At 67.0% G+C, this 56,431-nt stretch carries 55 protein-coding genes (1 of these 55 running past the window's edge); 15 read left to right on the top strand and 40 right to left on the bottom strand.

Features of this window, described 5'->3' with window-relative positions; translation table 11 throughout:
* Both PKKP23_RS20090 and PKKP23_RS20085 read right to left on the bottom strand, forming a co-directional pair.
* Positions 1-283, bottom strand: the beginning of a protein-coding gene (locus PKKP23_RS20090) for an LrgB family protein (RefSeq protein ID WP_126878154.1). The gene continues 452 nt to the left of window position 1, outside the view; 283 of the gene's 735 nt are visible here — the first part of the coding sequence; the start codon lies at positions 281-283; its stop codon lies off the left edge, out of view.
* A gap of 46 nt (positions 284-329) precedes the next feature.
* A complete protein-coding gene (locus PKKP23_RS20085; RefSeq protein ID WP_026120904.1) occupies positions 330-788 on the bottom strand; it encodes a CidA/LrgA family protein in 459 nt (152 codons plus the stop codon).
* Between the two features lie 113 nt (positions 789-901).
* Here PKKP23_RS20085 and PKKP23_RS20080 point away from each other — a divergent pair, with 113 nt between their 5' ends.
* Entirely contained in the window at positions 902-1,846 is a 945-nt protein-coding gene (locus PKKP23_RS20080; RefSeq protein WP_126878153.1) for a LysR family transcriptional regulator, read from the top strand.
* A gap of 209 nt (positions 1,847-2,055) precedes the next feature.
* Here PKKP23_RS20080 and PKKP23_RS20075 read toward each other — a convergent pair whose 3' ends face one another.
* Positions 2,056-3,684 carry a GMC family oxidoreductase gene (locus PKKP23_RS20075; protein ID WP_126878152.1) on the bottom strand — a complete coding sequence of 543 codons (1,629 nt, stop codon included), beginning with the start codon at positions 3,682-3,684 and terminating at the stop codon, positions 2,056-2,058.
* 427 nt (positions 3,685-4,111) lie between these two features.
* Between PKKP23_RS20075 and PKKP23_RS20070 the strand changes: the two genes are divergently transcribed.
* Positions 4,112-5,803, top strand: a complete 1,692-nt coding sequence (locus PKKP23_RS20070) for an isovaleryl-CoA dehydrogenase (protein ID WP_126878151.1) — start codon at positions 4,112-4,114, stop codon at positions 5,801-5,803.
* A 161-nt stretch (positions 5,804-5,964) separates the two neighbouring features.
* Positions 5,965-7,383 carry a coniferyl aldehyde dehydrogenase gene (locus tag PKKP23_RS20065; RefSeq protein ID WP_126878150.1) on the top strand — a complete coding sequence of 473 codons (1,419 nt, stop codon included), beginning with the start codon at positions 5,965-5,967 and terminating at the stop codon, positions 7,381-7,383.
* 107 nt (positions 7,384-7,490) lie between these two features.
* Here the strand turns inward: PKKP23_RS20065 and PKKP23_RS20060 are convergent, their stop codons facing one another.
* From PKKP23_RS20060 to fliE, 5 genes are all read right to left on the bottom strand, one after another.
* The gene (locus PKKP23_RS20060) at positions 7,491-7,910 is read right to left on the bottom strand and encodes an EscU/YscU/HrcU family type III secretion system export apparatus switch protein (protein WP_126878149.1); all 420 of its coding nucleotides are present in this window, start codon (positions 7,908-7,910) and stop codon (positions 7,491-7,493) included.
* Complete coding sequence (fliK, locus tag PKKP23_RS20055) at positions 7,910-9,586, bottom strand: flagellar hook-length control protein FliK (RefSeq protein WP_126878148.1); 1,677 nt, start codon at positions 9,584-9,586, stop codon at positions 7,910-7,912. The genes PKKP23_RS20060 and fliK overlap by 1 nt, the downstream gene beginning before the upstream one ends.
* Before the next feature lie 166 nt (positions 9,587-9,752).
* Positions 9,753-10,085, bottom strand: a complete 333-nt coding sequence (locus PKKP23_RS20050) for a flagellar protein FliT (protein ID WP_017772108.1) — start codon at positions 10,083-10,085, stop codon at positions 9,753-9,755.
* Entirely contained in the window at positions 10,082-10,516 is a 435-nt protein-coding gene (gene fliS, locus PKKP23_RS20045; RefSeq protein WP_026120906.1) for a flagellar export chaperone FliS, read from the bottom strand. Before fliS ends, PKKP23_RS20050 begins: the two co-directional genes overlap by 4 nt.
* Before the next feature lie 229 nt (positions 10,517-10,745).
* A complete protein-coding gene (gene fliE / locus PKKP23_RS20040) occupies positions 10,746-11,081 on the bottom strand; it encodes a flagellar hook-basal body complex protein FliE (protein ID WP_126878147.1) in 336 nt (111 codons plus the stop codon).
* A 392-nt stretch (positions 11,082-11,473) separates the two neighbouring features.
* On the opposite strand from fliE, the gene fliF reads away from it, so the two are divergent.
* The 9 genes from fliF to PKKP23_RS19995 all read left to right on the top strand — a co-directional run bounded on the left by fliF (position 11,474) and on the right by PKKP23_RS19995 (position 20,549).
* On the top strand, positions 11,474-13,252 hold the full coding sequence (gene fliF / locus PKKP23_RS20035) for a flagellar basal-body MS-ring/collar protein FliF (RefSeq protein WP_126878146.1): 1,779 nt from the start codon (positions 11,474-11,476) through the stop codon (positions 13,250-13,252).
* Positions 13,253-13,312: 60 nt separating this feature from the next.
* Entirely contained in the window at positions 13,313-14,308 is a 996-nt protein-coding gene (gene fliG / locus PKKP23_RS20030) for a flagellar motor switch protein FliG (protein ID WP_026120907.1), read from the top strand.
* Complete coding sequence (fliH, locus tag PKKP23_RS20025; protein WP_126878145.1) at positions 14,301-14,981, top strand: flagellar assembly protein FliH; 681 nt, start codon at positions 14,301-14,303, stop codon at positions 14,979-14,981. The genes fliG and fliH overlap by 8 nt, the downstream gene beginning before the upstream one ends.
* Positions 14,978-16,471: a flagellar protein export ATPase FliI gene (gene fliI, locus PKKP23_RS20020; protein WP_026120908.1), complete on the top strand. Its 1,494-nt coding sequence runs from the start codon at positions 14,978-14,980 to the stop codon at positions 16,469-16,471. Before fliH ends, fliI begins: the two co-directional genes overlap by 4 nt.
* 2 nt (positions 16,472-16,473) lie before the next feature.
* On the top strand, positions 16,474-16,923 hold the full coding sequence (fliJ, locus tag PKKP23_RS20015; RefSeq protein ID WP_126878144.1) for a flagellar export protein FliJ: 450 nt from the start codon (positions 16,474-16,476) through the stop codon (positions 16,921-16,923).
* Between the two features lie 81 nt (positions 16,924-17,004).
* Positions 17,005-18,615 (top strand): flagellar hook-length control protein FliK, encoded by a 1,611-nt coding sequence (locus tag PKKP23_RS20010; protein WP_126878143.1) that lies wholly within the window; start codon positions 17,005-17,007, stop codon positions 18,613-18,615.
* Between the two features lie 289 nt (positions 18,616-18,904).
* Positions 18,905-19,516 carry a PAAR domain-containing protein gene (locus PKKP23_RS20005; RefSeq protein ID WP_126878142.1) on the top strand — a complete coding sequence of 204 codons (612 nt, stop codon included), beginning with the start codon at positions 18,905-18,907 and terminating at the stop codon, positions 19,514-19,516.
* Between the two features lie 2 nt (positions 19,517-19,518).
* Positions 19,519-20,241, top strand: a complete 723-nt coding sequence (locus PKKP23_RS34585; RefSeq protein WP_240659072.1) for a peptidoglycan recognition protein family protein — start codon at positions 19,519-19,521, stop codon at positions 20,239-20,241.
* Positions 20,238-20,549, top strand: coding sequence for a hypothetical protein (locus PKKP23_RS19995; protein ID WP_126878141.1), 312 nt, complete (start codon positions 20,238-20,240; stop codon positions 20,547-20,549). Before PKKP23_RS34585 ends, PKKP23_RS19995 begins: the two co-directional genes overlap by 4 nt.
* A 49-nt stretch (positions 20,550-20,598) precedes the next feature.
* Here the strand turns inward: PKKP23_RS19995 and fliR are convergent, their stop codons facing one another.
* The 19 genes from fliR to flgB form a co-directional block, all read right to left on the bottom strand.
* A complete protein-coding gene (gene fliR / locus PKKP23_RS19990; RefSeq protein ID WP_017772119.1) occupies positions 20,599-21,381 on the bottom strand; it encodes a flagellar biosynthetic protein FliR in 783 nt (260 codons plus the stop codon).
* 86 nt (positions 21,382-21,467) lie between these two features.
* Positions 21,468-21,737 carry a flagellar biosynthesis protein FliQ gene (fliQ, locus tag PKKP23_RS19985; RefSeq protein ID WP_017772120.1) on the bottom strand — a complete coding sequence of 90 codons (270 nt, stop codon included), beginning with the start codon at positions 21,735-21,737 and terminating at the stop codon, positions 21,468-21,470.
* A gap of 26 nt (positions 21,738-21,763) precedes the next feature.
* On the bottom strand, positions 21,764-22,576 hold the full coding sequence (gene fliP, locus PKKP23_RS19980; protein WP_017772121.1) for a flagellar type III secretion system pore protein FliP: 813 nt from the start codon (positions 22,574-22,576) through the stop codon (positions 21,764-21,766).
* Positions 22,577-23,137 (bottom strand): flagellar biosynthetic protein FliO, encoded by a 561-nt coding sequence (gene fliO / locus PKKP23_RS19975; protein WP_126878140.1) that lies wholly within the window; start codon positions 23,135-23,137, stop codon positions 22,577-22,579.
* Positions 23,134-23,580, bottom strand: a complete 447-nt coding sequence (gene fliN / locus PKKP23_RS19970; RefSeq protein ID WP_017772123.1) for a flagellar motor switch protein FliN — start codon at positions 23,578-23,580, stop codon at positions 23,134-23,136. Before fliN ends, fliO begins: the two co-directional genes overlap by 4 nt.
* Complete coding sequence (fliM, locus tag PKKP23_RS19965; RefSeq protein WP_126878204.1) at positions 23,573-24,571, bottom strand: flagellar motor switch protein FliM; 999 nt, start codon at positions 24,569-24,571, stop codon at positions 23,573-23,575. Before fliM ends, fliN begins: the two co-directional genes overlap by 8 nt.
* A 78-nt stretch (positions 24,572-24,649) precedes the next feature.
* Positions 24,650-25,150, bottom strand: a complete 501-nt coding sequence (gene fliL, locus PKKP23_RS19960) for a flagellar basal body-associated protein FliL (RefSeq protein WP_026120910.1) — start codon at positions 25,148-25,150, stop codon at positions 24,650-24,652.
* A gap of 368 nt (positions 25,151-25,518) precedes the next feature.
* Positions 25,519-26,739, bottom strand: coding sequence for a flagellar hook-associated protein FlgL (flgL, locus tag PKKP23_RS19955; protein WP_126878139.1), 1,221 nt, complete (start codon positions 26,737-26,739; stop codon positions 25,519-25,521).
* 11 nt (positions 26,740-26,750) lie between these two features.
* On the bottom strand, positions 26,751-28,715 hold the full coding sequence (flgK, locus tag PKKP23_RS19950; RefSeq protein WP_126878138.1) for a flagellar hook-associated protein FlgK: 1,965 nt from the start codon (positions 28,713-28,715) through the stop codon (positions 26,751-26,753).
* A gap of 222 nt (positions 28,716-28,937) precedes the next feature.
* Positions 28,938-29,708, bottom strand: coding sequence for a flagellar brake protein (locus PKKP23_RS19945; protein ID WP_176049041.1), 771 nt, complete (start codon positions 29,706-29,708; stop codon positions 28,938-28,940).
* A 428-nt stretch (positions 29,709-30,136) separates the two neighbouring features.
* A complete protein-coding gene (gene flgJ, locus PKKP23_RS19940) occupies positions 30,137-31,069 on the bottom strand; it encodes a flagellar assembly peptidoglycan hydrolase FlgJ (RefSeq protein ID WP_126878136.1) in 933 nt (310 codons plus the stop codon).
* Between the two features lie 12 nt (positions 31,070-31,081).
* Positions 31,082-32,272, bottom strand: a complete 1,191-nt coding sequence (locus PKKP23_RS19935; protein WP_126878135.1) for a flagellar basal body P-ring protein FlgI — start codon at positions 32,270-32,272, stop codon at positions 31,082-31,084.
* Positions 32,273-32,274: 2 nt separating this feature from the next.
* On the bottom strand, positions 32,275-32,961 hold the full coding sequence (flgH, locus tag PKKP23_RS19930) for a flagellar basal body L-ring protein FlgH (RefSeq protein WP_017772132.1): 687 nt from the start codon (positions 32,959-32,961) through the stop codon (positions 32,275-32,277).
* Between the two features lie 60 nt (positions 32,962-33,021).
* The gene (gene flgG, locus PKKP23_RS19925; RefSeq protein WP_017772133.1) at positions 33,022-33,810 is read right to left on the bottom strand and encodes a flagellar basal-body rod protein FlgG; all 789 of its coding nucleotides are present in this window, start codon (positions 33,808-33,810) and stop codon (positions 33,022-33,024) included.
* A 40-nt stretch (positions 33,811-33,850) separates the two neighbouring features.
* Positions 33,851-34,609: a flagellar basal-body rod protein FlgF gene (gene flgF, locus PKKP23_RS19920; protein ID WP_017772134.1), complete on the bottom strand. Its 759-nt coding sequence runs from the start codon at positions 34,607-34,609 to the stop codon at positions 33,851-33,853.
* Between the two features lie 17 nt (positions 34,610-34,626).
* Positions 34,627-36,132 carry a flagellar hook protein FlgE gene (locus PKKP23_RS19915; protein ID WP_126878134.1) on the bottom strand — a complete coding sequence of 502 codons (1,506 nt, stop codon included), beginning with the start codon at positions 36,130-36,132 and terminating at the stop codon, positions 34,627-34,629.
* A gap of 82 nt (positions 36,133-36,214) precedes the next feature.
* Positions 36,215-36,937 carry a flagellar hook assembly protein FlgD gene (locus tag PKKP23_RS19910; RefSeq protein ID WP_017772136.1) on the bottom strand — a complete coding sequence of 241 codons (723 nt, stop codon included), beginning with the start codon at positions 36,935-36,937 and terminating at the stop codon, positions 36,215-36,217.
* A gap of 44 nt (positions 36,938-36,981) precedes the next feature.
* Positions 36,982-37,407: a flagellar basal body rod protein FlgC gene (flgC, locus tag PKKP23_RS19905; RefSeq protein WP_017772137.1), complete on the bottom strand. Its 426-nt coding sequence runs from the start codon at positions 37,405-37,407 to the stop codon at positions 36,982-36,984.
* A 218-nt stretch (positions 37,408-37,625) separates the two neighbouring features.
* Complete coding sequence (flgB, locus tag PKKP23_RS19900; RefSeq protein ID WP_017772138.1) at positions 37,626-38,120, bottom strand: flagellar basal body rod protein FlgB; 495 nt, start codon at positions 38,118-38,120, stop codon at positions 37,626-37,628.
* A gap of 323 nt (positions 38,121-38,443) precedes the next feature.
* On the opposite strand from flgB, the gene flgA reads away from it, so the two are divergent.
* The 3 genes from flgA (at position 38,444) to PKKP23_RS19885 (ending at position 41,147) form a co-directional block, all read left to right on the top strand.
* The gene (gene flgA / locus PKKP23_RS19895) at positions 38,444-39,925 is read left to right on the top strand and encodes a flagellar basal body P-ring formation chaperone FlgA (protein WP_240659071.1); all 1,482 of its coding nucleotides are present in this window, start codon (positions 38,444-38,446) and stop codon (positions 39,923-39,925) included.
* A 291-nt stretch (positions 39,926-40,216) separates the two neighbouring features.
* Positions 40,217-40,570, top strand: coding sequence for a flagellar biosynthesis anti-sigma factor FlgM (gene flgM / locus PKKP23_RS19890; protein ID WP_017772140.1), 354 nt, complete (start codon positions 40,217-40,219; stop codon positions 40,568-40,570).
* Positions 40,571-40,703: 133 nt separating this feature from the next.
* Entirely contained in the window at positions 40,704-41,147 is a 444-nt protein-coding gene (locus PKKP23_RS19885) for a flagella synthesis protein FlgN (protein WP_017772141.1), read from the top strand.
* A 243-nt stretch (positions 41,148-41,390) separates the two neighbouring features.
* Here PKKP23_RS19885 and PKKP23_RS19880 read toward each other — a convergent pair whose 3' ends face one another.
* From PKKP23_RS19880 to PKKP23_RS19820, 13 genes are all read right to left on the bottom strand, one after another.
* A complete protein-coding gene (locus PKKP23_RS19880; RefSeq protein WP_126878133.1) occupies positions 41,391-41,834 on the bottom strand; it encodes a hypothetical protein in 444 nt (147 codons plus the stop codon).
* A 426-nt stretch (positions 41,835-42,260) separates the two neighbouring features.
* On the bottom strand, positions 42,261-42,995 hold the full coding sequence (locus PKKP23_RS19875) for an RNA polymerase sigma factor FliA (protein ID WP_017772143.1): 735 nt from the start codon (positions 42,993-42,995) through the stop codon (positions 42,261-42,263).
* A 32-nt stretch (positions 42,996-43,027) separates the two neighbouring features.
* Positions 43,028-43,924 (bottom strand): nucleotide-binding protein, encoded by an 897-nt coding sequence (locus PKKP23_RS19870; RefSeq protein WP_017772144.1) that lies wholly within the window; start codon positions 43,922-43,924, stop codon positions 43,028-43,030.
* Complete coding sequence (gene flhF, locus PKKP23_RS19865) at positions 43,917-46,013, bottom strand: flagellar biosynthesis GTPase FlhF (RefSeq protein WP_126878132.1); 2,097 nt, start codon at positions 46,011-46,013, stop codon at positions 43,917-43,919. Before flhF ends, PKKP23_RS19870 begins: the two co-directional genes overlap by 8 nt.
* A 409-nt stretch (positions 46,014-46,422) precedes the next feature.
* Entirely contained in the window at positions 46,423-48,522 is a 2,100-nt protein-coding gene (gene flhA / locus PKKP23_RS19860; protein WP_017772146.1) for a flagellar biosynthesis protein FlhA, read from the bottom strand.
* Entirely contained in the window at positions 48,519-49,775 is a 1,257-nt protein-coding gene (flhB, locus tag PKKP23_RS19855) for a flagellar biosynthesis protein FlhB (protein WP_126878131.1), read from the bottom strand. The genes flhA and flhB overlap by 4 nt, the downstream gene beginning before the upstream one ends.
* A 380-nt stretch (positions 49,776-50,155) precedes the next feature.
* Positions 50,156-51,421 carry a DUF3443 domain-containing protein gene (locus PKKP23_RS19850; protein ID WP_126878130.1) on the bottom strand — a complete coding sequence of 422 codons (1,266 nt, stop codon included), beginning with the start codon at positions 51,419-51,421 and terminating at the stop codon, positions 50,156-50,158.
* A gap of 51 nt (positions 51,422-51,472) precedes the next feature.
* Positions 51,473-52,039, bottom strand: a complete 567-nt coding sequence (locus PKKP23_RS19845; RefSeq protein ID WP_126878129.1) for a DUF2844 domain-containing protein — start codon at positions 52,037-52,039, stop codon at positions 51,473-51,475.
* Between the two features lie 344 nt (positions 52,040-52,383).
* Positions 52,384-53,076 carry a protein phosphatase CheZ gene (gene cheZ, locus PKKP23_RS19840; RefSeq protein WP_026120913.1) on the bottom strand — a complete coding sequence of 231 codons (693 nt, stop codon included), beginning with the start codon at positions 53,074-53,076 and terminating at the stop codon, positions 52,384-52,386.
* Positions 53,077-53,107: 31 nt separating this feature from the next.
* A complete protein-coding gene (cheY, locus tag PKKP23_RS19835) occupies positions 53,108-53,503 on the bottom strand; it encodes a chemotaxis response regulator CheY (RefSeq protein WP_026120914.1) in 396 nt (131 codons plus the stop codon).
* A gap of 67 nt (positions 53,504-53,570) precedes the next feature.
* Positions 53,571-54,659, bottom strand: coding sequence for a protein-glutamate methylesterase/protein-glutamine glutaminase (locus PKKP23_RS19830; protein ID WP_017772152.1), 1,089 nt, complete (start codon positions 54,657-54,659; stop codon positions 53,571-53,573).
* Positions 54,660-54,664: 5 nt separating this feature from the next.
* Complete coding sequence (cheD, locus tag PKKP23_RS19825) at positions 54,665-55,447, bottom strand: chemoreceptor glutamine deamidase CheD (protein ID WP_126878128.1); 783 nt, start codon at positions 55,445-55,447, stop codon at positions 54,665-54,667.
* Positions 55,444-56,391, bottom strand: a complete 948-nt coding sequence (locus PKKP23_RS19820; protein WP_026120915.1) for a CheR family methyltransferase — start codon at positions 56,389-56,391, stop codon at positions 55,444-55,446. Before PKKP23_RS19820 ends, cheD begins: the two co-directional genes overlap by 4 nt.
* Positions 56,392-56,431: the final 40 nt, after the last annotated feature.

Below are 56,431 nucleotides of genomic sequence, written 5' to 3'. Positions count from 1 at the left end.
AGATCGGCACGGCGAACGCCACCGTGGCGGGGCCCAGCAGCCACATCAGCCAGCGCGTGTCCTGAAAGTACACGGGGTAAGGAATGTGCAGCGCCAGCACGATGGCGGCAAGCACGGCCGGCACCGTGAGGAGCGGCGTGAGCCACGGCTTCGGAAAGCGCGCGTAGAGCCACTTCGAGGCGAAATAGAGCACCACCGTCAGCACGAAGCAGCCCGCCGCGATGAGCCGCGAGGCGTCGTCCGCGAAAAGGGAGGCGTAGAACGTGCCCGAAAGGGTGCTCATGAGTCGGTCCTTGCTTACAGCGCCATATCGATTCGGACCCGCCCGCTCAGACGCGGGCCACGGCGCGCGCCGTGAGCACGCGCCGCAGCGCGAGGCGCCGTTCGAAGCGCGCGGCCAGATCCACTGCGACGGCCACTGCCACCATCACCATCAGCGTGCCCGCCATCACCACGAGCGCGAGGCGCCAGCCGTCCTCGCGAAAGAGCCCGCCGTACTGGACAGCAGCCACCGCGGCTGGAATGAAGAACAGCAGCATGTCGCCGAGCAGCCAGTCCGCGCCCGCCTTCACCCAGCGCGGCGCGATACCGCCGGAGAACAGCAGCGCGAGCAGCACGACGAGGCCCACCACCCCGCCAGGCACCGGCAGGTCAAGCGCGCGCACCGTGAAATCAGCCGCGAACCACATGCCCGCCAGCGCGGCCGACTGCACGGCGATGCGCGCGACGCGCATCAAGCCAGCCGAACGCGCCGGGGAGACAACAGCGGAGAAACGGTGAGCAGTCATGGCAAACCCTTAGTGACTTCGTATGCGAACGAGTATAGGTTGCGACGCAGCATAAATATAATGACTTAGAATCATCCAAATCATTCCAAACTGGAATTCCGGAGCCTCTCATCGTGGAACTGCGCGCCCTTCGCTACTTCGTCGAGGTTGTCCGCCAGCAAAGCTTCACGGCCGCCGCGGAACTCATGTTCGTAACGCAGCCCACCATCAGCAAAATGGTGAAGTCGCTGGAGGACGAGATCGGCTCGCCGCTGCTCCTGCGCGACGGCCGCCAGATGGTGCTCACCGACGCCGGCCGCATCGTCTACCAGCGCGGCCAGGACGTGCTCGCCGCGCACGCGCAGCTTCAGGCCGAACTCAAGGACCTGGGCACGCTGGGGCGCGGCCAGCTCACCATCGGCATTCCGCCAATGGGCGGCTCGCTCTTCACGCCCGCCATCGCGGCATTCCGGCAGCGTTACCCGAAGGTGGAACTGAAACTGTTCGAACAGGGCTCGCGCGCCATCGAGGCCGCGCTGATGGCCGGTGAGCTGGAACTGGGCGGCGTGCTGCAACCCGTGAACCCCGAAGTCTTCGACGTGCTGCCGCTCACCCGCGAACTGCTCTGGCTCGTGGCGCGCCGCGGCTCGCGCTGGGACGACGCGCAGGCGGTGCCGCTGGCCGATCTGGCGGGCGAGTCGTTCGTGTTCTACGGCGAGAGCCTCGCGCTCAACGACGTCGTGCTGAACGCGTGCGCCAAGGCGGGCTTCACGCCGGCCATCGTCGGACGCAGCGGGCATTGGGACTTCATGGCCGCGCTCGTGCTGGCGGGCGTGGGCGTGGCGCTGCTGCCGGCGCCTTACTGCCGGCGGCTGGACGCCACGCGCTTCACGTGCCTGCCTGTCACCGACCCGCAGATTCCCTGGGACATGGCCGTGGGCTGGCGGCGCAACGGCTACCTATCGAATGCGGCGCGCGCCTGGCTCGACGTGGCGCGCGAAACGCTACCCGGCGTGGCGGGCAGCGACTTCATGCAGATTCACGGACTGGACCCGACGGGCAGCATCGCGGGAGGCTGACTCCGGTGTCTGGCTCCGGTGTCTGGCTCCGGTGTCTGGCTCCGGTGTCTGGCTCCGGTGTCTGGCTCCGGTGTCTGGCTCCGGTGTCTGGCTCCGGTGTCTGGCTCTGGCGTCTGGCCCGGGTGTCTGGCTTGGGCGCCTGGCTCGGGCGTCTGACTCCAACGCCTAACCCGGATGCCTGACTCAGACCCCCGAGCCTGGTGCGCCGATCAAGCCGCCACGCCCAGCACCGTCGCGGGCTGCGCGCGGCGCGCCGCCGCGATGAATTCGGCAGCGCGCTCGCCCACCATGACCGTCGGCGCATTCGTATTGCCGCCAATCAGCGTCGGCATCACGGAGGCGTCCACCACGCGCAGCCCTTGCACGCCGCGCACACGCAGTTGCGGGTCCACGACCGAGCGGGCGTCGCCGCCCATCCGGCACGTGGCCACCGGGTGATAGATGGTGTCCGCCCGGCGCGCGATGGTCTCGCGCAACTCGGCGTCGGTCTGGCCCGGCTTCGTGTAAAGCTCCTTGCCGCCTGCACTCGCGAGCGACGGCGCCTCCACGATGCGCCGCGCCAGCTTCGCCCCTTCCACGAGCAGATCGAGATCGCGCGGGTCCGAGAGAAACTGCGGATCGATCACCGGCGCCACGCGCGCATCCGGGCTCGCCAGCGTCACGGTGCCGCGGCTCGCGGGACGCAGCACACAGACGTGCAGCGAATAGCCGTGCCCCCAGTGCATGTGCCGGTTGTGATCGTCCACGATGGCGGTACAGAAATGCAGTTGCAGATCCGGGCGATCCAGCCCCGGCCGGCTCTTGATGAAGCCGCCCGCCTCGGCCACGTTGCTCGTCAGCATGCCGCGCCCGTCGCGCATGAAGGTGAAGAACGCGGGCACCATCTTCGCGAAACCGCGCAGCGAGAAGCCCGTCGTCTCGCTGGACCACACGCGCTTGTTGAGCGTGAAGTCGATGTGGTCGATCAGATTGCGGCCCACCTCCGGCGCGTCGTAGAGCACGGGCAGCCCGAGCGCCTGAAGCTGGGCGCCCGGCCCGATACCCGAGCACATCAGCAGTTGCGGCGAATTGAACGCGCCCGCCGCGAGCACGACCTCGGCGCGCGCCGTGAGCTGCTCGATGCGGCCGGCGCGCGCCACTTCGATGCCGGTTGCGCGGCGCCCGTCGAAGGTGACGCGCAGCACCGCGGCATCTGCGATGGTGGTGAGGTTCGGCTGCGCACGATCGTAGAGGTAGGCACGCGCCACGCTGCAACGCCGGCCGTCGCGCTGCGTCACCTGATAGAAGCCGACGCCTTCCTGCAGGGGGCCGTTGAAGTCGTCGTTCGGCGTGAAGCCCGCCTCGACGGCAGCCTGCAAAAAGCGCTCCGAAAACGGATTGCGAAAGCGCAGGTCGGACACGGTGAGCGGCCCATCGGCGCCATGCCACGCGTTCGCGCCGCGCTCGTTGCCCTCGGCGCGGCGAAAGTACGGCAGCACGTCGTCCCACGACCAGCCCTCGCAACCCAGTTGGGCCCATTCGTCATAGTCCAGAGGATGCCCGCGCGTGTAGATCATCGCGTTGATCGCGCTCGATCCGCCGAAGCCCCGGCCACGCGGCTGGTAGCCGCGGCGCCCGGCGAGTCCGGGCTGCGGCGTCGTCTCATAGCCGTAGTTGGTCTTCATGCGGAACGGCACCGCGGCCGCCACGCCCACCGGCATGTTGACGAAGAGGTTGTGCTCCGTGTGCGGGCCGGCCTCGACGAGGGCGATGGTGGCGTCGGGACAGAGATCCGCGAGGCGGCTCGCCAGTGCGCAGCCGCCGGAACCCGCCCCGGCGATGATGTAGTCGAACTCCATGTGCTCCTCCTGATTTTCGCCCGCGTTTTGTCGCCTGGCGGTGTCTCGTGCACACTTGTCTACGTGTGTTTTTTGCGCATTGTAGGGACCGTTACCGTGGCACGGCGCGTTCGTGCCAGAGCGATCCCTCTAAACGTGGGACGGTCGGCGCACCTATGATGAAGCACCGCGCGCGGGCGCCCCGGCGCCTCGGCGCAGACTTCAGCGGCTGCTGAACGACGTGTTCAAACGCACGCAAATCGCATGAACAACGCGCCGCGCGCCACCGCGCGAGACAATCAAACAGAGGCGAGCCGGCGGTGCACGGAACGCCTCACCGGCGCCCCAAGCAAGCAACGAAAACACCAGACAACCGCCGTCTAGATCACGGCTCACGCCGGCTGACGAATTCGAGCTCACCAGCCGACGGACACATGGAGACAGCAACATGGACGCGCATGCCTTCGGCAAGACGCACGACGTGACCAACCAGGTGCCGCCGCTAGCGGACTACAACCTGTTCACGAGCGACGCGGCGCTGGCAGCCGCCGTGGAGCGCGAAGGCGCCGGCTGGCACACCGAGGCGCTCTCGCGCGATGGCGCCGCGCTGAGCACGTCCGACGTGCTCGCCCTCGCCGACCTCGCGAACCGTCACACGCCCGAACTCGCCACGCACAACCCGCGCGGCGAACGCATCGACGCGCTCGAATTCCATCCGTCCTGGCACACGCTGCTCGCGCTGCTGCGTCGCGAGGGTCTGCACGCACTGCCGTTCTCGGACCCTCAACGCGGCGCCATGGCCGCGCGCTGCGCGGGCTACTTTCTGCACGCGCAGCTCGAATCCGGCTCGTTGTGCCCGCTCACCATGACCTTCGCGAGCATCCCCGTCCTGCAACGCGAGCCCGCGCTTTTCGAAACCCTGCGCGCGCCGCTCTATTCGCGCGATCACGACGCCCGCGACCTGCCCTACACGCAGAAGCGTTCGATGATGATCGGCATGGGCATGACCGAAAAACAGGGCGGCTCGGACGTGCGCACGAACCGCACCGAAGCGCATGCACTCGACAGCGGCGGACGCGGCGGCGAGTACCGGCTCGTCGGCCACAAGTGGTTCTTTTCCGCGCCGCAGTGCGACGCGCATCTGGTGCTCGCGCGCACGGGTGAGCACGAAGGGCTCTCGTGCTTCTTCGTGCCGCGCTTCGCGCCGGATGGCTCGAAGAACGCCGTTCAGGTGCAGCGGCTCAAGAACAAGCTCGGCAACCGGTCGAATGCGAGCAGCGAAGTCGAATTCCTGAACGCGTGGGGCGCGATGGTGGGCGACGAAGGGCGCGGCGTACCCACCATCATCGAGATGGCGAACTACACGCGGCTCGATTGCGTGATAGGCAGCGCGGCGCTCATGCGCGCGGCGCTCGTGCAGGCCGTTCACCACGCGCGGCACCGCACCGCATTCGTCCGCCACCTGGCGGACCAGCCGCTGATGCAGAACGTGCTGGCCGACCTCGCGCTCGAATCCGAAGCGGCCACCGTGTTGTTCATGCGCCTCGCGCGTGCCTTCGAAGATGCCGCGAGCACGCCCGAAGCGCGCGCGTGGCGCCGCATCGTGACGCCCGCCGCGAAGTTCTGGGTCTGCAAGCGCGCGCTCGAATTCACGGGCGAGGCGATGGAAGTGTGGGGCGGCAACGGCTACGTGGAAGAAGGTCCGATGGCGCGCTTCTACCGCGAGGCGCCGGTGAACTCGATCTGGGAAGGCTCGGGCAACGTGATGTGCCTCGACGTGCTGCGCGCCATGGAGCGCGAAGCCGACGCAGCCCAGGCGCTCTTCGCCGCATGGCGCGACGACGCGCAGGGACACCCGGCGCTGGGCGCGGCGCTCGTCAACCTGCTTGCCACGCTGCAGGGCGACCCCGCCACGCGCGAAGCCAGCGCGCGCCGCATCGCCCAGCAGCTCGTGCTCATCGCGCAGGCCGTACTGCTCGTGCGCCATGCGCCGGCGCACGTGGCCGATGCGTTCATCGCGACGCGCCTTGCCGGCGAAGGCAACGGCGCATCGGGCGGGACAACAAGCGGCCGTGTCTACGGCACGCTGCCGGCCACGTTCGATCACGCGGCGCTCGTCGCTCGCGCGTTTCCAGCGTGAGGCGTGAAGCCTCGTCCACGCTTTGAAAGAGCCAAACAGGCCAACCAACGCCAACCAACTACCGCAACACCCGAACACAACGCGGCGACTCAAAACCACAGACCGCGCATCGCCGCTGCCAAAAGGAGCGGCATCACCAGCACCACCAGGGAGAGCACAGCATGAAGAACGACTTGCCGGACCTAGCCGCACTCGACGCCCTGCTGCGCGAGCAGCGCGAAGCGTATCTGCGCGCGCCGTATCCGTCGTGGGAGCAGCGTGCACGCCATCTCAAGGCGTTGCGCGCCATGCTGCTCGACAACCGCGACGCGCTGGCAGAGGCCATGAGCGCCGACTTCGGCAATCGCGCAAAACAGGAAGTACTGCTCGCCGAATTTTTGCTGGCGAAGAGCGAAATCGACGAAGCACTGAAGCACGGCAATCGCTGGATGAAGCCGCAGCGGCGCAGCCCCAACCGCTGGCTGCGGCCCGCGCGCGTGAAGGTGATGCCGCAGCCGCTCGGCGTGGTGGGCATCGTGGTGCCGTGGAACTATCCCGTGCTGCTCGCGGCAGGCCCGCTCATCTGTGCGCTCGCCGCAGGCAATCGCGCCATGATCAAGATGTCCGAGTTCACGCCGCGCACCTCGGCACTGTTCGAGACGCTCATCACGAAGACCTTCTCGCGCGACCACGTGGCCGTCGTGAACGGCGACGCGAACATTGGCGCCGCCTTCACGGGCATGCCGTTCGATCATCTGCTCTTCACGGGCTCCACGCGCGTGGGTCACGAGGTGATGCGCGCCGCCGCGGCGAACCTCACGCCGGTCACGCTGGAACTGGGCGGCAAGTCGCCCGCCGTCATCGGGCCGCATGCGCGCTTCGACTACGCCGTGGACAGCCTGCTGCTCGGCAAGACGCTGAACGCAGGGCAAACGTGCGTCGCGCCCGACTACGTGCTCGTGCCGCGCGGCCGCGAAGACGCGTTCGTCGCGCGCGCCCGCGCCCGCATCGCGAAGCTGTATCCGGATTTCGCACGCAACAGCGATTACACGACGATCATCTCGGAACGGCATTACGCCAGGCTGCAACGCCTCGCCGACGAAGCGCAGGCCGCGGGCGCACAACTGCACGCGCTGGCCGACACGCCGTCCGACGCCGCAAGCCGGCGCTTCGCGCCCACCGCCGTCACGGGTGCGCCGGATCACGTCGCGCTGATGCAGGAGGAAATCTTCGGGCCGCTCCTGCCCGTGGTGCCCTACGACACCATCGACGACGCCATCCGCTACATCAACGCGCGGCCGCGGCCGCTCGCGCTCTACCTCTACGACGACGACGCGGCCACGGTGGAGCGCGTGACGCGCGAAACCATCGCGGGCGGCATGGCCGTCAACGAGACGCTGATGCACCTTGCCTGCGAGAGCCTGCCCTTCGGCGGCGTGGGCGCGAGTGGCATGGGCGCGTACCACGGCTACGACGGCTTCGTGACGTTTTCGAAGATGAAGCCCGTGTTCACGCAGGCGCGCCTCAACACGCGCAACCTCGTGGCACCGCCTTACGGCAAGGTGTTCGACCAGTTGATCAAGACGATGCTGCGGTTTTAGGAAAGCGTAGAGGCCGGGCTCAGACGACGGCTGGAAAGCGCTCGAAAGACCGCTACGGCGCGGCGGGGAAGCCGGGAGGGGACAAGGCGAAGAACTGGTTTGCCGCCCTAGCTGCCCGGCAAACGCGGGAACCCGCCGGGCGGCGGACCGCCGAGCAAGGGCGTAGACGGCCCGGCGCCGGGGCCGCCAGGTCCACCGGACCCGCCGCCCGCTGCGGCCCCGTTCGCCTCACTTCCCGCCTCGGCCGCAGCACGATCGTCCACCCCGCTTTCAAGCCGATGCAGCCATGCGAGCAGTTCGGCCACGGCCTGATAGAGCTTGGGCGGAATGCGCGCGTCGAGGTCCACCTGCATCAGGAGCGAAACCATCTCCGGCGCTTCGTGCACGTAGAGCCCGGCTTCCTTCGCGCGCTGCACGATCATCTCGGCGACGAGCCCGTAGCCCTTCGCCACCACGCGCGGCGCAGCGGCGTCGTTCTGGGAGTCGTAGAGCAGCGCAGCCGCGCTCTTGCGTTGCGTGCGGCTCATCAGATGTCCCAGTCGAAGTCGAGGTGGGTCGTGCGGGAGGCCACGGGAAGCGGACCGTCGGTGACCGGTGACGCGGGATGTGCGGCGTCTGCCCGTGCGCCGGCTTCGTCCGCTGAATCGGCGGCATCGGCGGGCACAGCGCCGGGGATCTGGATCTGCGCATCGGCGGCGGTTCGCGCATAGGCGCTCGCGGCTTCGGCGGCCGGTCTCGGCTGGCGGGCCTGGTCCGGCTGGAACGGCTGCGGCCCCATGCCCGCCGCCAGCGGTTCGGCGTCTTCGGCAAGCGTGCTGCCGCCAATCTCCCGAATCGACAGCCCGTGCAGCGCAATGCCCGCCGCCGCGAGCGCGCGCCGGAACGTCTCGCTTTGCGCCGCCAGCCGCGACGCGCCACCCGGGCTCGCCTGCACGCGCGCGACGAGCCCGTCGCCCGTCAGCGTGAGTTCGGCATCCACGGTGCCGAGCGTGGGCAGCGAAAGCGTGACGCGCGTACGCCACGGCAACTCGCCCGCCTCCATGCCCGCGCTGCGCGAGCGCTCGCCGCCCTCTTCCTCGATGGTCCAGTCGAGCCGCACGCCCGGCCACGCCTCGCCGGTCCAGCGAAACTGGCCGGTCGCGAGCAGATCGAGCTGCTGTCGCACCACGGGGATGGTCGCCGGATGCACGGCAGCGGCATTGGCTTGCGCGGAATCGGCCGAAGCAGACGCCTGCGTTTGCGAGGCGCCGCCGTGCAGCAGCGCGCGCAAAGTCTGCGCCGAGGGCGGCGTGAACGCCGCCGCGTAGGCGCCGGGCTCGCCATGAAACGGGCCGACCGCGCCCGCCGCCTGAGGCGGCGCGCCGAACGCGCGGCCAGCGCCGGCGGAAGCGGCGTTCGCGTCGCTGGAGGCGGCAAAGCGCTGCCCGAACGCGACGGCGGAACCGGGGCCGGTCCACGGGGCGTCGAGGTCGTCGGAGGCGCCCGTCCAGTCGGACGGCATGGCGGCCGCCGCGGCGACAAGCTGGTTCTGCGGCTCGCCCGCGAGCTGCGCGGGCGTGCGCATGCCGGCCAGCCATTGAGCAAGGTGCGCTTCGTAAAAGAGGCCGCTTTCGGAAACGGTCTGGGCAAGCGCAGCCGCCAGCGCGGTAACAGGCACCTGAACCGGTGCGACGATGGCGCTCGCCGTGCCCGTCGCCTGGGCGCTGGCGCCCGAGGCCGACGCAGCTGTTCCCGCCGTGCCCGCAGCAGCCGCGCCGCCCGCCTGGGCAGCAGTAGAAGCAGTAGACACGGCCGAGCCGGCAGCACCCGCCCCCGTCCCGTCCAGCAGCTCCGCAACCGCCGACCCCGCCACGAAAGCGGACCACGCCGCGCTATCCGCGGTCTGGGCGGTCTGAATGGTATGGACGTCGAGTGCCGGCGCCGCAGGCCAGATGGGCGCGGTGCCGATCACGGCGGGCGTGGCGTCGCCGCCCGAGCGCACGATGGCGTCGAGCGTAAGGGCCACGGCGGACAGTGCGGTCTGGGCCGATGCGGGAGGCGGCGGCGGTGGCGCAGGAACCGCGCCGGGCTGCGCAGCCGTGCCGGCCGCAAGCGCCGACGCGCCAGCTTGCGTGGCACCCGCGGCGCCTGTCGGGCCGGTCGTGAGCAGGCTGTCGAGGCGGCTCGCGGCGAGCGCAGCCGCTACCGGTTCGATTCCGTTCATGCGCTCCCCAAGATGCGTCGCCCCGCGCCGCCGGCCCGTGCCGCAGCCAGCGGTTCAAGACCGGGCGTCGCGGCGGCGCGGGCCTCGCGCCGGTTCCTGCCGGCCTAAGTCGTTGGTTACTCGTTGGTTGCCCCGAAAACGTCCGCCGCGCCCGCCTGTGGCAACTTCAGGGGGCGCCGTATAACTCCTGCAACACGCGCGCCGGATGCGACGCGCCGGAAAAAAGCCGCGAAAGCCGCGCCATGCGCGGGCTCGCGAGGTCGCGAATGGCCGCGTCGTCGGCGAGAATCCGGCGAATCAGGTCGTACTTGCGCATCCGTTCGGCGTCGCTCAGCTTCACGCCCTGCTCGGCCTCCTTGAGCGCCTCCACGAGACGCCGGTACTCGTCCTGCAGTCCGATCAGATCGTGCCAGAGCGCTTCGCGAGCCGCCGTGAGCATCCGCCCGGAAAGCGCTGCAATCGCCTCGTAACGGGCGAAATATTCTGCTTTCGAATTCATCTCATCGTTTCCGCGGATGGCTGTCCCGCCATCCGCGCGATCTCCGGGGCTATGCCCAACCAGGCTTCTTCGAGCGTCGCGATAAGACCGTCCACTTCGATCAGCATCGCTTCGCTCTCTTTTAGGTTTGCTTCCACGAGGCGCCGCCCGATGTACGTATAAAGCGCATCGAGCCGTTGCGCGATCTCGCCGCCCGCCTCCTGGTTCAGCGACACCTGCAGGCCGTTCTGCACGATGTTGATCGCCTTGCCGATCGCCTCGCCGCGCGCCGCGACGTTGCCTTGCTGAAGGTGCATGCGAGCCTGCGCGATCGCCTTGCGTGCGCCTTCGTACAACATGGCGATCAGACGATGCGGACTGGCACCCATCACCCCAGTTTCGACGCCTACGCGTGCGTACGCATTGGCTCCTGAATGGGCTGGGGAAAACATGGGGCGCTCCTCTTCTAGGGTCGGTGGGTACGGTGAGACCGCCTCGCATGCGCACATGCAAGGCGACCTCTGTAGCCGTGTTATCGGAAGAACGCGGGGAAGCTTTAGCCTGCTTCAGGGAAGTCCACGGCGCCCGAACGCACGCGCGCAGCACCTGCGCCTCGCCGTTCGGGACGGCTGCAAGCCGCCGCGGACATTGGGGGTCGAATCGACGCGGGACAGCCTGACGTCAGACCGACATCTGCATGATGTCGTTGTAGGCCGACACGAGCCGGTTGCGCACCTGCAGGCCGAACTGGAAGCCGACGTTGGCCTTCTGCATGTCCACCATCACGTCGTTGAGGGACACGTTGGAGGCGCCGAGTTCGAACGCCTGGGCTTCGCCCACGGCGCTTTTCTGGTCGGAACTGATCTTGTCGAGCGACGCCTTGAGGGCCGAGGCGAAACCGCCGGGCGTCGCGGCGCCCGAACTTTCCTCGGCCTTCTGCGAGCCGCCGGCGGCCTGCGCCGCCATCGACTGGATTTGCGAGAGCGCTGACGAAAGCGCGTTCACGGGCAAAGTCATGATGTCTCCAGGAGCATGGGAAGGCCGGTCCGGCGCTGCCCGTTACAGGGGAATGACCGGGCAACAGCGCGGGGCGGATGCGGCACGCGAACAACGCCTATGCGGCACACCTGCGGCCCGTGCGACACCTGGTCCAGCCTTGACGAAAAGCATAGCAGTGGGGTCTTTCCGAAAGACCGGAAAGAAGGGGGAAAACCCGGCTCTATTCGGACAATAGGGTTGCGGGGTCATGCGGATAATCGGTGGCATGAAAGTCTGCGTCCGTACGCCCCCGGGGTAGTTGACGCGAGGTATTCCGGAACGCGCCCAGGCCGGCGCGGCAAGGAAATAGCCTCCGCAGCCCCGGCACCCACCGGCTCGCCAGACGCCCGCATTCCGGAGATACCCGAAGCATGGATTCGTCTGCCAACTCGTTGATCAACCCCGACGCCCGCATGGGCCTCGCCGGCGCAGGCCAGCCGGGCGCGGGCACGCCCGCCGCCGGCGGCCAGCCGGGCGCCGCGGACGACCTGGGCGGCGGTTTCGCGCAACGGCTGTCGTCGCTGCAAGGCCTGCGGCAGATGCGCGGCAACCCGCGCGCGCCGCTCATTTTCGCGGTGGCCCTGCTCGTGGCCGTGGTGGCCGGCCTGATCCTGTGGTCGCGCGCGCCGGACTACAAGGTGCTCTACAGCAACCTTTCGGACCGTGACGGCGGCTCCATCATTACTGCGCTGCAACAAGCAAACGTTCCCTACCGCTTCAGCGACGGCGGCGGCGCCATTCTCGTGCCGGCCGACCAGGTCCACGAACTGCGCCTGCGCCTCGCCTCCCAGGGGCTGCCCAAGGGCGGCGCGGTGGGCTTCGAGCTGATGGACAACCAGAAATTCGGCATCAGCCAGTTTGCCGAGCAGGTGAACTACCAGCGCGCGCTGGAAGGCGAACTCCAGCAGACCATCGAATCCATTTCCAGCGTGCACTCGGCGCGCGTGCATCTGGCCATTCCGAAGCCCTCGGTGTTCGTGCGCGACAAGGAAGCGCCGTCGGCCTCCGTGCTCGTGAACCTGTACCCGGGCCGCGTGCTCGACGAAGGCCAGGTGTCGGCGGTCACGCACATGGTGTCGTCCGCGGTGCCGGACCTGCCCGTGCGCAACGTCACGATCGTGGACCAGGACGGCAACCTGCTCACCCAGTCGTCTTCGGGCGCCGGGCTCGACGCCTCGCAGCTCAAGTACGTGCAGCAGGTGGAGCGCACCACGCAGCAGCGCATCGACGCGATCCTCGCCCCGCTCTTCGGCGCCGGCAACGCGCGCTCGCAGGTGAGCGCCGACCTGAATTTCTCGAAGATGGAGCAGACGGCCGAAACCTACGGGCCGAACGGCACGCCGCAGCAGGCCGCCATTCGCAGCCAGCAGACCAGCACGGCGACCGAGATGTCGCAGGGCGGCGCCTCCGGCGTGCCCGGCGCGCTCTCGAACCAGCCGCCGCAACCGGCTTCCGCGCCCGTCGTCGCGCCGAACGGTGCGAGCGGCGCGGCCCCCGCCACGCCGGTGAGCGACCGCAAGGACCAGACAACGAACTACGAACTGGACCGCACCGTGCGCCACGTGCAGGGCGCCATGGGCGACATCAAGCGGCTTTCCGTGGCGGTGGTGGTGAACTACCAGCCGCTCGTGGACGCCAAGGGTCACGCCACCATGCAGCCGCTCTCCGCCGAAAAGCTCGCCCAGGTCGAGCAGCTCGTGAAGGACGCCATGGGCTACGACGCCAAGCGCGGCGACTCCGTGAACGTGGTGAACGCCGCGTTCACCACGGACGTGGACCCGAACGCCAACCTGCCGTGGTGGCGCCAGCCCGACATGATCGCGCTCGCCAAGCAGATCGGCACGTGGGTGGGCATCGCGGCGGTGGCGCTGTTCCTGTACTTCGCAATGGTGAAGCCCGCCATGCGGCGCGCGTTCCCGCCGCCGGAGGCGCCCGCGGCCGCCGCGCTGGCCGGCCCCGACGAGCCGCTGCTGCTCGATGGCGTAACGCCGGTCGAGAAGCTGGGCGAAGACGAATCGGAACTCGCGCAGCTGGCCTTCGAAAACCAGAAGCACAAGTTCGAACGCAATCTCGAGTACGCCCGCACGATCGCGCGCCAGGATCCGAAGATCGTGGCCACCGTGGTCAAGAACTGGGTCAGTGACGAATAACCCAGTGACGAATGACCCAGCGATGAATAACCCGGCGACGAACACTGACAGGCAATGGCCATGAACAACGAAGGCGTGATGCGCAGCGCACTGCTGCTGATGTCCATCGGCGAGGAAGAAGCCGCGCAGGTGTTCAAGTTCCTCGGTCCGCGCGAGGTGCAGAAGATCGGCCTCGCCATGGCGTCGCTCAAGAACGTGACGCGCGAGCAGGTGGACGACGTGCTCCAGGAATTCGTGCGCGAAGCGGAACAGCACACGGCGCTTTCGCTTGATTCGAGCGAATACATTCGCAGCGTGCTCACCAAGGCGCTGGGCGAAGACAAGGCGGGCGTGATTATCGACCGCATCCTGCAGGGCAGCGACACGAGCGGCATCGAGGGGCTCAAGTGGATGGACTCGGCCGCCGTGGCCGAACTCATCAAGAACGAGCACCCGCAGATCATCGCGACGATTCTCGTGCACCTCGACCGCGACCAGGCCTCGGAGATCGCCGCCTGCTTCAGCGACCGCCTGCGCAACGACGTGCTGCTGCGCATCGCGACGCTCGACGGCATTCAGCCCGCCGCGCTGCGCGAACTGGACGACGTGCTGACCACGCTGCTCTCGGGCAGCGACAACCTGAAGCGCAGCCCGATGGGCGGCATCCGGACCGCGGCGGAAATTCTCAACTTCATGCCGAGCCAGTTCGAGGAATCGATTCTCGAAAACGTGCGCCAGTACGACGCGGAACTCGCGCAGAAGATCGTCGATCAGATGTTCGTGTTCGAGAACCTGCTCGACCTGGAAGACCGCGCGATCCAGCTGCTGTTGAAGGAAGTGGAGTCCGAGGCGCTCATCATCGCGCTCAAGGGCGCGCCGCCCGCGCTGCGCCAGAAGTTCCTCTCGAACATGTCGCAGCGTGCAGCCGAGCTGCTCGCCGAAGATCTGGATGCGCGCGGCCCGGTGCGCGTGTCCGAAGTGGAAACGCAGCAACGCCGCATCCTGCAGGTCGTCCGCAATCTCGCCGAGAGCGGGCAGATCGTGATTGGCGGCAAGGCAGAAGACGCATATGTCTGAGCACGACACCCGGCACGAGGCGGCCCGCCGCCGCGATGCCACGGCCTACCAGCGCTGGGAGATGGCGTCGTTCGACCCGCCGCCTCCCGAAGAGCCCATCGACGACGGCGCATTCGAAGCCGAACTCCAACGGCTGCGCGACGCCGCGCACGCCGAAGGCGTGGCCTCGGGCCACGTCGCGGGCCAGGCGCTGGGTTACCAGGCCGGCTACGAGCAGGGCCACGCGCAAGGCTTCGAGCAGGGCTTGACTGAAGCGCGCGCCCAGGCCGCGCAGATTGGCGCGCTCGCGGAGACGTTCCGTCAGGCGTTGGAAGGCGCGCAGGCCGACGTGGCCGAAGCGCTCGTCACGCTCGCGCTCGACATCGCGCAGCAAGTGGTGCGCCAGCACGTGCAGCACGACCCCACCGCGCTCATCGCGGCGGCGCGCGAAGTGCTCGCCACGGAACCCGCGCTCGCGGGCGCCCCGCAACTCGTGGTGAGCCCGGCCGACCTGCCCGTGGTGGAAGCGTATCTGCTGGAAGAACTGCAAACGCGCGGCTGGACCGTGCGCACCGACCCGGCCATGGAACGCGGCGGCTGCCGCGCCCAGGCGGCGAGCGGTGAAGTGGACGCGGCGATCAGCACGCGCTGGGAGCGCGTGGCGGCCGCCCTTGGAAAAGTGAGCACGTGGTGAAGCAGCCGACCATCGACGCCATTCGCGCAAGCGACCTCACGCCGCTCGAACAGGAACTGGCGCTGGCGTCGTTCGGTCCGCAGGCGCCCGTGCACGACGCTGCGCTCGCGGCAAATCCGTATCTCGAGGCGTGGCGCGGCCGGCTCGACGGCCTGCGCGAGCGCAATGCGCGCGCGTTGCCGCTGCGCGCCTGCGGGCGCCTCACGCGCGCCGCGGGCCTCGTGCTCGAAGCGGTGGGCCTGCGTCTTTCGGTAGGCGCCGAGGTGATGATCGAGCTGCCCGCAGGCAGTTCGTTGCCGATGGCCGAAGCCGAAGTGGTGGGCTTCTCGGGCGACAAGCTGTTCCTCATGCCCACCACCGAAGTGGCGGGCCTGCTGCCCGGCGCGCGCGTCTATCCGCTGGAAACGGTGCCGATCGCCGACCCGATGGCGGGCGCCAAGCGCCTGCCCGTGGGCTGGGAACTGCTGGGTCGCGTGGTGGACGCCTCGGGCCGCCCGCTCGACGGCTTCGGGCCGCTCGGTTCGAAGAACGACGCGCCGCTCACCGCGCCCTCCATCAATCCGCTGAACCGCGAGCCCATCCACAAGGTGCTCGACGTGGGCGTGCGCGCCATCAACGCCCTCCTCACCGTGGGCCGCGGCCAGCGCATGGGTTTGTTCGCGGGCTCGGGCGTCGGTAAATCGGTGCTGCTCGGCACGATGGCGCGCTATACGAGCGCCGAGGTGATCGTGATCGGTCTGATCGGTGAACGGGGCCGCGAAGTGAAGGAGTTCATCGAGCAGATCCTGGGCGAAGACGGCCTCGCGCGATCCGTCGTGGTGGCCGCGCCCGCAGACGTGTCGCCGCTGCTGCGCATGCAGGGTGCGGCGTACGCGACCTCGCTCGCCGAATATTTCCGCGACCAGGGCAAGCACGTGCTGCTGCTCATGGATTCGCTCACGCGCTACGCCATGGCCCAGCGCGAAATCGCGCTCGCCATCGGCGAGCCGCCTGCCACGAAGGGCTATCCGCCTTCGGTGTTCGCGAAGCTGCCGGCGCTCGTGGAGCGCACCGGCAACGGCCCCGCGGGCGGCGGATCGATCACGGCGTTCTACACCGTGCTCACCGAAGGCGACGACCAGCAAGACCCGATTGCCGACTCGGCGCGCGCCATTCTGGACGGCCACATCGTGCTCTCGCGCGCGCTGGCCGAGGCGGGCCACTATCCCGCCATCGATATCGAAGCCTCGATCAGCCGCGCGATGACGGCGCTGATCGACGACGCGCATCTCGACAAGACGCGCATGTTCAAACAGATGCTGTCGCGCTATCAACGCAACCGCGACCTCATCAACGTGGGCGCCTATTCGAGCGGGCGCGACCCGGTACTCGACCGCGCCATCTCGCTGTACCCGCGCATCGAGGCATTCCTGCAGCAAGGCTTTCGCGAGAGCGCGAGCTTCGAGTCGAGCGTTGCGATGCTCGGCGCCCTCTTCGGTGAAGGAGCATGACCATGACCCCGCAAACTCCGCTGCAAACGCTGATCGGCCTCGCGCAGGACGACGTGGATGCAGCCGCCCAACGGCTCGGACGCGTGCAGCGCGAACGCGGCGAGATCGAGGCGCAGTTGCAGTCGCTGCTCCAGTACCGCGACGAGTACCACGCGCGCTTCACGAACTCCGCGCAGAACGGCATGCCCGCGGGCAACATGCGCAACTTCCAGGCGTTCATCGATACGCTCGACACCGCCATCGACCAGCAGCGGCGCCTGCTCGCGGCCGCCACGGCGCGCGTGGAAGCCGCGAAGCCCGAATGGCAGCGCTCGAAGCAGAAGCTGGGCTCGTATGAAGTGCTGCAGGCGCGCAGCGACGCGACCGAAGCCAAACGCACGGCGCGGCGCGAACAGCGCGACTCCGACGAGCACGCCGCACGTGCGCTGCGCATGCGCACGCAAGGCATGTGAGCCGGACGTCGCCCTCGATGCCATTCGCCACGCCCAACCACCAGTAACCACGACCGGATACACGCACTCACGGAATCCAGCATGTCGCCACTTTCATTGATCAGCTCCCTGCTCGGCGGGTCGAGCAGTGACAACACCAGCCGCCAGGCCGCCAACGCCGCCGCGAACAGCGCGCAGTCGTTCGCGCAGACGCTGCAGCAAAGCATCGGCGCGCAGTCGTCGGACTCGAGCACGCCCAGCGCGCCCAGCAGAACGCAGCAGAACGCGGGCAACGCGTCGAGCAGCGCTGCTTCGGCGTCGTCGTCTTCGACCGCTTCTTCGTCGGGTTCTTCGTCCGCGCAGGCGGCGTCGAATGCATCGAACGCGGCGCAGTCGTCTTCGTCGGACAGCAGCCAGTCGACCACGGATGCGCAAACCGGCGCCGCCACGGACACCACGACGGCCGGCACCGGCAAGTCGTCGAGCGGCACGAAGAGCGCGAGCGATGGCAATTCGCACACGCAAGGCGACGGCACGCAAAGCGCGACCGACGCAGCCACGCAAGCCGCCGCAGCGGTCGCGGCACAGCTTCAGGCGCAGGCCCAGGCCGCCCAGGCGCAGGCTCAAGCTCAAGCGAACGCGGGCAACGACGCCGCGTCGAGCAGCGACACGAACAGCCCCGCGGCGACGCTCGCAGGCATCGCTGCGACAGCCGCGGCCGGCGCGGCGGGCAATGCGAGCGCGGGCGCAGCGGGCAACGCGAGCGCAGGCAAAACCACGGCAACGGCAAGCGATCCGAAGTCGGTACGCGATGCCCTGCAAGCCGCCCTTGCCTCGCTCACCAACGGCCAGGGCGCAGCGCTCCAGGCGTCGGGCGCGGGCACCGCGGGCGGCGGCACGGCCGACAGCGGCAACGGGTCCGCAGCCAACGGCTTCGGACTCGCGAGCGGCCACGGCAACGCCAAGGGCGCTGCGTGGACCAACGCTTTCACCGACGCGCACAACGCAGCCAAGGACGCGCAGACGAATGCCGGCGGCACGAGCGCCGCAACGACGGCAGTCACGGCCGACGCCACCGCGAAGACCATGGCCGACGCGCTGGCCTCGAATTCGAGCGCGGCGCAAACCAACGCCACCCAGGCCGCGAGCGGCACCGACGCCGCGCATGCGGCCCAGGCGCTGGCAGCAGCCCAGGCCGCCGCCACGGCGCCGGCCCAGGTGGTGCAGCAGCCGGGCATGGCTGCGGCAGCCAACGCCGCCGCGCTCGCCCCGCAGGTGGGCACGCCCGACTGGGAAGACGCACTGAGCCAGAAGGTGGTCTTCCTCACCAACGCGCACCAACAGACCGCGGAACTCACACTCAATCCGAAGGACCTGGGCCCGTTGCAGGTCGTGCTCCAGGTGGCCGACAACCACGCGCACGCGCTCTTCGTCTCACAGCACCAGCAGGTGCGCGAGGCCGTGGAAGCCGCGCTGCCGAAGCTGCGCGAAGCGATGGAGGCTGGCGGCATCGGTTTGGGCAGCGCCAGCGTGAGCGACGGCTTTGCGCGCCAGAGCGGCCAGCAGGCGCAGCAGAACGGACAAGGCTCGTCGGGCAGCAGCCGCGGCAACGGCGGCGTGACGGCCACAGCGGGAATCGACGACGGTTCGGTGAGCGGAGCCGCAACGGCAACGGTCAGGCGGACGGTGGGGATGGTCGATACGTTTGTTTGAGCGGTAAATAAAGCAGTGCCGTGATCCTGGGCCGCTTCGGTTCGGGATCACCGGATCTTTCTCTTCTTCGCAGCGTCGTCGTTATCGCTGCCACGTCTCCCGTCTCTTCCGTCTCGTCCTCCAATGGCGCCGCGCAATGCGCGCGAGCTGCCTCTCGCCTCTCAAGCATTGTGTTCAGAATCGTTCGATTAGGTCCAACACGGATTCGCTAGAGTCGGCAAGTCACATGGATGCTGGTTTCAGTTTTTCCGCGCGTCCCAAACGAATAATCGACGAAAGGAACCTATGCATGACGGTCTTTTACGCAGCCGTTGACGGTGATCCATTGACCAGTCATCCCGACAGCCATGTCATGGCGCGCGAGGGGCCTCAATGTGCTCTCGTGGCTGGCGCGGACGGCAAAACCCGGTCGCTGGTCTATATCGGCGACCGTGCGTGGTGTGAGGCCTGCCAGTCTATGGGGGTTATCGTCGGCGGCGCGCCGGTTACCGAGCGGCGCCGCATGATTGATTTGGCCGGAGGTGGTCGACGACAGGCGTTAGGAGAAGATCAAGTGCTCTGCCAATGCGCGACGCCGCCGCGGGTCATTGCCACCTATGGGAAGCGATGGAGAATCGTCGAAGAAAGCGCGAACAAAAAAACTGAGGTGCCCGTGCAGGCTGTGGTCCCGCCATTGCCACGTTCAGGACCCCAATACGAACGGTGGTTCTACATTTGGGACAGCGTGACCGGGGAGTCGATTCCCAATCGCGACTTCATCGCAAACGTCGGCGGTGTCCGGCAAACAGGAAGAACCGATGGCGAAGGCTACGCACGGATCATGGCGGGCGGCGAACAGCCCGTCGAGGTTCATATTTTTTTCAGCTCACCCAGGCGCAAATTGAATCCGGGAGAATTCTGATAGTGGCCGATTACGACATTGAGCACTGGACATCGTCCCATACTTCGAAGGATGGGGGCAAGCACAACGCCGTCTCGATTTCCGTCAACGATCGGGCTGCCACACGAGCGGCAATTATTAGTCGGACGGAACAAAACGGAATGAATTTCGTGCAGCGATCCGAGTGGGCAGCTCATCGGAATCGTTCCAGGCGAATGCACTCTGACTGGAACTATACGAAAATCGCGATTCATCACGCGGGGCGAAGCTTCGCGTGCGGCCCCGGTGCCCTGCAACTGCAAGAGATTCAAGACATGCAAATGAGCCGCAGCCCGGGGGCATTGGATGACATCGGTTACCACTACGCACTGGACTGCCTTGGCAACGTTTTCGAAGGGAGAGACATCAGGTTCCAAGGCGAGAATGTGCACAACCACAATACTGGTGTGATCGGGATCGTCCTGCTTGAGAACCTCACCGCCCTCAACGAGGGACATGATGCAGTCACAAGTCTTCGAAAGCTGCTCGGCAAGATGGGGATAGGTAGACACCCCGCCATTCCCGATCGTCAGCGCGGAGCCATTTTCAAATTCACGAATGTCCTTTGCGAATTCTTCCACATCCATACGCTCGGTGGACATCGTGAATTCCCCGGTCAGCTAGGGGAAGGAAAGATTTGCCCAGGCAATATCGGCCTCACCCTGGTCAGTGAACTTCGAAAATCAACAGGACTGCGCGCACCATGAAGCGCTCCATGGTCTTTTTTATCGTCGCGTCCGCGATGGTTGTTTTTATAAGCGTCGCCTTCACCGGATACACAAGGTCTTACCTTGACGAGGAAACGCAGACCACGTTTTTTATCAAGGCATATCCCACGTTGCAGCTTCAGTTTTACGATCCATTCGCCAATGAAGGGAACGACCTCAGCCTGAATCAGTTGTCCCCGAGAGAAAGAAGAATGTTCGCGGAGTACTGCAAATATCGCTTTGGAATTGCAGGCGACGACACGGCATCGTTGGAAATATGCAAAGACAACATCCCCCCGTATCTCTAAGCGTCAACCGCTCGGCCGCATCGCCCAACCCTTCCGCAACCCATCCCCCTCACCTAAACCCCACCGCCACCCTCCCCATCTGCTCGACCCCGCTGTCGAACAGGCGCCCGAAGAACGGGATCATGTTCGGCAGCATCAATTGCACGAGCAGCAGGCCCACCAGCAAGGTCACCGCGAACCCGATCTGGAAAATACCGATTTGCGGTGCAGCGCGGTTCAGGATGCCAAGCGAAAGGTTCGCAATGAGCAGCGCCGCCACCACGGGCAAGGCCAGCAGCAGCCCTGCCGAGAACACCATCGAGCCCCATCCGGCCAACGCGCGCCAGCCCGGCGCCCCGAGCACGTTCGCCGATACCGGCATGGACTGGAACGTCGCGATGAGCGCATTGACCACCTGGAGGTGCCCGTCGAAGGCGAGGAAAGCGAGCAACGCGATGGCGTTGAGGTAGCGCGAAAGCACTTCGGACGCGCCGCTCGAGTGCGGATCGAAGAACGTCGCAAAGCCGAGGCCCATGCTGAGCCCCATGATGCCGCCCGCCATTTCGATGGTCGAAAAGATGAGCTGCATCGCAAAGCCGAGCGAAATGCCGATCAGAAACTGGTTCACCAGAATCCAGATGCCTGCGGCGGAGAACACCGTGTCCTGCGGCATGGCGCCCAGCGCGGGTGCCACGATCAGCGTGATGAACGCCCCGAGCCCCACCTTCACCCGCACCGGCACCGCCGCGTTGCCCACCACCGGCGCCGTGGCCACGAACGCGAGAATGCGCACGAACGGCCACAGGAACGCGGTGAGCCACGTGTTCAGCTGGGCATAGGTGACGGAAAACATCGGTTACGCACGCGGCGACAGAATGAGCGGCAAAAGAAAAGGTCCGGAAAAGGACCGGCGAAAGGAGGCAACAAGCGCCGCGCGACTCAGCCTGCAATGGCCGGCACGCTCGTGAACATGTGGCGCATGTAGTCGAGCATGGTGGAGAGCATCCACGGCCCGGCGATCACAAGCGTAATCACAATGGCGATCAGCTTCGGAATGAACGAGAGCGTGGTTTCGTTAATCTGCGTGGCAGCCTGGAAAAGGCTCACCACGAGGCCCACCACGAGCGACACGAGCAAGAGCGGCGACGCGAGCAGCAGCGCGACGTACATCGCCTCGTGCGCGAGTGTCATGACGGATTCGGGTGTCATCGTCGTGTTCCTTGAAATGCCGGCCTTCAGGTGAAGCTCTGCGCGAGCGACCCGATGAGCAGTTGCCACCCATCCACCAGCACGAACAGCATGAGCTTGAACGGCAGCGAGATCGTGGAAGGCGACACCATCATCATGCCCATGGACATCAGCACGCTCGCCACCACGATGTCGATGATGAGAAACGGAATGAAGATCGTGAAGCCGATCTGGAAGCCCGTCTTCAACTCGCTCGTCACGAAGGCGGGCACGAGGAGCGAGAGCGGCACGTCCTCGGGGCCTTGCATGGGCGCGGCGTGCGAGATCTTCGCGAAGAGCGCGAGGTCGGTTTCGCGGGTCTGGCGCAGCATGAAGGTCTTGAACGGCGCCACGCCGCGCGACACGGCCTGCTCCATGGGCAGCGTGCCGTCGGAGAACGGCTTGTAGCCGTCGGTATAAGCCTTGTCGAGTACCGGCGACATCACGAACATCGTGAGGAACAGTGCGAGACCCACCAATACCTGGTTGGGCGGCGTGGTCGCCGTGCCCAGCGCCTGCCGCAGCAGCGAAAGCACGATGATGATGCGCGTGAAGCTCGTCATCATCAGCACCATCGCCGGCAGGAACGACAGCATCGTGAGCAGCAGCATGGTCTGCACGCTCAGCGAATACGTGGTGCCGCCGTTCGGGCCCGGGCTCGTGGTGAAGGCCGGCAAACCCGTGGCCTGCGCGAAGGAACGCGAGGGAAGCGCCAGCATGACGGCCAGCAGCAGCGCCGGCAGAAGGCCAGGCACAAGCGCAGGCGCGGCGCGGCGGATCAGCGTGGCTGCGCCGCGCAGGGGAAATCGGTTGAACTGCATTTACTGCTCTCCGCCGTCGCGCCGGCTGAAACGTTTGCCCACTTCGCCTTTCAAGGCATCGCGAAAGCGCTGTCCGAAGGTGCCGGGAAGTTCGCCGGCCGCGCCGGGTTGCATACCTGATTGAGCACTGCCCGCGGCAACGGAGCCCGCCACACCCGCACTGCCCGCAGGCATCGCATGAAGCAGCCGCACGTTGCCGGGCGCGGCGCCCAGTACGAGCCACGTGTCGCCCACTTCCACCACAGCCACACGTTCCTTGCCGCCCAGCGACGCGCCGCCAATCGTCTTCACGAGCCCGCCGCGCTGCGAGGGCTGAAGGCCGAAGCGCCGCGCGAGCCACGCGCAGCCGAACACCAGCGCCACCACCACCACGAGACCGACGATGGTCTGCAACACGGCGCCCACGCCAAGCGACGGCACCGCACTGCCCGCACCCACGCTGGACGCAATCTTCGCGGCGTTGTTCACCGCGTTCATGTCCGCGGCGAGAAGCGCCTGCGGCATGGCGGCCGCGAGAACCACCGCCGCGCCCAACGCGCGGCGGACTGCTGCGTACCTCATCGGTTCAGCTTCCGGATGCGCTCGGACGGCGTGATGATGTCGGTCAGGCGAATGCCGAACTTGTCGTTCACCACCACCACTTCGCCCTGGGCGATCAGACAGCCGTTCACGAGCACGTCCATCGGTTCGCCGGCGAGGCCGTCCAGCTCCACCACCGACCCCTGCGCGAGTTGCAGCAGGTTGCGAATGGCAATCTTCGTGCGGCCCAGCTCGACGGTCATCTGGACGGGAATGTCCAGAATCATGTCGATGTCGTTGCGCGTGGTGCTGGGCTCCACCTTCGAAAGCGGCTGGAACACGCCCGCTGCGGCCGGGTTCACTTCGTTGCCGTTCTGTTCGGCCAGCGCGCTCGCCCAATCGTCGAGCGAGGCCTCTTCGGCTTCCACGCCCGGCGTCGTAAGCGGCGGCTCGACGGGAGCCGGCGTTGCGTTGAGGTCACTCATATCCACCTTCCTTCATCGTATCCGCCGCGCTGATCATCTTCTGGACGCGCAGCGAATATTGACCATTGAAAATTCCGTAACCGCATTCCATCACCGGCACGCCGTCCACCTTCGCGACGATGTGCTCGGGAATGTTGATGGGCAGCACGTCGCCCGCGCGCATGTTGAGAATCTGCTCGAACGTCACGGGAATCTGCGCGAGGTCCGCCGTGAGCTCCACTTCCGCCGACTGCACCTGCTGCGAGAGCACGCGCACCCAGCGGCGGTCCACTTCGAGTGCCTCGCCCTGGATGGGCGAAGAGAGCACGTCGCGAATCGGCTCGATCATCGAATACGGCATGCAGATGTGCAGCGTGCCGCCCGTCGGGCCGAACTCGATCGAAAACTGCGTGACGATCACGATTTCGTTGGGCGTGGCGACGTTGGCGAACTGCGTGTGCATTTCCGCACGCACGAATTCGAACTGCAGCGGGCGCACGCTCTTCCACGCGGTCGTGTAGTGCTCGAACACGAGATGCAGCAGCTTGCTGATGATGCGCTGTTCGGTCTGCGTGAAGTCGCGGCCTTCCACGCGCGTGTGAAAGCGCCCGTCGCCGCCGAACAGATTGTCCACCACGAAGAACACGAGGTTCGGGTCGAACACGAACAGCGACGTGCCGCGCAGCGGCTTCACGTGCACGAGGTTCAGGTTGGTCGGAATGGGCAGGTTGCGGGTGAACTCGCTGTACTTCTGCACCTTCACCGGGCCCACCGAAATCTCGGCGCTGCGTCGCATGAAGTTGAAAATGCCGACGCGCAACAGCCGCGCGAAACGGTCGTTGATGATTTCGAGGCCGGGCATCCGGCCGCGAACGATGCGTTCCTGCGTCGCGATGTTGTAAGGGCGAACGCCCTTGTTCTCGGCCTGGCTAGCATCCTGGTCGGTCTCGCCTGTGACGCCTTTGAGGAGGGCATCCACCTCCTCCTGCGACATGAATTCGTCGTGACCCATAGTCATGATGCGTGCGACTCCTCGCGATAGAGGCGTGAACCGGCTGGATCTGCGCAGAACGTCATGATTCGCCCGTCTTTATTGCACGACGAATTCGGTGAACAGCACGTCCTGCACGTGCACGGGTGCACTGCCGGCCTCGGTGGGCTGTGCGATCAGCGTCTTGAGTTCCTCGGCAAGCGCGCGCTTGCCTTCGAGCGGCGCGAGATCCTGCGGATGCTTGTTCGACAGCGCGAGCAGCACACGGCTGCGAATCTCGGGCATGTGCTCGGTGAGCTTGTCCTGGGTCTTCTGGTCCGCGAGCTTCAGCGTGAGGCCGATGCGCAGGTAATGCGTTTCGCCGTCGTCGGACTGCAGGTTCACCGTCATCGGCTCGAGCGGGAAGAACACGGGCGCGGGCGGCGGCACGGGCGTAGCCGCAGCGGGCGCAGCCGGATGCCGCGACATGAAGAACCAGGTCGCGCCGCCCGCCACACCGGCGGCCAGTATCGCGATCACGGCGATCACGAGAATGCGCTTCATCTTGCCGGATTTCGCCGACGGGACTGCTGCTGCCTGGGATGCGGGTGTGGTGGCCATTTCGCTCAAGGTGTTGCATTAGTGCTGGTACCTTGCATTGTTCTGGCTTTTAGCCTTCCGCGATGAGGGGAAAAGAAGGGGGATTTGCGGTTAGCTCGTGGTTTTGTCGAGAACAGTGCCAGGCGGGGCGCCGCGCGGTTGGCCGGTTCCCGCGGGTAGCGGGAGCCGGCCGGGGTCGGACCAGAAAGCAGGCCGAAAAGCCCCCGAAGCGGCGGTGGAATACGACAGGTGGCGGCGGGTAGAGACGAACCAGCCAAAGATCCGATACGGGCCGCGCGGTGCGCTGGGCGGGCTGCGTGGTGCGCTGGGCGGGCTGCTCGGCGCGCCGGGCGGCCGGCTTCGGCTCACCCGGCCCCGCGCCCGCGGCCTCAGTTGATGTAGTTGAAGAGCGACATGCCCTGAATCTTCACGAAGCCCTGCTGGGCCGCCTGCAGCGCGTACTGGGTCATCGTGTACTTGCTGATGGTGCTCGTGAGGTTGATCTGCGTGAGGTCGGACAGGTTGCTCTGCGTCTGCAGCGAACTGTTCTGCGTCACGGTCTGCAGTGCCTGCAGCTCCTGCTCGCGCCCGCCCACGGACGCCTGCACGGTCACCACGTTGTTCATGGCGTTCTGCACCTTCTGCATCGCGGTGGAAAGCGAGTTGCTGAGGTTCGCCGAGCCGGCCGTGCCCACCACCGGCGTCTGCAACGCGGCGATGGCGGCGTCGATGGACGAGAAGATGTCCGTGCCCGCCTGGGTCGCCGGCGTCACGGTGAACGTGTCGCCCGCAGCGGGCGCGCCCGTGATCGAGACGCTCTGGCCGCCCAGCGTGATCGCCGAGCCCGCCGAGTACGGTTGCGCCGCACCCGTCGTGCCGGTGGTGTTGTCCGTGATCGTGTAGGTGCTCGAAGCGCCGGAGCCCGCGAACGTGATCGTGTACTTGTCCTGGTTCGCCGGATTCGAGGCGTTGAGCGTGCTCACCGTGCCGACCACACCCGTGCCCGTGTTGCTGGCCGAGCCCGCCGAGATGGACGTCGTGCCCACCGCCGCGACGGAAAGGAACACGGAAGCGCCGCTGTCGCTCACGGCGACCTGGTGGCTGCTCGTCACCTGGATGGAGCGCACGCCGGTGTCGCCGTTGTAGCTCACCGTGCCCGCCGCGTTGGTGCTGAACGGCTGCGACGTGGTCTGGAAGCCCGCGAACAGGTAGTTGCCCTGCCCGTCGTTGGCGTTCGCGAGACCGAGCAGCTGGTTCTTCAGGCCGATCAGATCCTGCGCGATGGCGCCGCGGTTCGAGTCGCTGAGCGAGGCGTCGCCCGCGTGCACGAGCTGCGTGTTGACGCTCTGCAAGACGGTGCTCACGCTGGAGAGCGTGGAATCTTCCGCATGCAGCGAGGTGAGCGCGGTGCTCTGGTTGCTCGTGTACTGCGAGAGCTCCGAAGCCTGCATAGAGAGCTGTACGGCCTGGGACGCGCCAAGCGGGTTGTCCGACGGCGTGGTGATCGCCTGGCCGCTCGCGATCTGCTGGTACAGCTGCGCGAGTTCGCTTTGCTGATCGTTCATCTGCTGAACGTTCAGGCCGAAAAGCTGGGTCGTCGAGATGCGCATGGCCTATTGCCTCACTGGAAAATGCCGAGCAGCGTCTGGAACAGCGTGGAAGCCGTCTGGATCACCTTGCTGTTCGCCTGGTAGAGCTGCTGGTACTGCAACAGGTTGGCTGCTTCTTCGTTGATGTTCACGCCCGAGACCGACTGCTGCGCCGAGCTGATCTGCGTGACGAGCGTGGTCTGCGCCGTGTTCGCCGCCTGCACCTGGTTCGTCTGGTTGCCGATCGTGTTCACGTAGCCCGAATAGGCGTCCGTGAGCGTCGAGGTGCCGCCGTTCAGCTGCTTGGCCGACACGAGATTCGACAGCAGCAGGGCGTTGCGTCCGTCGTTGCCGCCGCCCGTGTTCTTCGCGATGGTGAACGTGTCGCCGTTGGCGGGCGTGCCGGAAATCGAGAAGCTCACCGCGTTCATGGTGCTGCCGCTCACGGAGATCGAAGCGCCCGTGGACGACGAATACGGCACCACGGTGGCGGCGCTGGCAATCGTGTAGTTGGTGCCGTTCACGTTCACCGTGGAGCCCGCCGGGAAGCCCGAGATGCCGCCCGAGGCCGAGCTGTAGGTGAGCGTGGTCGACGTGGACGGCAGCACGTAGCCCGCGCTGACCGCGCCTTGCGTGATCGTCCCCGTGCCCGTGTTGGTGGTGGGCGCGGAGGCCAGCACGGGCGAAGCCGCTGCAATCGCGGTCGAGTTCGTGGTGGCGAGCGCGAAGCCGTTGAGCGCGCCGCGCGTGGGCTGCACGTCGAACGAATCGCCGGCGTTCATGGTGCCCGTGAGCGAGAACTGCAAGCCGCCGATGGGGCTCGCAAGACTCGTGGCCGAGCCGATCATGGCGCCCGTCGCGTTGTCCGTGAGCTTGTAGGCGCTGCCGTCGTACGAGAGCGTGTAGTCGCCCGTCGTGGGCTGCGAAGCGTTGGCGAGCGTCACGCCCAGCGTGGCGCTGCCGGTGTTGTTCTGGTTCGCGTAGATCGTCGGGCTGCCCACCGTGAAGAGCGCCGTGCCCGGGTTGCCGTTCATGTCGAGGCCGAGCGCGTTTTGCGCGTTCACCTGCGCCGAGAAGCTGGTCGCAATGGCGCCCAGTTGCGCTTCGGCCGGGTCCAGCGTCTGGCTGCGGAACGCAAGCAGGCCACCCAGCGTGCCGCCGCTCACGAGGTTATCGGGCAGCAAGGTGGCGGGGTTGGACGCGCCCGAGCTGGAAGCGGCCTGAATGGAGATGGAAAGCTCGCTCGGGTCCGACGGCGACGTGACCGCGGAGAGGTTGTACGTGCCCGTGCCGACGACGAGCGGCTGGCCGCTCGCCATGAAGACGCTGTAGCCGCTCGAGTTCTGCACCACCTGAACGCCGACCAGTTGCGAGAGGCTCGACACCGCCTGGTCGCGCTGGTCGAGCAGCTGGTTGGGCGGCTGGCCCGAGCCGTTGGCGGCCTGGATCTGCTGGTTGAGGTCGGCGATCTGCTTCGTGTACGTGTTGATCTGCGAGACGGTGTCGGTCAACTGCGTGTTCACGCTCTGGCGCATCTGGTCGTATTGCGCGCCGGCCGCGTTGATCTGCGCGGCAAGCGACTGCGCCGAGCTCATCGCGGTCTGCCGCGCCGACAGCGACGACGCGCTGTTGGCCACGCCTTGCAGGCCCGTGAAATACGACGTGATCGCGCTCGAAATACCCGTGGTCGGGCTGCCGACCAGGTTGTTGAGCTGCGCGATCATGTTGTAGTAAGCCGTGAGCGAACCGCTTTGCGACTGCGCGCTGTTGAGTTCCGTGCTCAGGTACTGGCTGTACTGGCGCTGCACCGTAACCGTGGAGACGCCCTGCGGCAGGAATCCCGACGACGTGTACTGCCCCGCGGTTTCCTCGTAGACAGGCCGCTCCACCGAGTAGCCCGGCGTGGACGCGTTGCTGATGTTCTGGCCCGTGGTGGTGAGGCCCCATTGAGCGGCATTCAGACCGCTCAAGCCGATATTGAAGAGGTTGCTGGACATTGTTCCGTGGTCCCTCGGCGCTTTCGCGCGTACTCGTCCTGTTATGGCGATAACAGCGTGTTTATCGGCCTTGGCGCGGAAAGTTTTAGGGCGCCGGCAGAATTTTCGGAAAGGAATGGCGGCACGCGCGGCGGTCATGCGGCGGGCATGACCGCGCGGGAAAGACGATAAGGTTGAAACCGGTACTGCCGGGTACGGCTACCTGCGCGTTCGGGCGGGGTTTCAGGCCCGCACGAGCGAACGGCGTTTCATTTCCAGCTGCGTAATGAGCCGCTGCAGCGTGTTCTCGGCGCTGCCGGGCAGCGTCACGAAACGGAAACCGAGCTGATAGCGCTGCGAGCCGTTGGGCAGGTCGAACATGCGGTGCGAAACAAGCTGCAAGTCGAGCGAGAGCGTGCCCTGCGGGCCGAGCGCGAGTTCGCAGTCCATCAGGGTCACGCCCATGGGCAGGCCCACGACGCGTTCGTCCGTGGTGCGCATGCCCACGCCGCCCAGCGAGATGTCGTGCACCTCGAAGCGGAACGGCTCGCCTTCCGGGAACCGGCCGTGGCACAGGTACGGTTCCAGCAACGGCGTCTCCACGCGGAAATACTCGCGCCGTTGCACGTAATAGAGCACTTCGGGAAAGTCGGCTTCGAAGGCAGGCAGGCCTTCGAAACGCGTCTCGCGCGGCGTGGGCGTGGAAAACTCCATGCGCACGCCGTCGGGCGAAGCGTGGAACTGGGAGCGCGGCGCCGCGAGCAGACCGTTGTTGTGCGCCTCCACGGCGCCCCAGTCGAAGGTGAATACGCGGCCGCGCACGTCCACGTCGAGCAGCCGCGTGACGAGCTGGCCGCCCTTGTACTGCACGGTGAGAAAGTCGCCGCGGTTCACGAGGTTGCGCAACTGCACGCCGATTTCCAGCGGGTTGCGCCGCCCGAAGTCGTGAGCGTCGTCTGCCTCCGAAGCGCCGTTCGCTTCGGCGTTTTCTCCATTTGACTGGGTGGTATCCATGGCCTTGCCGATGTGCATGTTCGTGCGACGCGGGAGGTCTGAGCCGGGCGCCTGCCCCGGGAGCCGTGCCCCCTCGGCGCCGGTCTCCGCGGTCTTTCGGCACGCGTCCGACCATGCGGAGACACTCCGCGCGGTCGCTGGTTTGTCTGATTAGCGGCAGGATAAGGCCAAAGTTTAGGGCCTGTGTGGCAAATATTTGGCGCAAACGTTAAAGCGTCCGGCGGTGCGCGGAGAACAGCCCCTTATGCCCTGAAACCTATGCCTTGCGGATGCGGTTCGGCCCGCCGTCGCCCGCCGCCTTTCGGCGTCGAGCAACGACGGGCCTGCACCGTCTTCTTCTCACGACATGGCCCCGTCGCGTGTTTTCGTGTGGCCTGACTGCGGCCTTGCGCTGCTGGCCGTTTCTTTCCGGTCGTTCCTGCGCTCGCTCAGGCAGTCATCTTCTGCATGATCGAGATGAGCTTTTTCGCGTAGTGCGGGTCCGTTGCGTAGCCCGCGCGCTGCATGCCTTGCGCAAAGCCGTTCACGTCGTGCGACGAGTTCAGCACCTGCGCGTAGCGCGGGTTGTCCTTCAGGAGACTCGCGTAGTCGGTCATCGCCTGCTCGTAGGAGTCGTAGGCGCGGAACTTCTCCACCACGCGCTGCGGGCGGCCGTTCACATATTCGGTGGTGACCGTGGAGACGGTTTTGCCCGTCCAGTCCTTGGTGGCCTTGATGCCGAACACGTTGTGGCTCGAGGTGCCGTCGCGGTTCATGATCTCGCGCTTGCCCCAGCCCGATTCGAGCGCCGCCTGGCCGATGATGAAACGCGCCGGAATACCGGTCGCCGCGCTCGCGGCCTGGGCCGGCGCGGCCAGCTTGTCGACGAACGCGTCGATCTTCGGCGACGAGCCGTCGCCGCGCACCGGCGGCGTGAGCGCGCTGTTGCCCGTGTAGCCCTTGCCCGTGGCAAGCGCGCCGTTGGAGGACGGATTGGCGAACGCCTTCGAAAGCGCGGAAAGCGCCGCGGTGTTGCCCGCGTTGGCGTCGCCGCCCTGCAAGCCGGCGTTGCGCGAAAGCTGCTTGAAAAGCGCGTCGGCCACGCCAATGCCCTTCGACGACATCTGTTGCGAAAGCTGCTGGTCGAGCATCGACGTGAACGTGGCGCCGTCGTGCGAATCGAGCGGGCCGTCGGAGGGCGTCGCATCGCGCATGCTCTTCAGCATCATCTGCGTGAAGACAGCGTCGAACTGCTGCGCGGCCATTTTGAGGCTGGCCTGCGGCGAGTTCTTCGCCTGGGCACGCAGGGCGTCGAAGCCCTGCACGTCGAGCGCGAAGCGCTGGCTAAGGTCGTTGGCCTTCAGAGACGGATCGGAATTCAACTCATGCTCCCGTCAAATGATCTCGAGGTCGGCGCGCAGCGCGCCCGCAGCCTTCATGGCCTGCAAGATCGACATCAGGTCGGCCGGCGTCGCGCCCAGCGCGTTGAGCGCCTTCACCACGTCGGCCAGGTTCGCGCCCGCAGTCACGAGCCGCAACGCCCCGTTGTCCTGCTTGAGCTGGATCTGCGACTGCTGCGCCACCACGGTCTGACCGTTCGAGAACGGCCCCGGCTGGCTTACCACCGGCTGCGTGTTCACGACCACCGAAAGGTTGCCGTGCGCCACCGCGCAGCTTTGCAGCGTGACCATCTGGTTCATCACGATGGAGCCCGTGCGCGCGTTGAGAATCACCTTCGCCGCAGCCTTGGCCGGCGTCACGTCGAGGTTCTGCAACTGGGCCATGAAGGCGACCTGCTGCGCACTGTCCGTCGGCGCGCGCAGCTGGATCGTGCGGCCGTCCAGCGCCACGGCGGTGTCGCCGCCGAACGCGTTGTTGACGGCGGCCACGATGCGCTGCGTGGTGTCGTAGTCCATGTCGTTGAGTTCGAGCTGCATGGTGCCCGCCTGCGAAACGGACGTAGGCACCGAACGCTCCACGATGGCGCCTGCCGCAATACGGCCCGCGGCCAGCTGGTTCACCTGCACGCGGCTGCCGTTGGCGCTCGCGCCGGCGCCGCCCACGGCCACGTTGCCTTGCGAGAGCGCATAGACCTGGCCGTCCGCGCCCTTGAGCGGCGTGAGCAGCAGCGTGCCGCCACGCAGGCTCTTGGCATTGCCGAGCGACGACACGGTGACGTCGATGGCCTCGCCCGGCCGGGCGAACGGCGGCAGCGTCGCCGTCACCATCACGGCGGCGACGTTCTTCAGCTGCATGTTCGACAGCGACGACGAACCGGAACTGCCCGAGCCCGCCGACTGGTTGTTGATCGAGATACCGAGGTTCGCGAGCATGTTCGCGAGCGTCTGCGTCGTGAACGGCGTCTGCGAAGTCTGGTCGCCCGTGCCGTCGAGACCCACCACGAGGCCGTAGCCGATCAGCGGGTTGTCGCGTACGCCCTGGATCTGCACGAGGTCCTTGAGGCGCTCGGCGTGCGCTGCCGGCGCAGTGGCGCCCAGGCCAAGCCCGAGCGCGAGCAGGAGCGCCGCGCCTGCAAAAGCGGCGGCACCCAGACGGCGGCAGGCGGAAAAGAGAGTGAAGCTCATGATCACCACGGCGCCACGTTCAGGAAGAAACGCTGCAGCCAGCCCATGTTTTCCGCCTCGTTGATGTAGCCCTTGGCGGAGTATTCGATCTTCGCGTCCGCCACCTGGGTGGAATACACGGAGTTGAGGCCCGAAATCGTGTTCGGATTCACGACGCCGGAAAAACGCACGAATTCGTTGCCCTGGTTGATGAGCATCTGCTTCTCGCCGCTCACTACCAGGTTGCCGTTCGGCAGCACGTTCGTGACGGTCACGGTGATCGTGCCGTTGAACGTGTTCGACGCGTTCGCGCCGCCCGTCGCCTTGAACGTGTTGTCGCCGGTCGCGGAAAGCTTGGCCTTGCCGAAGATGCCACCCATGAAGCCGACCGTGGGCACGTTGAAGTCGGTCGCGCTGTTGCGGCCGGTGCCCGTGCCCGACGACTTCGTGGCGTTGATGTTTTCCGAAATGACGATGGTGAGGATGTCGCCGATATTGCGCGGACGCTGGTCTTCGAAGAGCGGCCGCCCCGCGTAGCCCGGGTTGTAGATGGAGCCCGGGCTCTGCGACTGCGGCGGCATCGGCGGCACAGCCGTCATGGGCTGCTGCACGATGGGCTGCTTCGGCACGAGCGCGCAGCCCGCGAGCGCGGCCAGCAGCACCGCGCCCGAGAGGGCCTTCACCCGCGTAGTTTCAATGAATTGCGACATCCTTCGTCCTTCCTGCACTTTCAGCCGGACCCGGGCCACGATCAGGCCCGAATCAGACCATTACACCGGCATCTGCGAGAGCGTCTGCAGCATCTGGTCGGACGTGGTCACGGCCTTGCTGTTGATCTCGTACGCGCGCTGGGTCTGGATCATGTTGACCAGTTCCTGCACCACGTTCACGTTCGACGCTTCCACGTAGCCCTGGTTGAGCGAGCCCGCGCCGTTCAGGCCCGGCGTGGTCACGTTGGGCGCGCCCGACGACGCCGTTTCGGCGAACAGGTTTTCGCCCTTGGCTTCGAGGCCCGTCGGGTTGATGAACGTGGCGAGCTGGATGGAGCCGATCTGCTGCGTATTGTTCGAACCCGCCGTCGTGACCGACACCACACCGTCGCTGCCGATAGTCATCGACGTGGCGTTCTGCGGAATCGTGATGGCCGGAATGATCTGGTAGCCGCTCGAGGTCACGAGCTGGCCCTGCGCGTTGGTCTGGAACGAGCCGTCGCGCGTGTAGGCGTTCGTGCCGTCGGGCATCTGCACCTGGAAGAAGCCCGCGCCGTTGATGGCGACGTCCTTCGAGTTGCCGGTCTGCTGCAGGTTGCCCTGCGTGTAGAGGCGTTCCGTGGCGACCTGCTGCACGCCGGTGCCGAGCTGGATGCCCGAAGGCAGTTCGGTCTGCTGCGTGGAGTTCGCACCCGGCTGGCGGATGGTCTGGTAAAGCAGGTCTTCGAACACCGCGCGCGAGCCCTTGAAGCCATTGGTGCTGACGTTCGCGAGGTTGTTCGAGATGACATCCATCTGCGCCTGCTGCGCATTCATGCCGGTAGCGGCGATATAGAGTGAGCGGTTCACTTTGAATCTTCTCCTGTGGGCTGGCTTGCGGGCGAGCCCGTCAGCTGAAGTTGAGCAACTGGTTGGCGGACTGTTCGTTCTGGCTGGCCGATTCGAGCAGCTTGGTCTGCATCTGGAACTGCCGCGCGTTCGTGATCATCGCCACCATGGCGGAGACCGGGTTCACGTTGCTGCCTTCCAGCGACTGCGGCGCGAGCACGACGTTCTGGTCCGCGTCGGCGGGATTGCCGTCCGCCGTGCGGTAGAGGCCGTCGTCGCCGTGCTTGAGCGAGGCCGGGTCCGGGTTCACGAGCTTCAGCTGATCCACGTTGACGATGGTCGTGGGCGGGTCGCCCGGAATCAGCGCGGACACCGTGCCGTCCTTGCCGATGGTGACTTCCGAGCCCGGCGGCACCGAAATCGGGCCACCGCCGCCCACCACCGGCTGGTTCATCGCGTTGACGATCTGGCCGTTGGTGTCCACGTGCAGGTTGCCCGCGCGCGTGTAGGCCTCGTTGCCGTTGTTGTCGAGCACCGTGAGCCAGCCCGGGCCCTGCACCGCGACGTCGAGCGGATTGCCGGTCTGCTGGATCGGGCCCGGCGTGTAGTCCGCGCCGGGCGTGGACGCCAGCACGAAGGTGCGCGTGGTGTCCGTGTTCACCGTGTTGCCGTCGCCGAACGACATCGGCACGGCGCGAAACGCGGCAAGCTGCGCGCGAAAGCCCGTCGTGGAGACGTTCGCCAGATTGTTCGCGACGACAGCCTGCTGCTCGAGCGCCTGGGTGGCGCCCGTCATCGCGGTATAGATCAGCCGGTCCATGATGAGGCCGCCAGGTATTACAGGTTGATGAGCGTCTGGTCGACGGTCTGCTGGGTCTTGATCGTCTGCGCGTTCGCCTGGTAGTTGCGCTGCGCCGTGATCAGGTTCACCAGCTCGCTCGTGAGATCGACGTTCGAGTTTTCCACCGCGCCGCCTTGCAGCGTGCCGTGGTTCGTGCTGCCCGGCGCGGAGATCTGCGCCACGCCCGAGGCCGAGGTGGCTTCGTACTGGTTGTTGCCCAGATCGACAAGGCCGTTCGGGTTGTTGAAGTTGGCAAGCACGACCTGGCCGAGCGCCTGGGTCTTGCCGTTCGAGTAATTGCCCGTGAGCGTGCCGTCCGTGCCCACCGTGAAGTTGGTCAACTGGCCTGCCGCAAAGCCGTCTTGCGTCAGGTTGTTGGTGCCGTCCTTGCCGCCGAACTGCGTCGTGCCCGCGATGTTGAACGTGAGCGACTGCGGCGTGGACGAACCGTCGCTGGTCGGAATCGTGAAGTTGAACGCGAGCGGCGTGGTGGTCGCGGCGCCCGAGGCGTCCGTCGTGCTCACCAGCGTGCCCGACGAATTGAACGTGGCCGTGCCGATCTTCGAGATCGTGCCGCCGGCCACGCCGCCGTACACGGTCCATGCGCCCACGCCCGTCTTCGCGAAGTACAGGTCCACCGTCTGCGTGCCGCCCAGCGAGTCGTACGCCTGAATCGAGGTCGGGTAGTTGTACGTGCTCGCGCTGTTGGCGTTGAACGCGGTGGGGTTCGGCGTAATGGCCACGCTGTCGCCCGCAACCGGGGTGCCCGTCAGCGTGACGGTCTGGCCCGTGCCGAGCGAAATCGCCGCGCCCGTGCTGTAGGTCTGCGCCGAGCCGGTCACGCCCGTGGTCGTGTCCGTCACCGTGTAGGTGGTGGGCGACGTGAAGTTGATCGTGTAGTGGTCCAGGTTCGTGCCCGTGGCGCCGTTCGTGATGGTGGAGCCGCTGGTGGCGAGCGAACCCGTGGTCGTCACGGCCACGGTGGGCGCGCCCAGCATGAGCGAATCCTGCGCGTTCAGGTTGAACTGGCCGGTAATCACGCTGGTGGCCGTGGGCGCGATGTTGGTGGTGGGCACCTGCAGCGGCACCGTGGTGGCCGTGTTGATGACGCCGCCGTTGCTCGCGGCGTAGCCCATCAGCTTGAGGCCGCTGGTGTCGGTGATATAGCCCTGGTTGTCCAGCTGGAACACGCCGTTACGCGAGTACGTGAGCGTGCCGTTGTTCGACATCTGGAAGAAGCCGTTGCCGTTGATCGCCACGTCCAGCGCCTGGTTGGTCGTGGTGATCGTGCCCTGGCTGTACTGCTGCTGCACGGCCGCGAGGCGCGAGCCGAGGCCGATCTGGTTGTTGACCGCCGTGGCCACCGAGTTCGCGTAGACATCCGCGAAAACCGCCGCGCCCTGCTTGAACCCGATCGTGTTCGCGTTCGCGATGTTGTTGCCGATCACGTCGAGGTCGTTGGACGCGCTCGACAAACCGCTCAAACCTTGTTGATAACCCATGACGATCTCCGTATCGGGATATATCGATGAATACTGTGCTGTGAATCTGCCTGAGAGCTCCGAGAGCCCTGTGGCGCGCGCCTTACAGGATCGCGGCCACGCCCGTCATGCCGATCGTGTTGCCGTTCGAGAGCACGAGGCCCGGCGTGCCGTCCGTCTGCTGCACGACGCTTTGCACCGTGGCGGCCGACAGCGTGGTGGGCGAGCCCGACTTGCCGGCAATCGTGCCGGTCGCGCTGATGGTGTACGTGCCGTCGGCGAGCGTGTTGCCCTGCGCGTCGGTGGGCGTCCACGAAATGGGCGTGACGCCTGCCGGCACGCTGCCCACGTTGATCGTGTTGACCACCTGACCCGACGAGTTCTTGATGGTGATCTGCACGTTGCTCGCCGCGGTGGCCACCTGCAAGCCGATGGCCGATGCCTTGCCGCTCGCCACCGTCGAGGTCGATCCCGGCGCAAGCACCGTGGAGCCGATCAGGAGCGCCGCCTGGCCCTGCTGGCTCGCATTCAGTTGCGTAGCAAGCGAGCTGAGCGACGTGTTGAGCTGGCTGATGCCCGTCACCGTGTTGATCTGGGCGAGCTGCGAGGTCATCTGCGAGCTGTCCATCGGGTTGGTCGGGTCCTGGTTCTTCATCTGCGCGATGAGCAGTTGCAGGAACGTGTTCTGCAGCGCCGTGGGCGACGTGCTCGACGTGCTGGACGAACTCGACGACGAGCTGCTTGCGCTCGAAGTGCCGTTCATGGTGTCGAGCAGCGTCTGCGAAATGGTCGTGCCGTTGCTGCCGATCGTGGTCTGGGTGGTCAAGGCGGTTCTCCGTCTGTTCTTCAGGTGCCGATTCAGGTGCCGGTTCAGGTGCCGATAGTGAGCGTCTTGAGCATCAGCGTCTTGGCGGTGTTCAGGGTTTCCACGTTCGCCTGGTACGAGCGCGACGCCGAAATCATGTTCACCATTTCCTGCACCGGATCCACGTTCGGCAAGGTCACGTAGCCGTTCGCGTCCGCCGCCGGGTTGCCGGGGTCGTAGGAAGTCTTCATGGGCGTCGGGTCGTCGACCACGCCCGTCACCTGCACGCCGCCCACCTGCTGGCCGCTCTGCGTGCGCGCGCCGCCCAGCGGCTGCACCGCGAAGACGACCTGCTTGGCCTTGTACGGCTTGCCGTCCGGTCCCGTCGTGCTGTCCGCGTTCGCGAGGTTCGACGCGGTCACGTTGAGCCGCTCCGACTGCGCGGACAGCGCAGAGCCGGCGACGCTAAAGATGTTCATCAGCGATGGCATGGCGAATCTCACCTCTCGTTGCCGGCATGCGTTGGCCGGCGGTTGTGGCGGGCCGCGCCTGTCACCTTTGCGCTTTCGCGCTTCCGGTGCCTCCTGCGCACGGCCCGCCTGCTTTCCCGTAGCGATTTGTCTCTTGCCTGACCGGCGCAGCCTGCTGCCTGTGCCGTGGTCTGGCTTCCTGCTTTCCTGCTTGCCCTGCACGAATGCAGGCCGCCGCGTCAGCTGCCTGACGTGATGGCCGCGAGCATGCCTTTGATCTGCTGCGTGAGCACGGTCATGCCGGTCTCGAAGTGCAGCGTGTTGTCGGCGAACTGCACCCGCTCGCTGTCGAGGTCGACGGTGTTGCCGTCGAGCGCCGGTTGCGTGGGAATGCGGTACTGGAGCTGGCCGTAGTCGTCGGGGGAACCGCCCGTGGGCGTCAAGCGCGCCTTGCCGGCCATATGGCCCGCTTCGGTCGTCGCCATGGTCATGCCGCTCGTCACGCCGGCCGGCTGCGCCATGGCGAGCGGTGCGGCGTTCGAGGTGGCCGTTCCGGTCGCAGCGCCGCTCTTCCTCAGCGCACCGGCAAGCGACGACGCAAAATCGACGTCGCGTGCCTTGTAGCCCGGCGTGTCCGAGTTGGCGATGTTCGACGAGAGCAGTTCCTGACGGTATGCGCGCACATCGAGCGCCTCGCGCCCAAAGGCGAATTCGGCATCGAGTTTGTCCAGCATTGCGGTTCTCCGAAAAAACGCTTCCTTGCGTCACGCTTGCAGTAGCGGCTGCGTGGAAGGCCTTTTTGCTTGTGGAGCATCTTAGGTCTGGGACGCAAGCAGCAATCGGAGGAATAGCCGGGGAAGGGGGCCTCTATTCAACGTTTGCGCGAAGGGGGGTGTCTCTAGAATGCCTCTCGTATTGTTGGCCCCTGGTTGGCCCCTGGTTGGCCCTTGGGTTAGCCCTTGTCTGGCCGCCTTGTTTGGCTTCTTCTTGTCTTGCTTCTTGTCCGGCTTCTTGCCTGACGCCTGTCTGGTCCCCCGGGGGGCCGTGGAGAGTGGCGATGAACGAGCCCGCTTCAAATGCTCCGACCGCCTTGTTGACCGCTGAAACCGCTGCTGAAACGGCTTTCGATGCTTCGCCCGCGCGAGGCGCATCGACATCGGCCACTTCGCACGCACCGGCTGCTCCGGCGCGAGCGAGGCGCGCGCCTGCGCTGCGCGGGCTCCTCGTCGCGCTTGCGTGGACGCTCTCGGCGAGTGCCGGCACGCTGGCCCTGCTCGCTTCGAATGCCGCGCACGCGCAAGGCACGGGCGAGCCGATCGTGATCCCGGGTCCTGGCGAAAAGAACCCGGATGCACTGGCCGCCATGAGCAAGATGGTGACGAGCCCATCCGCGCCTGCCGGCGTGACGGCGCAACGTGCGAATGCCGGGATGCAGCCCACCCCAGCCGCCCTCGCCGCGTCGATGCGACCGGCCGCCGCTGCCGGCGACCGCTTCGAGCAGGCAGCGAAGGCCGACGGCGCCATCGTGATCGCGGGTACGGGCGAAGCGTCGGTGGCCCGGCCCGGCATGGCATCTGGCCTGACGCGCGTGAACCTGCCCGTGGCGGCCAGCCAGGTCATGCCGGTCGTCGTGACACCCGCTATGGCGACCATCCCGGCGCGCGGCCGCGAGGCGAACCTCGCGCCGCAGGCCATCGCGATGAACCCGCCCGCCAGCGGCGGCTACGCAGCAGCCGCGCCGCGCTTCGAGCGCATGGCGCCGCGCGCTGTGCCGGCCCAGGGAACCCAGGCGGCACAACCGTATCAACGTGTGCAGCCGGCGCAGGCGCCTGCATCGAACGTTCAGCCCGCGCAGCCGGCCCAGTCGGCTCAGTCGGCCCAGGCCGCCACAGTCGCGCAAGCCGCCGTGCCCGAAGGCCAGCAGGACGGCGAGTCGATCCGGCGCGCTGCGCTCGCCTGGCTTCAGCAGCAGGCCGTGGGCCTTCCCGGCAAGGTCAACATCACCGTGGCCAACGTATTTCCGCGCGGCCTTGCGGCCTGCACGACGATGCAGCCGTTCGCGCCTGCCGGCACCCGCATGTGGGGCCGCACCACGGTGGGCGTGCGCTGCGCGGGCGAGCGTCCGTGGACGCTCTACCTTCAGGCGAAGATCTCGGTTCAGGCCACCTACTACACGGCGTCGCGCGCGATTGCCCCGGGCGAGCCGCTCAGCGCCGCCGACCTGGTGGCACGCGACGGCGACCTCACGCTGCTGCCGCAGGCGGTGGTCACCGACCCGTCGCAGGCGATCGGCGCCGTGGCGCTGGTCCGCGTGCCTGCCGGGCTGCCGCTGCGCCAGGACATGCTGCGCAGTGCGAGTTCCGTGACGATCGGGCAAACCGTGCGCGTGGTCGCGCAGGGCCCGGGCTTTTCGATTTCGTCCGAGGGCAGCGCCATGAACAACGCGTCGCCCGGCCAGCAGGTCCGTGTGAAGACGGCGGGCGGCCAGATCATCAGCGGCATCGTCAAAGAAGGCGGCACCGTGGAGATCCAGCTTTGAGCGTTGCAGGTTGGGTGGATTTGAACAGGAGATTGGACCGGCGCCTGCTGCGCCTCGAATGATGTGAAGTGGTTTCGACCGGGTCTGTTATGGCCCCTTGCGTGCAGCCGTCGCGCCTCGCGGCGCTTTGGCGGCCTTGCCGTCCATGCACTAAAGTTTGATTGGTACCTGCCGTTAATCCGGGCAAAGCGGCGCCCATGACGCGCCCCACCGTGGCCGAAGAAGGCCACGCGGAAGCCGGATTCCTCAGTCGAATCCGGGCACCGCCGTCAACCGTTCAGGAAGCCAATCGTGAAAGTCGATTCCACCAGCAATTCGAGCCTGCAGTCGCTAAAAGACGGGCTGCAGCGTACCCAGCAAGGCGAAACGGCCGCGTCTGGCGCGCAAGGCGCAGCCAGCAGCCCCGTACCGTCCACCGGCGGCGGCGCATCCGGCGACGCGAACGTGAACCTGTCGGCGCTGTCGGCGCAACTGCGCGGCCTCGCCGCGTCCGGCGCGGCGGACATCGATACGGCACACGTCGAGTCGATCAAGCAGGCGCTGCGCGACGGCACCTTGAGTATCGATACCGGCAAGATTGCCGACGCCGTTCTCGAAACGGCACGTAGCCTGCTGCAAACGCGCGCGGGGTCGGCGGGGAGCTAACCCCGGTTGGCCAGCGCGTTCAGCGTGCCTCGCCGCACCGTCGGGCGAAGCGCGCACGTGCAGCAGCCAATTGACCACGGCTTGTGCGCCCCAGTCAGGGCGCGGCAAGCCGACTGCGAGTTGAGTGATTGTGATGAAAGACGCCCTCCTTGCCACCGTCATCGACGAATATGCCGCCGTCGAAGCGTTCGCTTCGGTGCTCGCGTGCGAAGAGAAGGCGTTGACCGCCGTCTCTCCGCTCGAACAGCTGCCGCCCATCATCGAGATGAAGACCGAACTGGTCGAAAAGCTCTCGGCGCTGGAAAAGCAGCGCGACGCGCAGCTTGCGGAGCTGGGCTTTCCGCCGGGCTGGCGCGGCATGGAGCTGGCCTCCGGCGCCGACCCGCGGCTCGCCACGCAATGGGCGCTGCTGCAAAAGGCGGCCGAACGCGCGAAACGCTCCAACGCCACCAACGGCGTGCTGATCCACACCCGCATGGAATACAACCGCCGCGCCCTCGACGTGCTCAAGGGCGCGCAGCATAAGGCCGGTTTGTACGGGCCGGATGGGCGAATTCCCGCGTTCGGGCGAGTTTGATCGATTTCCCCGGAGCCGGGTTTTGAGGCGCGCGGCGCGATGATCCGGGCGCAGCATCCTCGCTGAATTCGCCGCCAGCCGCACCAAAAACCAACGGGCCGCACATCCTTGCGAATGTGCGGCCCGTTGTGTTTTCAAACCCTGGTTTTTAAACCCGGTTTTCAAGACCGGTTTTCAACCCCGGTCTTCAACCTCAGGCGTCGTTGCGCCTTTCTCGATCCTCTTGCCTTTGCTGCTCGCGGCTCAATCCCAGTGCTTGCGATGCTTGCGGTGGTGGCCGGTGCTGCGATAGCCGCGCTCGCCCTCGTCCGCGTACGAGTTGCTGCGCGAGATGTTGCCGCCCAGTGCCGCGCCGGCACCACCGCCCAGCCCCGCGCCGATCAGCCCGCCCGTGCGGCCGCCCATCGCGTTGCCTGCCGCCGTGCCCGCGCCGCCGCCCAGCGCACCGCCCACGATGGCGCCCGTACGTTCGCGCCGGTTCGACGTGACCGCAGCGCCTGCGCCGCCGCCCACCGCACCGCCGATCACGGAGCCCGTGCTGCCGCCCAGCGCGCCGCCCACCGCGGCACCCGCCACCCCGCCGAGGCCCCCGCCGAGCGCATTGTTCAGGTCACCCGCCATAGCGGGCAGCGATACAGCGGCCGAAGCCGCGGTCAACACGGCGATTCCTGCGATTTTTTTGAGCATCTGGTTTAACCCCATTGTCTTCGTAATAACGCGGCGCAAGTGTAGCCACCCGTCAGAAAGGGTGGTGTAAGAAAATGTTAGTGGTGTTACGGCCTGAAGCGGCCCGATGAACGAGCCGGGAAGCCGGCCCGAAAGAAGGCGAAAAAGCCGCCGAAGAATTGGAGGACGCGCGAACAGCAAGCGGACAGGGTGCGAATGACGTGCCGCTCAAGCAGCGGTGAAGCGGCAGCAAAGCGGCAGCAAAGCGGCAGCAAAGCAGCCGCCCCACACAAGCCAGCGCAGCGCCGGCCGAACCGATGCCGCCCGAGGCCCGGCGCCTTGGACCCCGGGGTCCGGGGTCCGCTACCCGGCGCCCTCTAACGCCAACAACAGCGCCACCCGCCCGAAAAGCGCGAACGCCCCTCGAACGCACCCCGCTCGGGTTTCTCAGTCGGCCTCGGCGCCCGCCCAGGCCAGTTCGCGCAGACGCGTGCGCAGACGCGCCACGGCCTGGCTGTGCAGCTGGCACACACGCGATTCGCTCACTTCCATCACCGCGCCGATTTCGCGCAGGTTCATGCCGCGCTCGTAGTAGAGCGACATCAAGAGCTTCTCGCGCTCAGGCAGCTTGTCGATGGCTTCCACCAGCGCCGCGCGCAGGCTTTCGTCGAGCAGCGCGGAAAGCGGATCCGAGTGATCGACGCAGTAGCGGTCGAGGAACGGCTCGTCGTCCGCGGACCGGTCGAAGTCTTCGTAGTAGATCAGCTGGCTGCCATGCAGGTCCTGCAGCATGGACTGATATTCGTCGAGCGGCATCTTGAGATGCCCGGCGATCTCCGTCTCGCTCGCCGAACGGCCCAGCTGCTGCTCCACCTGGTGCACCGCGCTCTCCACCTCGCGCGACGTGCGCCGCAGGCTGCGCGGCAGCCAGTCGTTGCTGCGCAGCTCGTCGAGCATGGCGCCGCGAATGCGCTGGCTCGCGTAGGTTTCGAACTGCGCGCCCTGATCTTCCTTGTAGCGGCTCGCCGCATCGAGCAGACCGATCATGCCGGCCTGGATCAGATCGTCCAGATCCACGCTCGCCGGCATCTTGGCCACGAGCTGCAAACCGAGACGTCTTACGAGCGGCGCGTACTTCGCCAGCACCTCGTCCTGCGAAATCTTTCCCTGAGCGTTATACATCGTGCTCTCCTGCCTGAAGTCCCCGAGTGGCGTCACGCATGCTGCGCCGACGGCCATTCGGCGGCCGGGTCGGCCTGCCACATGGATGGCGATGGGGCCGACGTTGTTACGGTCGGGCGCGTCATGGCCGCGCGCGACGACATGGCTGGCCGCATGGGCCAGTACTGCAGTTCTGCGGCGACATGCCGGTAGTCGCGCGCGGCGGCCGTGGACGGAAAAGCGTCCACGATGCAGCGTGCGAGCTCGACGGCCCGCGCCATGTGTGGGTCAGCCGCAATGCAGCCTGCGTTTTCGAGCGAGACGGTGAGGTAACGACCCGCCACGCCTGCGAGGTTCTCGAATGCCGTGTGGGCATCGGCCGCGCTTTGGACGTAATTGACGAGCACGCGGAACTGCGCGATTGCGTGCGCGAAATGAAGACGTTTCATGGCGGCGTAGGCATCGGTGATGGCCTGCGCCGAGACGCGCGTCACGACCATCACGTCGTGCGAGCGCATGGCGAGCCCGGAGAGCGCGCCGTTTCTGTCGAGGCCGGCGTCGATCAGCACGACGTCGGCGGGGCCGTTCAGCACGAGTCCGTACTGTTCAGCGCTATAGCCTTCCTGGCTGCCGCGCCAGGCCGAGAGCACGCCGAAGCCGAGCGGATGCCGGCTCACGGCCGCCGCGAGCGACACCTCGCCGCGCATCACGCCGGCGAGATTCCCCACGCGTTGCATGCCGCCAAGCGTGGCGCTCACCGACCGGTCGCCCAGGCACTCGTCGATGACGAGCACGTCTTTGCCCTGCTCGGCCAATGCCGCTGCAAGGTTCACTACTGTCGTGGTGCGTCCGACGCTCTCCGAGCCGCCGGTCACCGCGATCACTCGCGAGCCGCTGCGGGCGAGCAGCCGCCGCAGCCCCTCCGCCTGGTCGGCTACGAATTTATCCAAAGCGAACCTCGTGCAGGTCGGCATTCGAACGCGTGGACAGCGCCGAGAGCAGCGCCGGGATGTCGTCTTCGTGCGGCACGAAGGGCGAGTGCTCGCGCGGAATGCAGAACGCGCTGCGGATCAGGAAACGCTTCGTCGCCACATAGAGGTTCTCCGGCACCTTCTGGCCCGTCGACACGTAGTGCACCGGCAGCCGGTAGCGCAGCACGGTGTCCAGCGCGCCGCCCAGGTTGGTGGCCTCGTCGAGCTTGGTGAGAATGCAGCCCGCGAGCGGCGCCTTGTCCGGCGTGCTCTGGTAGGCCTGCACCACTTCGTTGAGCGTGTCGCCGTGGCTCGTCGCGGACATCAGCAAGAGACGCTGCACCGGCTGGCCGGCGCTGCACAGCATGGCGATCTGGTCGGTCACGGCGCGGTCGCGCTGGCTCATGCCGATCGTGTCGATCAGCACGATGTGCTTGTTCTTGAGTTCGGTGAGCGCAAGCTGCAGGTCGGCGCCGTCGCGCACCGCGTGCACCGACACGCCGAGAATGCGGCCAAAGATGCGCAGTTGCTCGTGGCCGCCAATGCGGTAGCTGTCCGTGGTGAGCAGCGCCACCTTGCTCGCGCCGAAGCGCATCACGCAGCGCGCCGCGAGCTTCGCCGTGGTCGTGGTCTTGCCGACGCCCGTGGGGCCCATCAGCGCGAACACGCCGCCGCGCTCCATGAGCGCGTCTTCGTTTTCGAGCACGGGCAGGTTCGATTCGAGCACCGACTGCGCCCATTCCAGCGCGCCTTCCGGGTCTTTGCCTTCGGGCAGGTTGTCCACCACCATCTTCACGAGCTGGGCCGAGAAGCCGGCGGCGAACAGCTGCTTGGTGAGCGCGCCGTGCGTGGGGCTGCGGCGTTGGCGCTCGCCCCAGAGGAGTCCGGCGAACTGCTCTTCCATCATGCCGCGCATGGAGGCCAGCTCGCTCATCACCGTTTCGTTCACGACCTGTTCGATGCGGGCCTTGATGGCTTCCGTGACGCTGGCCGAGGCGTTCGCGCCTGCGGCATCGGCGGTCCTGGCGTTGCCCGAGGGCGTGGCCGATTGCGTCGGCGGCTGGCTGTTGCCCGGCAGATCGAAGGCCGGTGCGATGCGCTGCGTGGCGCGGCGCGCCGCCAGTTGAGCCGCTTCGCGCGCCCAGTCCGGCGTGCTGACGTTGAGCACGCCCTCGCCTTGCCCGCGATGCTGGCCGTGTTCGGCGTGCGGGTCGGTGGGCATGCCGAGTCCCTTGGCCATGGCGTCAGCTGGCGTCATACCTGCGGCTTTCGTGCTGTGACCCGCGCCTTGACCTTCGCTGTCCTTGTCGGCAATGCGGCGCGCGTGGTCGATGAGCCAGGGGTTCGTTTCGGCCATGGTGCGCGGAGCGTGTGTCTTGTCCGAGTACGACGGCACAGCCGATGCCGGCATGGTCACGCCTGCGGCCGGCGTCGCGAACCCGGCGGCGCGGCTCGCCGCCGGCGCATGAGCGGCCGGATGAGCGGGAGCGTGCGCCGGCGTGGGACGCGCAGCCGGACGAGCCGGTGCACCCGCCTGGATAGTCGCGGGTTCGGCGGCGAAGCGGTCCGCGCCGCCACCGGTATCGGCCTGGCCTGCGGACTGGGCCGCAGACTGAGCCATAAACGCGCCCGGGCGGTCCAGCGCGGCACCGCGCGTGGCGAGCGCGCCGCCCGCTTGCGCTTCGGGCTTGGCCACCGGTTGCGTGGTGGCGTTCATGTAGGGAGAGGCGTCGTCTTCGTCGTCCGCTGCGGACGGGCGGTCCGCGCCCGCTTCCGGGCTTGCCCCGAACACCGACGAGAACACGTCCGGCATGCCGTTCGCGTAGGGGTTGCCCGCAACCGGCGCGGCGGCGCTGCGCGGCAAGCCGCGCGAAGCAGCACCCGCGTTGGCGCCTTCACCCGCGGCAGGCGCGATGGCCGCGAGTTCGCGGTCGGCTACGGCGACGATCTCGACGCTGCCATCGTCGAGCGTGCGATTCGACAGCACCACTGCGTCAGGACCCAGCACTTCGCGCACTTGGCGCAGCGCGTCGCGGCTGGTGGCACCGATAAATTTGCGGATGTTCAAGCTGACCCCCGATGAGGTTGACGACCCTGACGTGGCGTTTCAATTGCGAGGCGCCGGCTTCGTTGCGCGGTGGCTCCGCAGGAACCTGGTGCGCGGCAAAGCCTTTGCCGATGGTGAAATTATTGAGGAGGTGAACGCCGGACTATCGATGGATCAACGCGGGGAAAAGCAGGCAATTCGTTTGATCGGGTCGAAAGGGGGGCTGCGGGGAGGCGCTGAGGGGAGACTGCGGAGGTACTGCGGAAACACTGAGGCAGTACTGCGGAGGCACCGCGAGAGTACTGCGGACGTACCCGCCGCAGCGCCGAACGGCACACCGCACAGGCCGGCGCCGCGCCAACCCAAGCCATACCCGGCCCTGCCCCAGGCACAGCGAAGACGGCAAGCGCCGCAACCGGCGCCCGCCCCGTCAAGCCGTGCCGATCAGATTCACCACCTTGACGTGCCGCGTGTCCGGCACTTCTGCGTAGGAGAGCACCTTCAGCTGCGGCAGGCTGCGCCGCAGGAAGCGCGCGAGCATGGCGCGCAGCGAGTGCTGCACGAGCAGCACGGGCGCAAGCCCCAGGCTTTGCTGGCGCGTCATCGCCTTCTGGGTCTGTTCGAGCAGCGTATGGGCGAGCCCCGGTTCCAGGCCCGGGTTCGCCCCCGTCGTGAGCGCCTGGGACAACACGCGCTCAAGATTGGCGTCCAGACCCATCACCTGCATGTCGCCGTTGCCGGGGAACCACTGCTGCGTAATGGCGCGGCCCAGCGCGAGGCGCACGATGGCCGTGAGGTCGTGCGGGTCGCTGATCTTCGGCGCGTGTTCGGCCAGCGCTTCGAGAATGGTGCGCATGTCGCGGATGGGCACCGCCTCGTCCAGCAGGTTTTGCAGCACCTTCTGCAGCGTCGTGACGGGCAGCGCCTTCGGCACGAGGTCGTCGACGAGCGAGGGCGTGTCCTTCTGCATGCGCTCGAGCAGCGCCTGCACTTCCTGGCGGCCCAGCAGTTCGGACGCGTGCGTCACCACGAGGTGGTTCAGGTGCGTGGCGACCACGGTGCTCGAATCCACCACCGTGTAGCCGTACACCTGCGCCTGCTCGCGCAGGTTGGTATCGATCCAGATGGCGGGCAGGCCGAAAGCCGGGTCCTGGGTGGGCGTGCCCGGCAGCGCGGCCGTGACCTGCCCCGGGTTGATAGCGAGCCATTGGCCCGGATACGCCTCGCCCGTGCCCACCTCCACGCCTTTGAGCGCGATGCGGTAGGCGTTGGGCCGCAGTTCGAGGTTGTCGCGAATATGAATCACAGGCGGCAGGAAGCCGATTTCCTGCGCGAACTTCTTGCGGATGCTCTTGATGCGCTTGAGCAGCTCACCGTCCGAATTCTTGTCGACGAGCGGAATCAGGCGGTAGCCCACTTCGAGGCCCAGCGTGTCGATGAGCGCCACGTCGTCCCAGCTGGCTTCGGTGTTCTCGGCGGGCGCGAGCGCTGCGGGCGCCACGTCCACGAGTGCCGCGGAGGTCTTCTTTTCCTCGCCGCGCTTCTTCATGACGCGGCCCAGCTGGATGGCGCCGCCGCCCAGCACCAGAAACGCAAAGTGCGGCATGCCCGGAATCAGGCCCATCAATACGAGAATCACGCCCGTAATCATCAGCACGCGCGGATTCGTGAAGAGCTGGCCGGTGAGCTGGGTGCCGATGTCCTCATTGGTCGCCACGCGCGAGACGATCACGCCCGCCGCCGTGGAGATCACGAGCGACGGAATCTGCGCCACGAGGCCGTCGCCGATGGTGAGCAGCGTGTAGTTCTTGCCCGCCGCGGCGAAGCTCATGTCGTGCTGCACGACGCCCACAATCAGCCCGCCGATGATGTTGATCACCATGATGAGCAGGCCGGCAATGGCGTCGCCGCGCACGAACTTGCTGGCACCGTCCATGGAGCCGTAGAACTCGGCTTCCTGGGACACCTCGGAGCGGCGCTTTCTCGCCTGCTCTTCGTTGATGATGCCGGCGTTCAGGTCGGCGTCGATGGACATCTGCTTGCCGGGCATGGCGTCCAGCGTGAAGCGCGCCGCCACTTCGGCAATACGCCCCGCGCCCTTGGTGATCACCATGAAGTTGATGACCATCAGGATGATGAAGACGACGATACCCACGGCGAAGTTGCCGCCCACGAGGAAGTGGCCGAACGACTCGATCACCTTGCCCGCCGCGTCCGGGCCCGTGTGGCCTTCCAGCAGCACGACCCGCGTGGAGGCCACGTTCAGCGAGAGGCGCAGCAGCGTGGAGAACAGCAGCACGCTCGGGAAGGCGGCGAAGTCGAGCGGCTTCATCGTGTACATGGACACGAGCAGCACCATCACCGAAAGGGCGATGTTGAAGGTGAACAGCAGATCGAGCAGGAACGGCGGCAACGGCAGGATCATCATGCCGAGGATCATGCAGATCAGGATCGGCCCCGCCAGCGCGCGCAGGTTCGTGCCCTGAAGCACGTCGGGGCGTCGCGCGAGCAAACCAGTGCGGGCGTTCATGCAGAAGCTCCTTCGTTACCACGTTTGTTGCGGCCGCCGGACGGGGCGCCCGGTGAGCCTTCGCCGTCGCCTTCGCCCGAAAGCGTTTCGGCGGCTTCCTCGGCGGCGTCTTCGTCGGAGACGCCGCCCTTGTCGAGTTCGGGCGGCACGTCGAATTCGGTGGGCGCGACGGGCGCCTCGCCGCCTTCGGTCTTGAAGCGGCGCAGCTGATAAACCCACGCGAGCACCTCGGCCACCGCGCCGTAGAGCGGGCCCGGAATCTCGCGGTTCAGATCCACGTTGTGATAGAGCGCACGCGCAAGCGGCGGTGCTTCGAGCAGCGGCACGTTGTTTTCCGTCGCGATTTCGCGGATGCGCGCCGCCACCAGGTTCACGCCCTTGGCGATCACCTTCGGCGCGCGCATCTCGCCGTCCGTGTACTGAAGCGCGACCGCGAAGTGCGTCGGGTTGGTCACCACCACGTCGGCCTTGGGCACCTCGCTCATCATGCGGCGGCGGGCCATGGCGCGCTGCTGCGAACGGATGCGCGCCTTCACGTGCGGGTCGCCCTCGCTTTCGCGGTGCTCGCGCTTCACCTCTTCCTTCGTCATGCGCAGCTTCTTGTGGTAGCTCCACATCTGGTACGGCACGTCGAGCGCCGCGACCACGAACATGCCGGCCACCGTCATCGCGCAACAGACGGCCACCAGATGCGTGGCGTTGGCGAATGCTGTGAGCAGCGGCTGGGTGGCGAGCGCGAGGATGTCGTCCTTATGGCGCCAGATCGCGACGCCGCCAATCAGCCCCACCACCGCCGTCTTCGCGAGCGACATGCCGAGCTGGATCGGTCCGTTGATCGAGAAGATGCGGCCGAGGCCCGCCACGGGGTCGAGCCGGCTGAAATTCGCGCCGATCGACTGGGTGGAAAAGAGCCAGCCGCCCAGCGCCATGGGCGCAAGCAGCGCAGCCAGGCCCGTCAGACCGAGCACCGGCAGCAGCACCCAGGCGGCCTCGCGGACCACGCCGCTCGCGCCCACCAGCATGCGGCCGGTGTCGAAGGCGGTGGCGTGGTCGAAGGTGAGCGAGCTGCGCAGAATGGTCTGGAAATGCTGGCCGATAGGCCCGGACATCGCCCAGACGCCGAAGAACCCCGCCGAAAGCAGCGCGAACGTCGCGAGCTCGCGCGAACGCGCCACCTGCCCTTCCTCACGCGCCTTTTCGAGGCGCCTGGGAGTGGCTGATTCGGTTTTTTCGAGGTCGCTGTCCTCTGCCACAGGTTCTCCAGTCGATCGCGGCGCAATGCCCTTTTTCAGTGAGAGCGATTATTCCCGCACCGCGCAATGGACGATCGACGGATAAAGACGGAGAAACGGGGGTATTTCGGCGGATGAGGCGGGGTGGGCGCGTGCGGTTGTTACGGCGGAGTGCCTTTGGCGGGAAGCCGGCGGCGGCGGGGCGGCTTTGGGCGGCCTGCTTGGGCGGCCTGCTTGGGCGGCCTGCTTGGGCGGGCTGCTTTGGGCGGGCTGCTTTGGTCGAGCGGCTTCGGCCGCCCGCTCAAGCCGCCGCAGGCGGGCGCTCAGGCTGTAAGCCCCCCAGGCTGGCCGCCCGAGTGGCCGGGCCGCCTGCGCGGCGACCCGGCCAGCGGCCCGTTGGACTAGAAGGCCACGAACGGCGCCGAGCCGCCCGAGCCTGTGCGGTCCATGCCCACGAAGACGTTGCGGCCGAAGTGGAACGGCAAGCCCAGGTCCAGCGTCGTGGACGAACCGATCGTGCCCGCCAGGTCGTTGAAGGCGAAGTTGCTGCCGTTGCCGAACAGCGCGGAGGCGCTCGCCACGTTGAAGCTCACCGTGGCCTTCGCGCCGTTGGCGCCTAGCAGCGTGGCGTTGAGCGTCTGCGTTGACGACGGGCAGTAGAAGCCCTGGAAGTTGCTGCCGCACTGCTGCAGCGCACTGTCCTCGAAGAAGAGCCCGTTGGAGCCCGAATCGAGGAACGCCGTCACCGTTGCGCCGTTGAACGTGCTGCCCACCAGGTCGCCCCACTGCGTGGTCTGGAACTGCTGCGAGGCCGTCATCGTGTTGTTGGCCGACGTGCCGATGCCGAACACGAGCGTGCCGCTCGCCGACGCCTGGCCCGAGTCCGAGATCTGCGGCAGTTCCAGAATCAAGCCGTTGTTGTCCGTGGCGAAGTGCGGCACGGGGTTGGCGACCTGCTGCGAGATCTGCACGGCGGTCGCGGTGCAGGTGGTCGAGGTCAAACCGCCTGGGCACGTGTAGTAATTGCTGCTCGCCGCCGAGCCGACGCAGGTGGCGCCGCAATCCGCGGGCGCCACACCCACGCCGAGAATGCCGTTCGCGCCCAGATCCTGCGCCGTGTTGTTGCCCACGCCGAAGTTCTGGCACGCCTGCGGAACCGTGCCGCTGCCCATGTCGCCAATCACCTGGATCGGGATGTTGCCGGCCGCCTCGCCGCCCAGCTTGACGTCGGCGTTGCGGATGGAGCCCCAGGTGTAGCCGTCGGCGAAGTGCGGGCATTCGGCAAGCGGCTGGCCACCCACGCTCGCCTGCTGCAACTGGGCGAGCATCGTGGAATTGAGCGCCGTGTTGACCACGCGAAGCCCGTAGGACGCAGTGTCGAGCTGCACGTGATCGATGGTCTGGCACGTCGAGGTGCCCGGCACGCAGATCGTCACGCTCACGCTGGGAATGTTGACCACGCCGAAGAGCCCGCGGTCCACGGTGACGGGCACGGTGTTGGCCGCGCTCGGCGTGCCGCCGCCTCCGCCCCCTCCACCACCGCCTCCGCCGCCCCCTCCGCAAGCCGCGACGATGCCTGCCGCCACGACGAACGTGGCCGCCTGCCCCCATTTGACGAACCGGGCCGCGACCTGCCCGGCGAATCCGCTGCGAAGTCCGATGCGCACGTTATGTCTCCCTGGCTCGATGGCCTGCTTGAACCTGCTTGTGCCTCATTTTCACTGGATGTCGGACGTGCTCACGCCCGCGGGCAGCGCCTGCGGCAGCCACGCCTCGCCCGAGAAAGCGCCCATGTGGCCGCCCGAATGCACGACGAGGCCGCTCTGTTCCACCTCGGCCGGGCCGCGCACGGCGCCCGTCGCCCGGTTCGCCTTGAGGCCCGCTATGTACTGCGGGAAATACGTGCCGAGCAGCGCCGAGAGGTCGGGCATCTGCTGGCCCTGCCATGCCACGCCGAACACGGTGCCGTCTTGCCCGACGTACTCGCGCACCACGGTGCCGCTGGCAAGCCTCGTCTCGCGCACGGTGTAGGAGGTGGAAGCGGCGGTGCCGCCGCTGGCCGCCATGCCCGACGACGAAGCCTGCGTTGCGGCGCGTGCGACGGTGGAGGTAGAGGCGGCGCCCGCGCCGGGCGAGCGTGTCGTTACGCCCGTTACGGCGGCGCCCGCGGGCGTCGTCATGGGCGCCGCGCCCAGGCCCGCAAAGGCGTTCGTGCTGGCGACGAGCCAGCCAAGCGTGAGCGACGTCGCTGCGACGCCGCGCGTGATTCGGTTCAGCGCGCTCATAGTCCTCCCGATGCACGGCCAGGGTGGCCGCTGTGATGAGGGGGCGCAACGCCGGCCAGACAGACGACGCTGTGCCGCGGCGGCCTCGGTCCCGCGCCGGGCGGCGGGCGATGCGCTGCGGCATGAGCGCCGCGCGGGGCCGGGCTTACGGCGTAGTATGCCTGCGCTTGGGACGGGCGGCCAAACGCACCGTCCGCGCTCAAGGCCGGGCAAGCGAAGCACGGGGCGTGCCGCACAGGCGGCCGCCCCGGCTTGCGGGAAGGAGGAATGGGAGAGAACGGAAGCCGGTCGGGAACCGGCCTGACCGAGCCGAAGGTCCGGCTACGAGGGGACGCGAAAGCGGACTAGAAGCCCAGGCTCGCGAGCAGGTCGTCCACTTGCGACTGGTCCTGCATGACGTCGGCCTTGCCTTCGGGATTGATCTGCGGGCCGTTGAGCAGCCCTTCGGGGCTGCCGGTCGACGACTCCGCGGCGGCCAGCGCCGCCGCCGTGGCCGCGAACTGTTCCCGGCGCTCCGGTGCGATGTTCTCCACGAGCACGCCCAGCAATTGCTGCTCGATCACGTAGACCACGTCCATGATCTTCTTGATCACCTGGCCCGTCAGATCCTGAAAGTCCTGGGCGAGCATGATTTCGAGCAACTGCTGGCTGGTCGCCGAAGTAGCGTCGGGCACCGTGGTGATGAACGCGCGCGTGTCGTCCACGAGCGTGCGCACCTCGTCACGGCCGAGCGGCGCTTCGTACCACCGCGCCCAGCGCTCGTTGAGCGCGCCGGCGTCGCGCTCCAGGCGCTCCTGCAACGGCTTGGCGATTTCGATGGCGTTGAGCGCGCGCTCGGCGGCCTGCTCGGTCATCGCGACCACGTACTTGAGGCGGTCGCGGGCGTCCGGCACGGCTTCGGCGGCGCGTTCCACGTGTTTGTCGAGCCCGAGTTCTCGCATCGAGTCGCGCAGCGTGCGCGTCAATTGTCCGATGCGGGCAAGAATGCGGTCGGTCGCGAATTCTCCCGCGTCCTCCTGGCCGCCCTCGCGCGGCATGGCGGCTTGCGCACTGGTCGGCTGGTTCACGTCAGCTCCCGGCTTTCGCCATCTTTTCGAGGATCTTGTTGAGCTTCTCGTCGAGCGTAGCCGCCGTGAAGGGCTTCACCACGTAGCCGCTGGCGCCTGCCTGCGCTGCCGCGATGATGTTTTCCTTCTTCGACTCGGCCGTCACCATCAGCACCGGCAGGTGCGAGAGGCTCGCGTCGGCGCGGATCTCCTTGAGCATGGCGAGACCGTCCAGGTTCGGCATGTTCCAGTCCGAGATCACGAAGTCGTAGCCGCCGCCGCGCAGGCGCGACAGCCCGGCCGCGCCGTCTTCCGCCTCGTCGACGTTGGCGTAGCCCAGTTCCTTCAACAGGTTGCGGACAATCCGGCGCATCGTCGGAAAGTCGTCCACCACCAGAATTTTCATTCCCTTATCCATCTTGGTTCCTCTGTGCAAATTGTGTGTGCGGCGTGCGCGCGCCCGTTCGCGTCGCAGCCGAACGGCATCATACGCGCTGCACGCGGTCGCCCATCAACGCAAGGCGTGCCATCACGCGGCGGCTCATGTCGGCAAGCGGCGCGATCTCGTCGGCGGCGCCCATCGCAATAGCCTCGCGCGGCATGCCGAACACGACGCAGCTCGCTTCGTCCTGGGCGAGCGTGTAAGCACCCGCCTTGCGCATTTCGAGCAGCCCCGCCGCGCCGTCGCGGCCCATGCCGGTCAGGATCACGCCGATCGCGTTCTTGCCCGCATGCTGGGCCGCGGAGCGGAACAGCACGTCCACCGACGGACGGTGCCGGTTCACCGGCGGGTCGTCGGACAGATGGGCGATGTAGTTCGCGCCGCTACGCGCGAGCAGCAGGTGCGCGTGGCCCGGCGCGATATAAGCATGGCCCGGCAGCACGCGTTCGCCGTGCTCAGCCTCTTTAACGGTAATCCGGCACAAACCATTGAGCCGTTGCGCAAAAGATTTTGTGAAACCGGGCGGCATGTGCTGCGCGATCAGCACCGCGGGGGCGTCCGGCGGCAGCGGCACGAGCACTTCGCGAATGGCTTCGGTACCGCCCGTGGAGGCGCCCACGATGATGAGCTTTTCCGTACTCACGAGCGGATTGTTGATGAGCGGCGCCGCCGCGCCGGCACCTGCCGCCGCAGCCGCCGCCGCGACGTGCGCGGGCGCGGCCTGGCGAACCCGCGCGCGGGCTGCTGCGCGAATCTTGTCGGCGAGCTTCTCGGAATATTCGAGCATGCCGTCGCGAATGCCCACCTTCGGCTTGGTCACGAAGTCCACGGCGCCCAGTTCGAGCGCGCGCAGCGTGATTTCCGAGCCGCGCTCGGTCAGCGACGACACCATCACCACCGGCATGGGCCGCAGACGCATCAGCTTCTCGAGGAAGTCGAGACCGTCCATGCGCGGCATTTCCACGTCGAGCGTGAGCACGTCGGGGTTGTGCTGCTTGATGAGCTCGCGCGCGACGAGCGGATCCGGCGCCGTCGCCACCACCGTCATGTCCGGCTGGCTGTTGATGATTTCCGTCATCAGGCTGCGGATCAGCGCTGAGTCGTCCACACACAAAACCTTGATCTTTTGCACAGCTGTCACGCCTCCTCTACTGTCTTGGCGTTGTTGTCCTGGTTGTTGGGGCGGGGGCGCGCACCGAACAGTTCGATGCGCGGCTTCGCGGCGCCGCCCGGGCGCGCAGGCGCACCGGCGGGGCCGGCCCGCGGCAGGTCGGGACGTGCGGCGCCCGTCTGCGCGCCGGCGAAGAGTTCCATGTGGGCGCGCGCTCTGGCGAGGCGCTCGGCGCGGGCTTCGGCGGTCTGCCGCGCGAGCGCCTGTTCGCGCTCGGCCACAGTCGGGTCCTGCTGCAGGCGCAACTTCTTCACCATGACCTGGCCCGTGCGCGGCAGGAACGCCACCTTGCGCGGATGCTCGCCCTGCAGGTCTTCGGCCACGATGGGAATTTTTTCCAGCGCGAGATAGCGGCGCACGAACTCGGAGTTGCGGTCGCCGATGTTGATGGTGGTCATGCCCGCCAGCACTGCGGCGCCGCCGAACACTTTCGCCTCGAAGCGCTCGCGCCGGCCGCCCGCCTTGATCATCTCGTTGATGAGCACTTCCATCGCGTACGCGCCGTAGCGCATGGAGTCCGACGCGGCGTGCCCGGCATCCGCGCCGTCGTCGGGCAGCATGAAATGGTTCATGCCGCCGATGCCCGCGGTGCGGTCGCGAATGCACGCCGCCACGCACGAGCCCAGCACCGTGACAAGCACCATGTCTTCGCTCGTCATGTAGAACTCGTTCGGCAGCAGCTTCACGCCGGGGCGCTGGAAGTGGTTGTCGTAGTAGAGGTTGGTGGCAACCGGCAAGGTCGTGCTCATGCGATCGCTCCGCTCGTTGCCGCGGTGCCGGCGCGCGCGCTGCTGCGCGCGTGGTCGGCGCTGTCGCGCGTGAGTTCGTAGACCGTCTGGCCGCGCAGGCGGAACGCCTGCGTGACGTAGGTGAAGTTCTCCGAGTGGCCGGCAAACAGCAGCCCGCCCGGCTTGACGAGCGGCTCGAAGCGCGAAAGCACCTGCGACTGCGTCGGCTTGTCGAAATAGATCATGACGTTGCGGCAGAAGATCGCGTCGAACTGCGTACGCAAGCCGTAGTCGGCATCCGTCAGATTGAGCTGTTCGAAGCGGATCATCGCGCGCAGTTCGGGCCGCACCTTCACGAGCCCCGCGTGCGCGCCGGTGCCCTTCAGGAAGAAGCGCTTCAGGCGCTCCTGCGAAAGATGCTTCACCTGGTCGAACGCGTAGACGCCGGCCTCGCCTTTGGCGAGCACCTGGGTGTCCAGGTCCGTGGCAAGGATGGTGGCGTGGCGCGCGGCCTGCTCGCCGAGCGCTTCCACGAGCGTCATCGCGATCGAATACGGTTCCTCGCCCGTGGACGCCGCCGAGCACCACACCGAAACGGGCTGCTGGCGGCGCTTCACGAAGTCCGCGAGGATCGGGAAGTGATGCGCCTCGCGGAAGAATGCCGTGAGGTTCGTGGTGAGCGCGTTCGTGAACGCTTCCCACTCGGCCGGATCGTTGGTGGCTTCCAGCCGGTCGAGATAGTCGCGAAACGTGTCAAGCCCGAGCGCCCGCAGACGCCGCGCGAGGCGGCTGTACGCCATGTCGCGCTTGTGGTCCGAGAGCGAAATGCCCGCACGGCGGTGAATCAGCTCGCGAATGCGTGCGAAATCCGCCGACGTGAACTCGAAGTCCCGACCGGGCTCGCCCATTTTCTGCCGGTCAGACAGATCGGGCTGTGCGGACTGTGGTGTGCGCCTTGCCATCATGATGTTTCGTGCCTGTCATGCAAGGCATTGCGCCTGTTCA

Origin of the sequence: Paraburkholderia kururiensis JCM 10599 = LMG 19447, assembly GCF_003986935.1 — a bacterium.
GTDB classification, from domain to species: Bacteria; Pseudomonadota; Gammaproteobacteria; order Burkholderiales; family Burkholderiaceae; genus Paraburkholderia; species Paraburkholderia kururiensis.
The sequence above is the reverse complement of the archived record's forward strand: the minus strand, read 5'-3'. Positions and strand labels throughout refer to the sequence as shown.

Excerpts from the sequence above, each read along its gene's own strand:
- PKKP23_RS19945 (WP_176049041.1), bottom strand. The coding sequence starts at position 29,708 with ATGGATACCACCCAGTCAAATGGAGAAAACGCCGAAGCGAACGGCGCT.
- fliS (WP_026120906.1), bottom strand. The coding sequence starts at position 10,516 with ATGTTTTCCCCAGCCCATTCAGGAGCCAATGCGTACGCACGCGTAGGC.
- PKKP23_RS19915 (WP_126878134.1), bottom strand. The coding sequence starts at position 36,132 with ATGGGTTATCAACAAGGTTTGAGCGGTTTGTCGAGCGCGTCCAACGAC.
- PKKP23_RS20065 (WP_126878150.1), top strand. The coding sequence starts at position 5,965 with ATGAAGAACGACTTGCCGGACCTAGCCGCACTCGACGCCCTGCTGCGC.
- fliE (WP_126878147.1), bottom strand. The coding sequence starts at position 11,081 with ATGACTTTGCCCGTGAACGCGCTTTCGTCAGCGCTCTCGCAAATCCAG.
- fliF (WP_126878146.1), top strand. The coding sequence starts at position 11,474 with ATGGATTCGTCTGCCAACTCGTTGATCAACCCCGACGCCCGCATGGGC.
- PKKP23_RS19885 (WP_017772141.1), top strand. The coding sequence starts at position 40,704 with ATGAAAGACGCCCTCCTTGCCACCGTCATCGACGAATATGCCGCCGTC.
- PKKP23_RS20070 (WP_126878151.1), top strand. The coding sequence starts at position 4,112 with ATGGACGCGCATGCCTTCGGCAAGACGCACGACGTGACCAACCAGGTG.
- PKKP23_RS20010 (WP_126878143.1), top strand. The coding sequence starts at position 17,005 with ATGTCGCCACTTTCATTGATCAGCTCCCTGCTCGGCGGGTCGAGCAGT.
- fliO (WP_126878140.1), bottom strand. The coding sequence starts at position 23,137 with ATGAGGTACGCAGCAGTCCGCCGCGCGTTGGGCGCGGCGGTGGTTCTC.
- PKKP23_RS19875 (WP_017772143.1), bottom strand. The coding sequence starts at position 42,995 with ATGTATAACGCTCAGGGAAAGATTTCGCAGGACGAGGTGCTGGCGAAG.
- fliR (WP_017772119.1), bottom strand. The coding sequence starts at position 21,381 with ATGTTTTCCGTCACCTATGCCCAGCTGAACACGTGGCTCACCGCGTTC.
- PKKP23_RS19995 (WP_126878141.1), top strand. The coding sequence starts at position 20,238 with ATGAAGCGCTCCATGGTCTTTTTTATCGTCGCGTCCGCGATGGTTGTT.
- fliJ (WP_126878144.1), top strand. The coding sequence starts at position 16,474 with ATGACCCCGCAAACTCCGCTGCAAACGCTGATCGGCCTCGCGCAGGAC.
- cheY (WP_026120914.1), bottom strand. The coding sequence starts at position 53,503 with ATGGATAAGGGAATGAAAATTCTGGTGGTGGACGACTTTCCGACGATG.
- flhA (WP_017772146.1), bottom strand. The coding sequence starts at position 48,522 with ATGAACGCCCGCACTGGTTTGCTCGCGCGACGCCCCGACGTGCTTCAG.
- fliP (WP_017772121.1), bottom strand. The coding sequence starts at position 22,576 with ATGCAGTTCAACCGATTTCCCCTGCGCGGCGCAGCCACGCTGATCCGC.
- cheZ (WP_026120913.1), bottom strand. The coding sequence starts at position 53,076 with ATGCCGCGCGAGGGCGGCCAGGAGGACGCGGGAGAATTCGCGACCGAC.
- fliH (WP_126878145.1), top strand. The coding sequence starts at position 14,301 with ATGTCTGAGCACGACACCCGGCACGAGGCGGCCCGCCGCCGCGATGCC.
- PKKP23_RS20075 (WP_126878152.1), bottom strand. The coding sequence starts at position 3,684 with ATGGAGTTCGACTACATCATCGCCGGGGCGGGTTCCGGCGGCTGCGCA.
- fliM (WP_126878204.1), bottom strand. The coding sequence starts at position 24,571 with ATGGGTCACGACGAATTCATGTCGCAGGAGGAGGTGGATGCCCTCCTC.
- flgF (WP_017772134.1), bottom strand. The coding sequence starts at position 34,609 with ATGGACCGGCTGATCTATACCGCGATGACGGGCGCCACCCAGGCGCTC.
- PKKP23_RS20085 (WP_026120904.1), bottom strand. The coding sequence starts at position 788 with ATGACTGCTCACCGTTTCTCCGCTGTTGTCTCCCCGGCGCGTTCGGCT.
- fliG (WP_026120907.1), top strand. The coding sequence starts at position 13,313 with ATGAACAACGAAGGCGTGATGCGCAGCGCACTGCTGCTGATGTCCATC.
- flgA (WP_240659071.1), top strand. The coding sequence starts at position 38,444 with ATGAACGAGCCCGCTTCAAATGCTCCGACCGCCTTGTTGACCGCTGAA.
- PKKP23_RS19820 (WP_026120915.1), bottom strand. The coding sequence starts at position 56,391 with ATGATGGCAAGGCGCACACCACAGTCCGCACAGCCCGATCTGTCTGAC.
- fliL (WP_026120910.1), bottom strand. The coding sequence starts at position 25,150 with ATGGCCACCACACCCGCATCCCAGGCAGCAGCAGTCCCGTCGGCGAAA.
- flgC (WP_017772137.1), bottom strand. The coding sequence starts at position 37,407 with ATGCCATCGCTGATGAACATCTTTAGCGTCGCCGGCTCTGCGCTGTCC.
- PKKP23_RS20005 (WP_126878142.1), top strand. The coding sequence starts at position 18,905 with ATGACGGTCTTTTACGCAGCCGTTGACGGTGATCCATTGACCAGTCAT.
- flgH (WP_017772132.1), bottom strand. The coding sequence starts at position 32,961 with ATGTCGCAATTCATTGAAACTACGCGGGTGAAGGCCCTCTCGGGCGCG.
- PKKP23_RS20060 (WP_126878149.1), bottom strand. The coding sequence starts at position 7,910 with ATGAGCCGCACGCAACGCAAGAGCGCGGCTGCGCTGCTCTACGACTCC.
- cheD (WP_126878128.1), bottom strand. The coding sequence starts at position 55,447 with ATGAGCACGACCTTGCCGGTTGCCACCAACCTCTACTACGACAACCAC.
- flgL (WP_126878139.1), bottom strand. The coding sequence starts at position 26,739 with ATGCGCATCTCGACGACCCAGCTTTTCGGCCTGAACGTTCAGCAGATG.
- PKKP23_RS19935 (WP_126878135.1), bottom strand. The coding sequence starts at position 32,272 with ATGAGCTTCACTCTCTTTTCCGCCTGCCGCCGTCTGGGTGCCGCCGCT.
- PKKP23_RS19880 (WP_126878133.1), bottom strand. The coding sequence starts at position 41,834 with ATGCTCAAAAAAATCGCAGGAATCGCCGTGTTGACCGCGGCTTCGGCC.
- flgK (WP_126878138.1), bottom strand. The coding sequence starts at position 28,715 with ATGTCCAGCAACCTCTTCAATATCGGCTTGAGCGGTCTGAATGCCGCT.
- fliK (WP_126878148.1), bottom strand. The coding sequence starts at position 9,586 with ATGAACGGAATCGAACCGGTAGCGGCTGCGCTCGCCGCGAGCCGCCTC.
- fliN (WP_017772123.1), bottom strand. The coding sequence starts at position 23,580 with ATGAGTGACCTCAACGCAACGCCGGCTCCCGTCGAGCCGCCGCTTACG.
- PKKP23_RS19845 (WP_126878129.1), bottom strand. The coding sequence starts at position 52,039 with ATGAGCGCGCTGAACCGAATCACGCGCGGCGTCGCAGCGACGTCGCTC.
- PKKP23_RS20050 (WP_017772108.1), bottom strand. The coding sequence starts at position 10,085 with ATGAATTCGAAAGCAGAATATTTCGCCCGTTACGAGGCGATTGCAGCG.
- flgB (WP_017772138.1), bottom strand. The coding sequence starts at position 38,120 with ATGCTGGACAAACTCGATGCCGAATTCGCCTTTGGGCGCGAGGCGCTC.
- fliQ (WP_017772120.1), bottom strand. The coding sequence starts at position 21,737 with ATGACACCCGAATCCGTCATGACACTCGCGCACGAGGCGATGTACGTC.